Here is a 57,671-nt window from a genome sequence, read left to right on the forward strand (position 1 = left end):
ATCAGGTATTTCAAGCGTGTGCTGACCGACGGTCCGGTTTCCCGTATCAACTTCTGTACCATCCCGGAAAGAGATATCGGCGAGGACATTCCCGTCTATGGAACCTATGATGAGGAATTCAGAAATTCTCTGAAACCTTACATCGATAATCTCTGTATGGCTTCGGGGCTGGTGGAATGCAAGGAGGCATTTCATCTTGCCGAGGTGCTGAAGGATGAGAATGCGGAATTCTCCCGTCTGTCGCAGGACAGAGTCTATGAGAATCTGAGCTTCCGTGCCAACGTAATCGGCTATCTGAAGGCATGTGTGCTCTATGTGGCGAACGGTTACCAGTGGGAGCCTGAGATTGAGGATTTCATCCGCTGGAGCGAGCGTTACGACATCTACTGCAAGATGCGTTTCTTCGGTGATGCCATCAAGAAGGCGGAGCGTGACGGTGATCAGGAAAGCAAGAAGGGACCTGCGAGCATCCTGGCATTCCTGCCCGACAAGTTCAGTTATCAGCAGGTAGAGACTCTGCGTCTGAAAAACGATATGAACGCCAAGGGTACTGCCAAAATGTTGAGAAACTGGCTGCATCGCGGGTATATCGAGAAAGAAGAAAGTGACTCAGTGACTCAGAAACTCAGTGACTCAGTTTATTTCAAGACCCATTCCTAGAGTGGGGAATGAATCGCATCAGGAAAATTTTCCTGAAAATAATGAACGAAAAAAAATCTATTGTATATGGAAATTGTTTTAGAGCGTATAGCGAAGAAGAATACTTATACCATCGGCCGACTGTATCTGTTGGCTGATGGTGATGTGAAGCGCAAGGTGCTTTCCGGCAAATCAGCTGGCGACAAGCGCAGTTTCGAACATACTTTCGACTTGAAGAAGTTGTCTAAGGACAACTACTTCTGTGACACCCTGGAGCCTACGTGGCGCAACCTGAAGGGGATAGCGCTGAAGCCCGAGGAAGTGAATGCCAAGTACAGCCGTCAGAGCGGCAAGGTGGCAAGAAAGATTCCGGGGCATACTGCCATCCCCGAGGGCTCGTATCGTGTGCTCATCACCAAGTCGCCCCATTTCAAGGAGTGGCTGCCGTATGTGCAGGGTGTGCCCGGTTTCGAGGGTATCCGCATCCATGCCGGCAACTATCCCGACGATACCCAGGGCTGCATCCTGGTGGGCGAAAATAGGGTGAAGGGCATGGTGGTGAACTCCCGCATCTGGCTCACCCGACTGAAGAAACGCATCCAGGCGGCTGAGAATCAGGGAGAAGGCATCTGGATTACCATCATCTGATTTCAGATTATCATCATCTGATTTTCGGTTATCATCATCTGATTTCGGATTATCATCATCTGATATCGCATAACCGTATGAAAAAAAAGCGGCAGCCGTATCTTCCGGTTGCCGCTTCCTTTACATTTATACGCTTTTACAAGCTTTGTCTCTTTTCCAAATCCTTATTCAGCATCCTCAGCCTTCTTGCGGCGGGAAATGCGCTTGCGCTTTGGCTTCTCATCTGTATTCGGAGTCTCGATCTTCACACCTGCCAACTCTGGGTCGATGAGGATACGGCCGCAGTACTCACAAGGGATGATCTTCTTGTGCATCTTGATATCCAACTGGCGCTGAGGTGGAATCTTGTTGAAGCAACCACCACATGCATCACGCTGCACGTAAACGATACCCAGACCATTGCGGGCACCCTTGCGGATACGCTTGAAGCTGGCGAGCAGACGTGGCTCAATCTTCTTCTCAAGCTCCAGGGCCTTCTCCTTCAGGCGCTCCTCCTCCTCGTGAGTCTCCTCCAGGATGTCTTCCAGCTCAGCACGCTTCTCTACCAGTCCGTGCTCCAGGTCAGCCTTCTTCTCCTCAGCCTTGTGGAGGTCGAACTCGCGCTCGCGCATCTTAGCCATACCCTCGCGGATCTTCTTGTTGCAAAGCTCGATTTCCAACTCCTGGAACTCGATTTCCTTGCTCAAGGTATCATACTCGCGGTTGTTGCTCACGGTATCGAGCTGCGCATGATAGCGCTCCAGGCTAGCCTGTGCATCAGCAATCTCGTTCTGCTTCTGGTAAACAGCATGGTCGAACTGCTCGATTTCGCGCTGGATGTTCTCAATACGAGTGGTGAGACCGGCGATATCATCTTCCAAGTCCTGAACTTCGAGAGGAAGCTCACCACGCAACTCACGGTTCTCGTCGATGCCCGACAAGGTTACCTGAAGCTGGTAAAGAGCCTTCAACTTCTCTTCAACTGTCAAATCTGTAGGATCTTTCTTTGCCATAATTTCTTTATTTTATCTTTAAACCTTATTTTTTATTTTATAAATAGATGATGGGATTGGTGTTGATCTCCGAGATGCAGCATTTGGCATCTGGGAAATGAGAGAGGATGATGCTGCGGAAGATTTCGCTGGTAAACTGCTCACTCTGATAGTGGCCGATGACACAGATCTGAATCTCCTGCTCATGACCGAAATACTCGTGATAGCTCATCTCGCCCGTGATGAAGGCATCGGCTCCTGCCGCAATGGCATCGCCAAGCAGGAACGAACCCGAACCGCCGCAGAGCGCCACCTTGCGGATAGGGCGACGCAAGAGCTGGTTGCACTGCACGCACTCCACACCAAAACGCTCCCTGAGCAGCAACACCAGGTCATCGGCAGCGATACCCTCGGCGAAATGATCCTTCACCTCAGCAGAAAGCTTGCCTTCCTGGGCAGCCTTCAGGATATCCCCGTCAGAGATCTCTCCTATTACGCCGCTGCCGCCCTTCACGCCATCCACTTCCTTCTCGCCACCGAAAAACTGCACGTTCTTCAGGCCCAGCTTCTCGGCAATCTTGAAGTTCACTCCGCCTGCCGCTGCATCCATGTTGGTATGCATGGAGACGATGGTAACATCATTCTTGATCGCCTTGCGAACGGTGCGCTGCACATAGTTCTCATCCGATATCCTGGAAAGCTTTCTGAAGATGAGCGGATGATGGCTTACGATGAGATTGCAGCCCTTCCGGACCGCTTCATCTACCACCGCCTCAGTGACGTCAAGACACAACAATGCCCCTGACATTTCTACCGCCTCTGTCAATCCAACTTGCAGGCCGGCATTATCATATCCTTCCTGCAAGGGCAGAGGCGCGTAATGTTCAAGGGCATCAACTACTTCTCTTATTTTCACGCTCCTAATATGTCTTATTTTATAATTTAGGCTGCAAAGTTACGCATTTCTCACGAAATTAGCAAGCGTTTCACTAAAAATTTTCAAAAAATTATGTAAGTTGCCGATTTTTTTAGTATATTTGCACGCATAAAACATTAAAAATACAAAAGCTTATGCATCACTCAATATTACCTTGCGATTTCGCACTTCCCGCAGAATGGGAACCACAGAGCGCCATCATGCTCACGTGGCCACACGGCGGAACGGACTGGAAGCCGTATCTGAGACAGATAACCAACACGTATCTGCAGCTCGCAGACATCATCACCCGCTACGAAGACCTGCTGGTGGTGACACCTATCCTGGAAAGCACCCAGAGAATGCTCGCCGAAAAGCTGTCGGAGGGACAGATGGACCGCGTTCACCTCTACGAGATGGATACCAACGATACCTGGGCGCGCGACCACGGACCTATCAGTATGGTTTCGCGCGGCAGACACAATTCGCACATCATCCCTATCCATCTGCTCGACTTCAAGTTCAACGGATGGGGCGAGAAATTCGCATGGAAGAAGGACAATGCCATCAATCTGCAGCTCTACTATCAGGGAGCCTTCAATGCGGCGCTGGAGAATCACCAGGGCTTCGTGCTCGAAGGCGGAAGCATAGAGAGCGACGGCAGGGGTACGCTCTTCACCACATCGCAGTGCCTGCTGGCACCTCACCGCAACCAGCCTTTAACACGCGAGAACATCGACAGCCTGCTCAGGAATTTCTTCCATGTAAGAAACGTAGTATGGCTCGACCATGGTAATCTGGTGGGTGATGACACCGACGGACATATCGACACCATCGTGAGAGTGGCTCCGCACGACACCTTATTATATGTAGGGTGTGATGATGCGGAGGATGATCAGTATGAGGATTTTCAGGCGCTGGAGAAGCAGCTGCAGAAGCTCTTCACCTACGAGGGATACCCTTACCGACTGCTGAAGCTCCCAATGCCGGATGCCATCTATGACGAGGGCGACAGACTGACCACAGACAGGAACAGCAAGGGCGACAGACTGCCTGCCACCTATGCCAACTTCCTGATTCTGAACGGCGCCGTGATTTATCCTACGTACAACCAGCCTGAGAAGGACGAGGAGGCGAAGCGACAGATTCAGCTTGCCTTCCCAGACAGAGACGTGATAGGAGTAGATTCGCTCACCATCATCCGCCAGCACGGAAGCATCCACTGCCTCACCATGCAGCTGCCGGAGGGGGCTATCAAATAAAGCATTCAAGTTTCGCAAGTAAGCTCCACACGCCCTGAACCAACGGTCACCGGCCGAAGGGAAAGGTAAAGGGCAGAAGCTATCAAGAAAGCACCACACGCCCTGAAAGGGCAGAAGCTCCTAGCCCAGGGCATCGCCCTGGGTAATTACGGACACAAGCTTGTCGCCCTGTAAGGGCAAAAGCTTCAAAATACTGGACAATATACAAAGCTTTTGCCCTTATAGGGCGCCTTATTGATTGCCATTATACCCAGGGCGATGCCCTGGGCTAGGAGCTTTTGGGCCTTCAGCCCGATCTTGAACCACATGCGAAAGTTCAGTAAAGTATTCAAGTTCGAAAGTTCAGAATTTTAAAAACAAAATTTCATGAAATTAGGATTATTACAACTTCACATTACGGCGGACATCGCCGATAACAAGACCCGACTCGCTGAGGGCATCATCGACCTGGCGAAGCGTGGCGCAGAACTCATTGTATTGCAGGAACTTCACAACACGCTCTACTTCTGCCAGGTAGAAGATGTAGAGAATTTCGACCTTGCCGAACCGATACCTGGTCCATCTACCGAATTCTACGGCAAGCTTGCCAAGGATCTGGGCGTGGTGATCGTTACTTCGCTCTTCGAGCGCCGTGCTCCGGGACTGTACCACAATACGGCAGTGGTGATAGAGAAGGACGGAAGCATAGCCGGAAAGTACCGCAAGATGCACATTCCGGATGATCCTGCCTACTACGAGAAGTTCTACTTCACCCCTGGCGACCTCGGATTCAAGCCGATACAGACTTCCGTGGGCAAGCTCGGCGTATTGGTGTGCTGGGACCAGTGGTATCCGGAAGCAGCCCGCCTGATGGCGCTGCAGGGCGCAGACATCCTGATCTACCCTACTGCCATCGGCTATGCCACCTACGATACAGAGGAGGAGCAGCAGCGCCAGCGTGAGGCGTGGACCACCGTGATGAGAGGTCATGCCGTGGCAAACGGTTTGCCGGTAGTGGCTGTAAACCGAGTGGGATTCGAAGCTGACCCAAGCGGTCAGACCGACGGAATCCAGTTCTGGGGCAGCAGTTTCGTGGCAGGTCCTCAAGGCGAGCTTCACTATCGTGCGAGCGATGATGAGGAAGAGAGTCTGGTGGTGGATATCGACCTGAAGCACAGCGAGGATGTACGCCGCTGGTGGCCATTCCTGCGCGACCGCCGCATCGAGAATTACGGCGACATCACCAGAAGATTCATAGATTAAGGTAAAAGAAGTTTTATCGATTAAGATAAAAGAGATTAGATTTCGGGATAATGGAGAATTTGGAAGTGATGGTGGTTCTGTTCATCATCGTGATTTTAGGTTACGTCGCCTGCAAGCTTGGCTATATGGGCGACAAGTTTGACAAGAAGCTGTCCAGCATCGTGGTAGATATCACCTGCCCGCTGCTGGTGCTCTCGTCTGTGATGGGAGATGAACTGCCCGACCGCACGCTCATTCTCCCGCTTCTGGGTGTAGGCTTCCTCACGTACATCTTATTACTGGTGTTCGGATTCGGGGTGCCTCGGCTCATCAGCAAGAACCATGACGACCAGGGAATGATCGGTTTCGCCCTGATGTTTGCCAACGTGGGATTCATCGGATATCCTATCGTTTCGAGCATCTTCGGCCCCAAGGCAATCTTCTACGCTGCCCTGCTCAACATGCCGAACACGTTTTTCATCTTCACGGCTGGCGTGATGCTCATCAAGGGCGAATACAGCGTGAAGCAGTTTAACCCGAAGGTATTGCTGAGTCCGGCTCTGATTGCGGCTGCCGTGGCAGCCCTGCTGGTGGCGCTGGGGGTTCATACGCCTGATGTCATCGCCCGTCCGGTAACGATGGTGGGCAACGTAACGGTTCCTGCCGCCCTGATGATTATCGGAAGCAGCATGGCCAAGCTGCCCCTCAAGGAGATTATCGGCAGCCCGAAGGTTTACGTTGCCTCGCTGCTCCGCCTGGTAGTGGTTCCGCTGAGCCTCTACTTCTTCTTCAAGGTATGCGACGTGAGCGATGTGGTGAATAATATCAACACCGTGGTGATTGCGATGCCTGTAGCTAGCTTCGGCACCATGTTCTGCCTGAAATACGGCAGGAACCCGGCACTCATCACAGAGCTGACATTCATCACTACACTGGGCAGCATCCTCACCATCCCGCTTATCACCCTGCTTTTCGGGTAGGGACAGGCGATGGGACAAAACCAAAATGCTACAACTTAACATTAAAAGAAAGTATGAGAAAAAATAAAATGATAAAAACCAGCCGCCTCCTGCTGCTCGCTATGGCGCTCGGAGGCTTTACTAATCATGCACTGGCGGCACCGATAGAACACATCGGCGACCGCTACATCATGCACGTATCAGAAATGGAACTCACAGGCGAGGAATCGCTCCTCGATGTGCTGATGATGTGCCCCGAAGTCCTTACGATAGACGGCAACAACATCATCGGCGGTGATCCTTTCGCCAATCTCTACGGCAAGTTCGTCATCCGCATCGACAACCAGGAATATGGTCTCGACTACGCTACCCTGCTCCATCATTTCAAGGCGAGGGAGATAGAGAGCATCAAGGTTTGCCAGAACTCTGAGGTGATGAAGGGATGCAGCAGTCTGAAAAAGGTGATTGACATCACCCTGCGCAAGGGTGAAAACGGAGTGAGCGGAAGAGTAGGTCTCTTCGGCGACACCTATGGCGGCGGAAAGGGCATCGTGAGCGTATTGAGCCAGCAGGACAAGCTGCGCATCCTGACCCACGTAGAGGGCAACATGCAGCGCACCTCCAACAACGACCTGGGTTCCTATGCCGGTGATGGCCCAAGCCTCATCAATCACTATTCGCACGAAGGAGCCAAGATGAACATCCTCTGGACTCCTACCGAAAAGGACATGCTGGAAGTGGATGCGATGCAGACCTACACCCGAAACCATATTACCGGTACGCCAGCCGACTATGTGCGCGCCTACCATCTTCAGGCAGACTATACCCGTCTGCTGGGCGAGAAGGGAGCGAGCATCCTCTTTACCCTGGGTGCCGAGAACATCAGCGACAACGGCGGAAATGCGGCAGATGCCAGTGCGGCACCTTATCGCAACCACGCTAACTATCCGTTTATGGTGGTGGAATATGCCACTCCGGTGATTTCAGAGAATCTCTGGCTTACAGCCGGTTTCGAGGGTGGACTGTCTATCGAGAAGAACTGTGTGGCTGATTACACCAACCACTCCAACTATCAGGATCTGTATGCGCAGCTGGATTATACCATCGGCAAATGGGGCTTCATGGTGGGCGACCGATTCCGCACCATCAATTTCCGTCCGAAACAGATTGCCACTGAAAAGAACTGGAAGCATAGTACCCACAACCATAGCTACACGGTGAGCATATATCACAACTTTGCACCGGGCCATACCCTGCAGGGCACATTCTGCCGCCGAATCTTCAATGCCGATTTTGGCGATTTCATTACTGCTGGCGATATGGAGGGGGCTTGGCGTCCATACTACACCAAGGACATCAGCGAGCGCCTCGCCTACGTGGCTGAGCTGAAGCACACCTACAGCAAGCCGAATCTCGTGGTAAGCAGTTCTATCAAGAATATCCATCAGGATCTTCCGGGTATAGATCGCGACAACACACTGGGCATCGGAACTACTGCCTTCTGGCATAAGGGAATGCTGAGGATCACCGCCGGAGTGAATTACTTCTGGGAAAAGGCTGAGATTTTCGGAGGAGAAGAAGGTATGAACTCTAAAACCAGCAAATACAGCAATTTTGCGATATTCAAGCTGGCTCCGCAGTTGTCATTGCCTGCTGGCTGGCGCCTGACATCCAATATGATCTGGTGCACACGTCGCCACACGCTTACACCAGCCTATACGCCAGCCAATCTCTATGCCGAGGTAGCCGTATATAAGAACATTGGCAAGCATCTTACCCTGGAAGGCAGGTTCCACGATATTGCCGGTCAGCATTTCGGCAACCGTGCAGCCACCATGGGTTTCACCTATTACTTCTAGTTTTTTTCGGAAACAATTCGGAAACAATTCGGAAAACATCAGGAAAGAACAATCATAAAATGATAATCCCGACTCTCCAAGAAAAAGGAGGGTCGGGATTCTCTTTATATAATATTTATGAACTTATAATCGTATGTTGATCCTAAAAACATTTATGTTGATAATCTCTCTTTACTAAATCTTATGATCTTATGTTGAATCTCTCTCAACTATATCTTATAATCTTATGCTGAATCTCTCTCAACTATATCTTATGCTGATAACTCTCTTTATAGAGAATCTCTCTGATATTCATTAAAAAACTATGTTGATATGACCAGGATACTAACCCAACAATCTTTTCTTATCTTTCTTATATTTATTATCTTTAGATGAGCGGCATTCCAGCCTTCTCACATTCTTTTCTCATATCTTCCGGCCAGATACTAGCCTGAATCTCGCCGATGTGCGCCTTGTGGAGCAGCACCATACAGAGACGGCTCTGACCGATACCACCACCGATACTCAATGGCAACTTGTCGTTCAGGAGCTGCTGGTGGAAATAGAGCTTCTCTCTATCTTCCTTGCCTTCCAGCTTCAACTGGCGAAGCAGGCTCTCCTTATCAACACGGATACCCATAGAGCTCAGCTCGAAGCTTCTGCCCAACACCGGATACCAAATCAGGATATCACCATTCAATCCCTCCTTGCCATTCTCGGCTATGGTACTCCAGTCGTCATAGTCAGGAGCACGGCCATCATGCTTCTTTCCATCGCTCAACTTTCCGCCGATACCCTCTACAAATACGGCGCCATATTTCTTGCAGATAGCATCCTCGCGCTCCTTAGGAGTCTTGTCTGGATACATATCGAGCAAATCCTGCGCATGGATAAAATGAATCTCCTTTGGCAGGAAAGGCTTCAGCTGCGGATAGTGCTCGCAAGCCAGGAACTCGGTGCGGAGGATGGCTGCATAGATGCGGCGAACCACATCTTCAAGGAATGAAATGGTGCGGTCTTCCTTGGTAATCACAGCCTCCCAGTCCCACTGGTCCACATAGAGCGAATGAAGATTATCAAGCTCCTCATCGGCACGGATGGCGTTCATATCGGTATAGACACCATAGCCCGGCTCTATCTCATATTCTGCCAGGGTCAAGCGCTTCCATTTAGCCAGAGAGTGAACCACCTCAGCCTTTGCATCACCCAAATCCTTGATAGGGAAAGTTACAGGGCGCTCCACTCCATTCAGGTCGTCATTGATACCCAAACCCTTCAATACGAAGAGAGGGGCGGTGACACGGCGCAAGCGCAACTCTGTGGACAGGTTCTGCTGGAAGAACTCTTTTATCATTTTGATACCCATTTCGGTCTGGCGCATATCCAGCAGCGCCTCATACCCTTCGGGTTTTATCAGATTACTCATTTTATCTATTATATATCGTTTATAGTTTCTTATTTTACTGTTTATCTTACTTTCACGCTGCAAAGATACAAATTTATTATTAATCTGCAAGCGTTTTTCGAAAATATTTCGCAAAATGATAGCATTTTTTAGATTTTAAGTATCATTTTGTAGAGAAATTCACCGCATTTTCTCCCTATACATTATATATATAGAAAAAAAATGAGCCAAATATTTGGTTATTCGAAATAAAAAATGTACTTTTGCAGTCAATTACTCCTAAAGGGTAGGCGGCGTTTGCCGATTAATCGCCATTTCTGGTCTCGTAGCTTAGTTGAATAGAGCGTCAGATTCCGGTTCTGAAGGTCGTGGGTTTGAGTCCCACCGAGATCACTACTACATTAAAATTTAATTTAAGAACATGGATTTAGTAGAACGTTTCATAAACTATACAAAATTCGACACACAGTCGAGCGAAGACTCTGAAAGTGTGCCAAGCACGGCAAAACAGTTGGATTTTGCCAAGTACCTGAAGCACGAACTGGAGGAAGAAGGTCTGAGCGACGTAGAGATGGACGATATGGGCTACATCTACGCCACCCTGAAGGGCAATACCAAGAAAAAGACTCCTACCATCGGCTTCATCTCTCACATGGACACCAGTCCTGATGCCAGCGGAAAAGACATCAAGGCACGCGTCATCAAGAACTACGACGGCGAGGATATCGAACTCAGTCCGGGCATCATCTCCAGCGTAGAAAAATTCCCAGAACTCAAGGCGCACAAGGGCGAGGACATCATCGTAACTGATGGAACTACCCTGCTCGGTGCAGACGACAAGGCGGGCATCGCTGAAATCGTACAGGCAATGTGCTACCTCCGCGACCATAAGGAAATCAAGCACGGAGACATCCGCGTGGGCTTCAACCCAGACGAGGAAATCGGCATGGGCGCCCATCACTTCGATGTAGAGAAGTTTGGCTGCGACTGGGCTTACACCATCGACGGCGGCGACCTGGGCGACCTGGAATACGAGAACTTCAATGCTGCTGCTGCCAAGATCTACATCAAGGGCGTGAGCGTGCATACAGGCTATGCCAAGGGCAAGATGATCAACGCAAGCCGACTGGCTGTGGAATTCCAGAACATGATTCCTGAGGCAGAAACACCTGAGCAGACCGAAGGTTACCAGGGCTTCTATCACCTGCTCGGCATCGAAAGCCGCTGCGAGGAAGCCAAGCTCAGCTACATCATCCGCGACCACGACCGACAGAAATTTGAGGCGCGCAAGGATTTCATCGAAGACTGCGTGAAGAAGATGAACGAGAAGTACGGTGAGGGAACTGTTACGGCAGAAATCTACGACCAGTACTACAACATGAAGGAGAAAATTGATCCAAACATGCATGTCATCGACATCGTGCTCCGTGCCATGCAGGAGAGTGGTGTTCCACCTCGCGTAGAGCCTATCCGTGGCGGTACAGATGGTGCGCAGCTCAGCTTCAAGGGTCTTCCTTGTCCAAACATCTTTGCCGGTGGCGTCAACTTCCACGGTCCTCACGAATTCGTGAGCGTACAGGTGATGCAGAAGGTAGTGGATACCATCGTGAAGATTGCGGAAATCACAGAAGAGTATAACGACTAATATATATGGGGAATTTAGGAGAAATCTAAATTCCCCATTTTCATAAACTGACTATTTTTTAGAAAGAACATCATTTTCATAAAAAGAAAAATATGGCAGAAATTCCCTATTTAGTAAAAGACCTCGCCCTCATCCTGATGGTGGCTGGCATTGTTACCCTCATCTTCAAGCGGCTCAAGCAGCCCCTGGTGCTGGGTTACATCGTGGCGGGCTTCCTCGTGTCGCCCCACATGCCATATACCATGTCGGTGATGGACGAGACGGATATCCAGACCTGGGCAGACATCGGTGTCATCTTCACCCTCTTCTCGCTCGGTCTCGATTTCTCCTTCAAGAAAATCGTGAAGATGGGAGCCTCGCCCATCATCGCCTGCATCGTCATCGTCTTTTCCATGATGATGCTGGGCATCAGCGTGGGTCACAGCTTCGGCTGGGGCAGGATGGACTGCATCTTCCTGGGTGGTATGCTCGCCATGAGTTCCACCACCATTATATATAAGGCTTTCGACGATATGGGACTACGGCAGCAGAAATTTGCCTCCATGGTGATGAGCGTGCTCATCCTGGAAGACATCCTTGCCATCGTGATGATGGTGATGCTTTCCGCCATCGCCGGAGGCAACAATCCGGATGGCGAACAGATGTTCACATCGGTACTGAGGATTGGCTTCTTCCTGGTATTATGGTTTATCGTGGGCATCTTTGCCATCCCACTCTTCCTGCGCTCAGTCAGGAAGTTCATCAATGGTGAAACCCTGCTCATCGTTTCCCTGGGACTGTGCTGCGGCATGGCGGTATTATCTACCAAGGTAGGTTTTTCGAGCGCTTTCGGAGCCTTCGTCATGGGTAGCATCCTGGCAGAAACCATTGAGGCTGAGAAGATTATCAAGCTTGTAGAACCGGTAAAGAATCTCTTCGGAGCCATCTTCTTCGTATCGGTAGGTATGCTGGTAGATCCCAACATTCTGGTAGAATATGCCGTTCCTATCCTCGCCCTCGTGGCAGCCATTCTGATAGGACAGGCAACATTGGGAACCTTCGGATTTATGCTGGGCGGTGAATCGTTGAAGTCGGCGATGCGCTGCGGATTCTCGATGGCGCAGATTGGCGAGTTCTCCTTCATCATCGCCTCGCTGGGATTGTCGCTGGGAGTTATCAGCAACTTCCTCTATCCGGTAGTGGTGGCAGTTTCAGTCATCACCACCTTCCTCACCCCTTATATGATCCGACTGGCGCAGCCTTCCTATCAGCTGATGGAGAAGCATCTGCCTAGCAAATTCATCAATATTCTGAACCATTTTGCGATGAGCCGCCCCTCTACCCAACAGCAGAGCAAGTGGAAATCGCTGATTCGGCAGATGGTCATCAATACCGTGGCATACTCCATCCTTTCGGCTGCGGCGATAGCGATGATGTTCACCTTCGTCTTGCCTCTGATGCGCAATATGCTGCCAGGCTGGAATCTCCACTGGTATGCCAACGCCATCACGGGTCTGCTCACCATCGTACTCATCTCGCCTTTCCTGCGAGCCATCGTGATGAAGAAGAATCACAGCCAGGAATGGAAGCGACTGTGGGTGGAGAGCAGCATCAACCGCATTCCGCTGCTCTTCACGATATTCGTGAGATACGTCATTGCCCTGGGCTTCATCTTCTACATCATCAACTATCTGTCCCGATTCACCAATGCGCTGATGGTATGCATCGGAGCCGTGATTGTACTGCTGATGTTGGGTTCACGCCGCATCAAGAAACGAAGCATCGTGATGGAGCGCCTCTTCCTGCACAACCTGCGTTCGCGCGATATTGCCGCACAGGTAAACGGCGAAAAGCGCCCGCTCTACGAGGGTCATCTGCTGGATAGAGATATCCATATCAGTGAAATCGAGGTACCGGAAGACAGCATCTGGTGTGGCAAATCACTGAAGGAACTGCACCTCCGCCAGCGTTTCGGCATCGATATGAGCAGCATCCGAAGGGGGTCGCAGCGCCTGAACATCCCAAATGGCGACACCGTGATATTCCCTGGCGACAAACTTCAGATCATCGGTAACGACGATCAGGTACACAAGTTTGCCCAGGCGCTCACCACCGAGCTGGCACCGGAAGACCTGGAGATAGAGAAGCGGGAGATGAAGCTCCGCCAGCTCATCATCAGCGGCGGCAGCGAATTTCTGGGAAAGACGCTGGAAGAGAGCGGAATCCGCAACAAGTACAACTGTATGGTTGTAGGATTGGAAGAGGGTCAGGAGAACCTTACCCACATTCTCCCTTCCCGCGTTTTCGAAAAGGGCGACATCATCTGGCTGGTAGGCGAAGAAGCCGACCTGCAGAAGATTCAGAAAAAGAGCTAATAATAACCAGCAGAAGATTCAGGAAAAGAGTTAAAATTAACCTGCAGAAAAATCTGTCTAAACTCAGAAAAGGTTGCCCCATACGCCCTGAAAGGGCAGAAGCTCCTAGCCCAGGGCAACGCCCTGGGGATTGTTGGTTTTAAAGAAATCGCCCTGTAAGGGCAAAAGCTTTATTATGCTGTTTTTAAAGCTTTTGCCCTTACAGGGCGCCTTGCTGATTGCCATTATACCCAGGGCGATGCCCTGGGCTAGGAGCTTTTGGGCCTTCAGCCCGTACTTGAACCACATGCGAAACTTCAGAAATTTATCTTACGGTGATATGGAAGCAACCCTGTTTTACCTCGTATTTGATATAACAGCGGTTCTTCTCACGGAAATCCCTCAACACCTCGCTGAAAACCCACTTCAGTGTATCATTCTGCACCTGGCGGCGAGGTTGTTTCTCCGTCTGAATCTGCTTATACCGGTTGTAGCAGACATCGAAGGTAGTACCATAGAGATGGCACGAATTCTCGGTAGCATTGCCGTTTCGGGTTCTCAGTTTCGACACATCATCCTTGGTACGCAAGATACTGGTAACGATGATCTTATGCAAAGGAATGCCCTTAATCTGCAACGAATCAAAATACGCCCTACCGATATCCTGCAACAATACCGAAGCCCTAGGCACCAGATAAGGAATACTGTTGTTCAGCTTATCCACATAAAAGAAAGGATTGCTGCCCACATACACCAGTTTACCCTTGCTATGCTCAGCCTCCTCACGGTTCTGAACCGGAGCCACACCATGCTTGCTGGCAGCTACAATCTGTACATCCTGCTGATCAGGAAAGGTATTTCCGAAATGAGGCACCGAGAAAATGCGATGCTTCACCTCCTTGCCATTCTTATCGAAAAATATCGAAAAACTGCCATCAGAGGCTGTATCAGGAGTTACCGACAGTTCATCCTTCTTCAAATCCTCAGCCACAGTTTCAGCAGAAGAAGCATCAGAAGCCTCACAGGAAATGGCATCCTGAGCACCAGCCGAAGCCATCAGGTCAGAAGCATCAGAATCTCCTCTTAATGAATCGATTGCCGTACTGTCTTTCCCATCAGAATGAGCCGTCAACCTAGGCTCAGCCACACTCGGAAAAATAACACGGACCAGTGCCAGCAACAGCACGACTACCAAAAAACCTTGCAAATATCTATTCTTACTAATCTTCATAACTAAAAATTTCCTGCAAAGGTAACAAAAAGTATTGAAATATTTGCTCAATTCACAGAAAAGTAGTAATTTTGCAGCGTTATATAACATTATTTAGAACATTAAGGTTGCAAACCAATAAGAAATATAAATATTTTGATAGAGAAACATATTATACTCGAAGATATAGATCCAGTGATGTTCTATGGCGTAGGAAATGGTAACCTACAGATGATTAAGTCACTGTATCCTAAGTTGCGTATCGTTGCACGCGACAACGTGATTCGTGTGCTCGGCGACGAAGAGGAAATGGCGAAAGCAGAAGAAGACATTGAGCTGATGCGCAAGCACTTAGCTAAATACAACATGCTCAATGAAGAGGATATCCTTGATATTGTGAAAGGCAAACAGACCAAAGCAGACTCCGTGAAAGGCGTGCTGGTATATAGCATCAGCGGCCGACCTATCAAGAGCCGCAGCGAAAACCAGCAGCAGCTCATCGAGGCTTACGAGAAGAACGATATGATATTTGCTGTGGGTCCTGCCGGAACCGGTAAGACCTACCTCAGCATCGCCCTTGCCGTGAAAGCCCTCAAGGAGAAAGCTATCAAGAAAATCATCCTCTCAAGACCTGCCGTAGAAGCAGGCGAAAAGCTCGGATTCCTGCCGGGCGACATGAAAGATAAGATAGACCCTTACCTGCAACCGCTCTATGATGCGTTGGAAGATATGATTCCTGCCGTCAAGTTGCAAGATATGATGGAAAAGCACATTATCCAGATTGCGCCACTCGCCTTCATGCGTGGACGCACCCTCAGCGACGCCGTCGTCATCCTCGACGAGGCGCAGAATACAACCTCACAACAGATCAGAATGTTCCTCACCCGTATGGGTATGAACACCAAGATGATCATCACCGGCGACCTGACACAGATAGACTTGCCTCGCGAACAGCGAAGCGGACTGAAGGAAGCCCTCAAGATCTTGGATGGAGTAGAAGGCATCGGAGTCGTGAAACTGGGGCAGAAGGATATTGTGCGACACAAGCTCGTAACCCGCATTGTCAACGCATACGATAAGTATGACAAGGAGAGAGCGGAAACACGGGAAGCTCAAAAAACAAATTAATTATAAATTAAATAAAATGAAAGCATTAACAAAAACAGATTTCCATTTCGATGGACAGAAGAGTGTTTACCACGGTAAAGTACGTGATGTGTATGACATTAACGACGACATCCTCGTGATGGTCGCTACCGACAGAATCTCAGCATTCGATGTTGTTCTGCCAAAGGGTATTCCATTCAAGGGTCAGGTGCTCAATCAGATTGCAGCTAAGTTCCTGGACACAACTACAGATATCTGTCCAAACTGGAAGTTGGCTACTCCAGACCCAATGGTTACAGTAGGTTTGAAGTGCGAAGGTTTCCGCGTGGAGATGATCATCCGTTCTATCCTCACCGGTAGTGCATGGCGTGACTATCAGAAGGGATGCCACGAGATCTGCGGTGTGAAGTTGCCTGACGGAATGCGCGAGAACGAGCGTTTCCCAGAGCCTATCATCACCCCTACTACAAAGGCTGACGAGGGTCACGATATGAACATCTCTAAGGAAGAGATCATCGCCCAGGGTATTGTTAGTGCAGAGGATTACGCTGTAATGGAGGACTATACACGCCGCATCTTCGCCCGTGGTCAGGAAATCGCTGCCAAGCAGGGATTGATTCTCGTTGATACCAAGTACGAGTTCGGCAAGCGCGACGGTAAGGTTTATCTCATCGACGAGATCCACACTCCTGACTCTAGCCGCTACTTCTACGCTGATGGCTACGAGGAGAAGTTTGAGAAGGGTGAGCCTCAGCGCCAGCTTTCTAAGGAGTTCGTTCGCCAGTGGCTCATCGAGCACAACTTCATGAACGAGCCTGGTCAGACTATGCCAGAGATCACCGACGAGTATGCAGAGAGCGTATCTGATCGCTACATCGAGCTGTACGAGCACATCACAGGCGAGAAGTTCGACAAGGCTGCTGAGGAAGGCGACATCGCTGCACGCATCGAGAAGAACGTAAGCGAGTGGCTTGCTGCACACAAGTAATATATAATAAGGTATATTGCTCGACAAAAGTAAGTAATATATAAATAATGTATAAACAAGAACAGATTAAGCCCTACGAGGGCACAGGAGAAAAGGGAAAGTTGGTAGAGGAGATGTTTGACAACATCGCCCCTACCTACGATACCCTGAACCACCGACTCTCGTGGGATATCGATAAGGGATGGCGCAAGAAGGCAATCAAGCGGCTTGCGCCCTTCTCTCCAAAGAAAATGCTCGACATCGCCACAGGCACCGGCGACTTCGCCATCCTTGCCGCACAGATGCTGCATCCCGACAAGCTCGTGGGAGCAGATATCTCGCAGGGAATGATGGAGATAGGAAGACAGAAGGTGAAACGACTGGGACTTGACCAGGTAATCCGCTTCGACAAGGAAGACTGCCTCCACCTCTCATACGAAGACAACACCTTTGATGCGGTAACAGCCGCCTTCGGCATCCGCAACTTCCAGAACCTGGACCAGGGACTGCGCGAAATGTGCCGAGTACTGAAGAAGGGAGGACATCTCTGCATCGTGGAACTCACCACTCCAGTCAGCTTCCCGATGAAGCAGCTGTTCCACATCTATTCGCATACCGTATTGCCTATCTACGGCAAGCTGATATCGAAAGACCAGAGTGCCTACAGCTATCTCACCAAGACCATCGAGGCCTTCCCACAGGGAGAAACGATGATGGAGGTATTCAAGAAGGCAGGATTCGAAAAGGCTGAGTTCAAAAGACTCACCTTCGGCATCTGCACCCTTTATTTCGCAACAAAATAAAACAAAGATATTATGGACAAGTATGGACTCATAGGTTATCCCCTAGGACATTCGTTCTCAAAAGGCTACTTCAACGAGAAGTTTGAGAACGAGGGCATCGACGCCCAATATATCAACTTCGAGATTCCATCCATCGAGGATCTCACCGAGATTCTCGACTCTAATCCGGAGTTAAAAGGCCTCAATGTAACCATCCCTTACAAGGAGAAGGTAATCAGTTATCTTGATCAGGTTAGCCCCGAGGCAAATGCCATCGGAGCGGTCAACGTGGTAAAAGTGGAGCATAAAGGCGACGAGACTATCCTCAAGGGATACAACAGTGATGTCATTGGTTTCACCCAGAGCATCGAACCTTTCATCGAGTCTTTCCACAAGAAGGCATTGATTCTCGGTACTGGCGGTGCATCCAAAGCCATCAACTACGGCTTGAAATCGCTCGGACTGGAGACTGTTTTCGTGAGTCGATACGAACGTCCTGGTACTATCCAGTACGATAAAATCACCCCTGAGGTCATCAAGGAATACAATGTCATCGTGAATTGTACTCCTGTAGGTATGTATCCTCATGTAGATGAGTGCCCTCCACTACCTTACGAGGCGATGGATACCCATACACTACTCTACGACCTCATCTACAATCCCGATGAAACCCTCTTCATGAAGAAGGGAAAAGAGCACGGAGCCACCGTGAAGAATGGCTTGGAGATGCTCTTGCTGCAAGCTTTTGCATCATGGGATTTCTGGCAAGAAGAAAAATAAGCATATCATAAAGTTCAAAGATTAAAGTTCAAAATAAGAATATGAGTAACAATAGATACATGATGCGCGGTGTAAGCGCAGCAAAGGAAGATGTTCACAACGCTATCAAGAACATCGACAAGGGTATCTTCCCACAGGCTTTCTGCAAGATTATCCCTGATATCCTGGGAGGCGACCCAGAGTATTGCAACATTATGCATGCCGACGGTGCAGGTACCAAGTCTAGCTTGGCATACATGTACTGGAAGGAGACTGGCGACCTCTCTGTATGGAAGGGTATCGCTCAGGATGCTATCGTGATGAATACCGACGACCTGCTCTGCGTGGGTGCAGTAGATAACATCCTCGTCAGCTCTACCATCGGCCGCAACAAGATGCTCATCCCTGGCGAGGTTATCTCGGCTATCATCAACGGTACCGACGACCTGCTCCACGAGATGCGCGAGATGGGTATCGGCATCTATCCTACCGGCGGTGAGACTGCCGATGTAGGTGACCTGGTTCGTACCATCATCGTTGACTCTACCGTAACCTGCCGCATGAAGCGAAGCGACGTCATCGACAATGCCAACATCCGTCCGGGCGATGTTATCGTAGGTCTTTCTTCTACCGGTCAGGCTACTTACGAGAAGAAGTACAACGGCGGTATGGGTAGCAATGGTTTGACTTCTGCCCGCCACGATGTATTCGCCAAGTATCTCGCTGAGAACTATCCAGAGAGCTACGACCACGCCGTGCCAGACGAGTTGGTTTACAGCGGTAAGTATAAGTTGACCGATGAGGTTGAGGGTTCTCCTATCAACGCCGGAGAGCTGGTACTCTCTCCTACCCGCACCTATGCCCCAGTAATCAAGAAGATTCTGGATGAGCTTCGCCCAGAGGTTCACGGTATGGTTCACTGCACAGGTGGTGCCCAGACCAAGGTTCTGCACTTCGTAGGCGAGAACTGCAAGGTAGTGAAGGACAACATGTTCCCTGTACCTCCACTCTTCAAGGCAATCCACGACTGCTCTGAGACCGACTGGAAGGAGATGTACCAGGTATTCAACATGGGTCATCGTATGGAAATCTACGTTCGCCCAGAGGTAGCCGAGAAGGTTATCGCCATCAGCAAGAGCTTCAACATCGATGCCCAGATTGTGGGTCACATCGAGGAAGGCAAGCGCAGCCTGACCATCAAGAGCGAATTCGGAACATTCGAATACTAAAAAAGAATTTAAAATTAATGGATAATAACAACATATTACAGAAGCTAGAAGGCTTAGAGAGCCGATACGAGGAAGTAAGCACCCTCATTACCGACCCTGATGTCATCGCCGACCAGCCACGCTACGTGAAGCTCACCAAGGAGTGGAAAGACCTTGGCGACATCATGGACGCACGCAAGCGATACATCAACTGTCTGAACAGCATCAAGGAGGCTAAGGATATCCTCGCCAACGAAAGCGACCCTGAAATGAAGGAGATGGCGCGCGAGGAACTCAACGAGAACGAGGCTCTGCAGCCTAAGCTCGAAGAAGAAATCAAGATCGCCCTGGTTCCTAAGGACCCAGAGGATGCCAAGAATGTACAGATGGAGATCCGTGGCGGTGCCGGTGGCGACGAGGCTGCCCTCTTCGCTGGCGATCTCTTTGCCATGTATAAGAAATATTGCGAGTCTAAGGGATGGACCATCAGCGTGACATCTGTCTCTGAGGGTGCAGTAGGTGGATACAAGGAAATCGACTTCGCTGTAAGCGGAACAGATGTTTACGGTACATTGAAGTACGAGTCTGGTGTTCACCGTGTTCAGCGTGTGCCTGCTACCGAGACTCAGGGCCGTATGCATACCTCAGCCGCTACCGTGGCAGTATTGCCAGAGGCAGACAAGTTTGAGGTGAACATCAACGAAGGCGATATCAAGTGGGATACCTTCCGAAGCTCAGGTGCCGGTGGTCAGAACGTAAACAAGGTGGAGTCTGGAGTTCGCCTCCGCTATCCTTGGAAGAACCCTAACACAGGCGAGGTAGAGGAAATCCTCATCGAGTGTACCGAGACCCGAGACCAGCCAAAGAACAAGGAGCGTGCCTTGAGCCGCCTCTATACCTTCATCCACGACCGTGAGCATCAGAAGTATGTTGACGATATCGCCAGCCGCCGCAAGAGCCTCGTCTCTACCGGTGACCGTAGTGCGAAGATTCGTACCTACAACTTCCCACAGGGCCGTGTTACCGACCACCGTATCGGTTACACCACCCACGACCTCAATGGTTTCCTGGCTGGTAACATCCAGGATATGATTGATGCCTTGACCGTGGCAGAGAATGCTGAGAAGCTGAAAGAAACAGAATTGTAAAACCTTACCAGGGTTTCGTATGTGGCTCCGCAGTTTTAAAGCTTTTGCCCTTACAGGGCGACAGGCTTGATGACATGATTACCCAGGGTGTTGCCCTGGGCTAGGGGCTTCTGCCCTTTCAGGGCGTGTGGAGCAAACATCTGAAATTCAAGTGTGAAGCAAACATCTGAAATTCAAGTGTGAAGCAAACATCTGAAATTCAAGTGTGGAGCAAACATATGAAATTCAAATAACTTAAAAAGAAATGAACAGAAAAGAACTTGTAGAGCAGATTTTCGCCAAGAAGAGTTTCTTGTGCGTAGGTCTTGATACAGATATCAATAAGTTGCCTAAGTGCATCACTGAGAGTGAAGACATCCAGGGCGCAGAAGCCGAGATGATGTTTAAGTTCAACCAGGCTATCATCGACGCCACCGCTCCTTACTGCGTGGCTTACAAGCCAAACCTGGCTTTCTACGAGAGCCGCGGCATCGACGGCATGATCGCCTTCGAGAACACCATCAAGTATCTCAAGAGCCACTATCCAAACCACTTCATCATCGCTGATGCTAAGCGTGGCGATATCGGCAATACATCCAAGATGTATGCCCAGACTTTCTTCGAGGAGTATAATCTCGATTCTGTAACCGTAGCTCCTTACATGGGCGAGGATTCTGTCAAGCCTTTCCTCGAGTATGAAGGCAAGTGGGTCATCCTCCTGGCTTTGACCAGCAACAAGGGTAGCCACGACTTCCAGCTCACAGAGGATAAAGAAGGCGAGCGCCTTTTCGAGAAGGTTCTGAAGAAGAGCCAGGAATGGGGCAACGATGAGAACATGATGTACGTAGTAGGTGCTACTCAGGGTCAGATGTTCGAGGACATCCGCAAGGTAGCTCCTAACCACTTCCTCCTCGTACCAGGTGTAGGTGCCCAGGGTGGTAGCCTCCAGGAGGTTTGCAAGTATGGCATCATCAAGGATTGCGGTCTGCTCGTCAATTCATCTCGCGGCATCATCTACGCTAGCAATGGCGATGACTTCGCAGAGGTTGCAGGTCAGAAGGCAAAGGAACTCCAGGAGGAAATGGCAGCCGAGCTTGCCAAGCTGGGCTAAGCCTACCGCTAGGTGCCCCGCTAGATGTCCCCTAGGTATCCCGCTAGGCGTCCCGGCGGATTTGAAATCCGCCGTAAAAAAGGTTCGACCTATTAAACCGGGGGATTTGCAATCCCCCACCAAAAATAAGATTTTAGGCGCAAAGTATCTTGAAAAAGAGGCTTTGCGCCTAAAAAATACCCATTTGTTGGCGAAAAAAGCAAAATATTACGAAAGAATGACGAGAATCTAAATTTATTTTGTTATTTTTGCAAACAAAATGTGTTTCCTAAAAGAGAATCTTGCAAGGAGACCCTAAGTAAAACAAACTAGAAGATTGATAAATATGGAATTTACCGCAGCGCAAATAGCCCAGTTCGTTCAGGGCCGTGTGGAAGGTGATGAGAACGCAACAGTCAACACCTTCGCTAAAATCGAAGAAGGCAAGGAAGGCGCTATCTCGTTCCTTTCAAACCCTAAATATACTCACTTCGTGTACGACACAAAGTCGAGCATCGTACTCATCGACGAGAACGTGGAATTGGATCATCCTGTTTCTACCACCCTCATTCGTGTGAAGAATGCATACGAGTGCGTGGCAAAGTTGCTCCAGATGTATGAATCAATGAAACCTAAGAAGACGGGCATCGATCCATTGGCTTTCGTTTCTCCAAAGGCTAAGGTGGCTGAGAACGTCTATATCGGTGCTTTCGCCTATATCAGCGATGGCGCAGAGGTGGGCGAAGGTAGCCAGATTTATCCTCACGCTTACATCGGCGAGGGTGTGAAGATCGGCAAGAATGCCCTCATCTACCCTCACGTAACCATTTATCACGGCTGTAAGCTCGGCGATAACGTGACTCTCCATGCAGGTTGTGTCATCGGTGCTGATGGCTTCGGCTTCGCTCCAGGACCTGATGGATATGACAAGATTCCTCAGATCGGTATCGTAACCATCGAGGATGATGTGGAGATTGGTGCCAACACTTGCGTTGACCGCTCTACCATGGGCTCTACCTACGTTCGCAAGGGCGTGAAGCTCGACAATATGGTTCAGATTGCCCACAACACCGACATCGGTGCCAACACCGTGATGTCTGCACAGGTGGGTGTAGCCGGCAGTACCAAGGTAGGCGAATGGTGTATGTTTGGCGGTCAGGTAGGTCTCGCTGGTCACATCACCATCGGCGACAAGGTGTTCCTCGGAGCACAGAGTGGTGTGCCAGGCAGCCTCAAGAGCGGCCAGCAGCTCATCGGTACTCCTCCTATGGAACAGCGTGCTTACTTCAAGTCACAGGCCATCTTCCGTCGCCTGCCTGATATGTACAAGGAACTCAACGACCTGAAGAAGCAGATTGAAGAATTGAAGAAAAATAAATAAAACTATATATAATTATGTCAAAACAGAAGACACTGAAAGGTAGCTTCTCTCTTTGCGGCAAGGGATTGCACACAGGCTTGAGCCTCACCGTGACTTTCAATCCTGCACCAGAGAACACCGGTTATAAGATACAGCGCATCGACCTCGAAGGCGAGCCTATCATCCAGGCTGTAGCTGAGAACGTCGTTGAAACCCAGCGTGGCACCGTACTCGGTAAGGGCGATATCCGCATCTCTACCATCGAGCACGGTATGTCAGCACTCTATGCTCTCGGCATCGACAACTGTTTCATCCAGGTTAACGGTCCTGAGTTCCCTATCCTCGACGGCTCTGCATCCATGTATGTAGAGAAGATTCAGAGCGTGGGCATCCAGGAGCAGAATGCAGAGAAGGACTACTATATCATCCGTCATAAGATTGAGGTGAAGGACGACAACGGTTCTGTCATCACCATCCTTCCAGACGAGGAATTCAGCATCACGGCTATGTGTTCCTTCGAGAGCAAGTTCATCAATAGCCAGTTTGCTACCCTCGACAAGATGGAGACTTATGTTGACGAGATTGCTTCTGCACGTACCTTCGTATTCGTTCGCGATATCATGCCATTGCTCCAGGCTAACCTCATCAAGGGTGGCGACTTGGACAATGCCATCGTTATCTACGAGCGCCAGGTAGAGCAGGCTCAGCTCGATCAGCTCGCCGACCATCTCAAGGTACCTCGCATGGATGCCAACAAGTTGGGTTACATCCAGCACCGCCCTTTGCAGTGGGAGAACGAGTGTACTCGCCATAAGCTGCTCGACATCATCGGCGATATGGCGCTCATCGGCAAGCCTATCAAGGGTCGCATCATCGCTACCCGTCCGGGCCATACCGTAAACAACAAGTTCGCCCGTCTCATGCGCAAGGAGATTCGCAAGCACGAAATCCAGGCTCCTATCTACGATCCAAACGAGGAGCCAATCATGGATAACATCCGCATCCGTCAGCTTCTGCCTCATCGCTACCCAATGCAGTTGGTAGATAAGGTCATCGCTATGGGTCCTACCAGCATCGTGGGCGTTAAGAACGTAACCAGCAACGAGCCATTCTTCACCGGTCACTTCCCAGAGGAGCCAGTGATGCCAGGCGTTCTCCAGGTAGAGGCGATGGCACAGTGTGGCGGTCTGCTCGTATTGAACCAGCTGGAAGAGCCTGAGCGCTGGAGCACTTACTTCATGAAGCTCGACGACGTGAAGTTCCGCAAGAAGGTGGTTCCAGGCGATACCCTCCTCTTCCGTGTGGAGTTACTCGCACCAGTACGTCATGGCATCAGCTCTATGAAGGGCTACATGTTCGTAGGCGACCAGGTGGTGGCAGAGGCTACTTTCACTGCACAGATTGTTAAGAACAAGTAATAATAAGATAGAAATATGAATCAGATTAGTCCATTAGCGTTTGTTCATCCAGAGGCAAAACTCGGTGACAACAACATTATCGGTCCTTTCTGCTATATCGACAAGGACACCGTTTTGGGCGATAACAACGTATTGCAGAACAGCGTTACCATCCACGTGGGCGCTCGTATCGGCAACAATAATGAATTCTTCCCAGGCGCCAGCATCTCTACCAAGCCTCAGGACTTGAAGTTCAAGGGCGAGGTGACAACCTGCGAGGTGGGCGATAACAACAGCATCCGTGAGAACGTTACTATCTCTCGTGGTACTGCCTCCAAGGGCAAGACTGTGGTAGGCAGCAACAACCTCCTGATGGAGACTGTTCACGTGGCTCACGACTGCGAGCTGGGCAGCGGCTTGATTATCGGTAACTCAACCAAGTTTGCCGGTGAGGTAGTTGTAGATGACAACGCCATCGTCAGCGCCAACGTTCTCGTTCATCAATTCTGCCACATCGCAGGCTACGTGATGATCCAGGGCGGATGCCGTTTCTCTCAGGATATTCCTCCTTACATCATTGCCGGCAAGGAGCCTACCCGCTATTGCAGCATCAACCTCATCGGTTTGCGTCGCCGTGGTTTCAGCAACGAGACCATCCAGAACATCCACGAGGCTTATCGCCTGCTCTACAGCAAGGGTATCCTGAAGGAAGGTATCGAGGAAATCAAGAAGAACCTTGAGGTGACCAAGGAAATCCAGTACATCATCGACTTCGTAGAGAGTTCTCAGCGAGGCATCATTCGATAAAGAAAACGCCCTGAAAGGGCAAAAGCACATAGCCCAGGGCATCGCCCTGGGTTTATTTATTATATAACGAAGACGCCCTGTAAGGGCAAAAGCATGAATAAGAAAGAAAAAACATTAATCGTTGTTTTAGGCCCTACAGGTGTAGGTAAGACCGAGCTCTGTCTTTCTCTGGCAGAGCATCTCTCTATACCTATTATCAATGCCGACTCCCGCCAGATCTTCGCCGAACTCCCTATCGGAACCGCAGCGCCTACTGCCGAACAGCAGCAGCGGGTGAAGCATTATTTCGTAGGAAACCACCACATCGAAGATTATTACAGCGCAGCCCAATACGAGGCCGATGTGATGAATCTCCTGGAAGAAGAAATCTTCAAGAATCACGATGTGGCGCTGCTTACAGGCGGCAGCATGATGTATATCGATGCCGTATGCAAGGGTATCGACGATATTCCTACCGTGCGGGATGACATCCGTACCTGGATGAAACAGCGCCTGGAAGACGAAGGCTTGGAAGCGCTGGTAGAAGAACTCCACAAGATGGACCCGGAGCATTGGGCGATAGTAGATAAGAAGAATCCCCGCCGCGTGGTGCATGCCCTGGAAATCTGTCACCAGACTGGCAAGACCTACACTTCTTTCCGAGTAGCCGAGAAGAAGCAGCGTCCTTTCCGCATCATCAAGATAGGTCTGAACCGCGACCGTGCCGAACTGTACGACCGAATCAACCAGCGCGTGCTGATGATGATGGAGGAAGGCCTGGAGGCAGAAGCCCGCAGCGTATATCCACACAAGGGTCTCACTGCCTTGAGAACCGTGGGCTACAAGGAAATGTTTGCCTATTTCGATGGAGAGATAGATAAGGATGAAGCCATCCGCCAGATACAGTCGCATAGCCGTGAATACATGCGCAAGCAGCTCACCTGGTTTAAGCGAGATGCCGAAATCCACTGGTTTCATCCCGATCAGCAGGAAGAAATCATCCGATTTATTGATGATACAATAGGAAAATAAATGTATACACCCACACGCCCTGAAAGGGCAGAAGCTCCTAGCCCAGGGTAACACCCTGGGTATATAGCAAATAACCAAGTCGCCCTGAAAGGGCAAAAGCTTTAAAAACAACATGCTTTTGTTCTTTCAGGGCGACTTTTTATTCCTACATCTCCACCTGATTTACAATCTCACCATCAAACATATTGATGATTCTATCGGCATAATTGGCATCATGCAGCGAGTGAGTTACCATTACGATGGTGGTGCCTTCCTTGTGCAACTCAGAAAGCAGTTCCATCACCTCCTTGCCATTCTTGGAATCCAGATTTCCCGTAGGCTCATCGGCTAGAATCAGCTTAGGATGCGGCAGGATGGCACGGGCGATGGCGGTGCGCTGCTGCTGACCACCCGAAAGCTGCGATGGGAAATGCTTGGCACGATGGGATATCGCCACGCGCTCCATCACATCCTCTGCACGCTTACGGCGCTCCTTGCCCAATACTCCCATATACAGAAGCGGCAACTCGATGTTCTCCACCACATTCAACTCATCTATCAGGTTGAAACTCTGGAACACAAAACCTATCATTCCTCTTCTTATCAAGGTGCGCTCACTCTCCTTCAGCGTGCTCACATCCTTGCCGTCGAGCAGATAGCTGCCGCTTGTAGGATTATTCAGCAAACCTATTATATTAAGTAATGTGGATTTGCCACATCCCGAAGGTCCCATGATGGCAACAAATTCACCTTCCTTCACCTCCAGACTGATATTACGCAAAGCCCAGGTCTCCACTTCCTCTGTCTGAAATACTTTCTTGATATTATTTAATTGAATCATAATCTTTATCGTTTCTTTAAATTCGTATTATACTTTTATATTTTTATACATTCAAATTACACATTTTATTCCTTAGCCAGAATCTCCGAAGGATCCACCTTCATGATCTTGCGTACCTGACAGGCAATGATAGCTGCAATGAAGCCAATGACTATCACAACACTCAAACTAATAGGAAAGGCAGGATTGATTTCTACCATTTCGAACATCTGACTAAGAACGATATGAAACAGCAACATGGCTACCACCGCAAATACCATGGCGATAAGCGTAATCACCAGATAGGTTCTTCCGAAGAGTTTGGCAATATCCTTTGTCAGGGCACCATTCACCTTGCGGATAGCCACTTCCTTCTTGCGGGTCTGCGTATCCAGCATCACCGTACTGAAGATGCTTATCAGGCAGATAGCCAGACTCACAATAGCCAGGATCCATGCTATATTTTGCAGTATTTCCAATGCTGACATTTCTATCACCATATAGTCACGCAGATTGGATAACATCGGTTTTACCACTGCAGGCTCCAATTTCTGTATTATTCTATCTACAGCAATCTGCATCTCCTTATATTCACCTGGCTTTGCCACAAGAATATAATGCTTGGCATCATAAGCTTCTTTGGGGTCTATGACTATGAATGAGTATATATCATATTTCATACTTCCCTGATAAGGTATCGACTGGAACGTTCCGGCTATCTGATACGAATCCATCTCATCTACGGTCAATATATCATTAGGAGCAACATGATGCTGGCGCATCTGCTTATACAACTCCTCATTTACCAGGATGCATTTCTTCCGGTTTGCCTTCGGCTTCCAATTCACCTTGATCTTGAAGAAATCGAGATAGGAGGTATCTGATGTAATCCTAAAGCAATAATCCGTCACATTCCTATAGCTAGTATAAGGATCACCTTGCCAAGCCGCCTTGCAGAACTCCTCGTTCTCTGCCAGCTCGTTAACTTGCCAAAATCCCCAGCTATAAGGAATCCATCGTTCCACCTGCGGTAAATGGATGAGCTTGTCTCTAAGGCGCTGCCCATTTTCTGCCGCATTTGTCTGCATATACAGACTCTGCTTGTATGCACGCTCGTCATCAGGTATATGATTGAAATCAGCCATCTTGCCTACCCAGCACAGGAGGCAGAAAGTAACACCCAGGAAGAACATGCTGATCATCACCTGCACACCCAGCATCGTATTGCGGAACCAATGGTTATGGCTTCTTCTCATTCCTGATTCGAGTGCTTGCGTACGCTTGCAAATGCGACTCAGCACAATCCAGATGATGGCGAGACATAGCATCATAACCACCAGCCCGATCACCAGACTATAGAGATACAGATGACTGATGGTTCCTAACTCGGAGGTGATTTCTGCAAACTGAGGCCTTGCCAGATAATCACAAATCCAGGATCCCATCAATACTGCCACCAAATAAGCCACCAGCACGATCACCAACACCTCGGTAGCAAACATGGAGAAGAGTTGGAGGCGTGTGGCACCATTGGTAATTCGAAGCGAGATTTCACGTCTGCGCATCCAGAACAGCTGCGTCTGCATCCTCAGAAAACCGATGATGGCAGCCAGCAGAATCAACGAGCCTATCAGATAAGTGATGGAACGAGCAATAGCAACGCTTGAATACTCTTTGCTCAACCGATCTTTCAGCTTTTCTGTTTTTACCTTCAACCCCAATGGTTTTAACCTGCCGTTCACCTCTGCTTTCAACTGTTGTGGCGTGCATCCCTCTTTCAACACCACATACAAATTCCCAGCATTAAATTGATCAGAATCCATATCTTCCAACTCACATGGTGAGTAAAAGAGAGCAGAACTGCTCATGTCTAGCTCAGTCAATGATAAGTCTTGATAGACATCCACCAATCTCAACTGATAATTCCCATAGTTCTTAGTCAAACGAATGCTTGCACCCACAGGATTCTTATCACCAAAGATTTGCTTTGCCTGCTTTTCGTTGATAATGGCATCATGAGGACCCAGCACCTTTATCTTTTCTCCCGTAATGGCAGAACGGACACCTACAAAGTTGGGGTAATTTCGGTCAAGGGGAACTGCATTCAACTGCATCTTTCTCCTTGTCTTGCCGCTTAGGGTAAACTCAGCCCAGCCGCCTGTAAGCATACCATTAGGAGCATAAGGTCCCTGCTCTATGCAACGAGGTCCTCCATTCGCCTTCACCGCCCTTACGATATCACCATTGATACGAATTGAATTTTCCGATTGACGTTTTTGGATGGAATCGAATCGGAGGTTATAAACTCTATCATAATAAGGTTCATGGTTAATGGAAGCCATGCGGAAATTCAGCAAAAACGAATGCACCGTGGCAAGCGTCACCATACCGATGGCAAGCGACAGGATGCTGCCCAGAGTCTGCACCTTGTACTTGAGAATGTTGCGCAGGGCAACCTTCAGGTTGTGTAATAACATGTTCATATTTTTTAGTCTTTATATAATTTATTTACGTGAAATATTGAATTTTATTATCTATGATGGATGATGAATTTTGATAATCCAAGATAAAAGTCTATCTCAAATTTATCTCTTTTTCACTGGCGATTTTGGTATATCCGCTTACGATAACCTTGTCGCCCGGCTTCAATCCGGAAGTAATTTCGAATTGCTGCGGATTCTGTCTGCCTACATTGATATTCACCCGCTGCGCCTTCTTGCCATCGTCAGATACCCGGAATATCCAATATCCGTTGGTCGTTTGGAAGAAATCACCATTCGGAATCACCAAGGCTTGCTCCGGCTTGCCCAATTCCAACAACACCCGATAACTCTTGCCCAAACGGATATTGGCGGGAGTCTTGCCACTAAAAATTAATTCGCAGACAAACTGATGGTCTTTCACCTCAGGAATCACCCGCGATACACGAAGCGGGAACTGATGACCATCGTACTCGATATGGGCAGGAAGTCCGGCGATAACGCGGTCGATGTAATACTCAGCCAACGAAACCTGCAGTTTAAACTGGCTCATCACCTTGATTTGTCCGATGCTCGCCCCAGAAGAAACCTGCTGACCTTGGGTTACCCCCAAATAACTCAGTTGTCCGCTTACGGGAGCCCGAACCACCAACTGCTGGGTGCGACCCTTCATTCTCGATAATTTCTTGTTGGCTTCCATCCGGTTGGCAGCAATCATCTCGCGCTTCAATCGGGTAGATACGGAATCATGCTTCAGGTTTTGCATCTGCAAGAGCACCTTCTGCCGCTGATATTCGTAATCTTCCTCAGCCACTTCCAGTTCCGCCTTACTCTTGATGCCCATACGATATTCCTCCCGGCTCTGCTTGAGCGATTTCTTCAAGCTCGCCATCTGATGCTGAGCATCCAAGGCTTGCTGGCGCAGGTTGATGGTCTTCTGCGTCATCTCAATTTCCTGTTCCTGACAGTTGCGAAGCTTACTGCTCCATGCGTCCTGCTCATCATCGATAGAATGATAGAGTTCCGGATTCTGAAGCACCAGGATGGTATCGCCCTGCTGCAGCATGGCTCCTTCTTCTGCCACCACCCGCTCCACGAATCCATTCTCCATCGCATTCACCTGGATGGTCTTGAAGGGATACACCAGTCCTTCTACATCTACATACTCCCAGAAAGGAGCCTTCTTTACTTCGGCTATTACTACGCTATCCGGATCCACCCTTCGGGTTCCCGAAGTAACGATCAGGAAAAGGGCATAGACCAGGATGGCAATGCCTGCTGCACCCGACAGGATAGGATATCGGTAGCGGATATACCACGGTTTCGGTTGTTTCTTTATATCCATATTGTTCTGTTTTTATTCATTTCTTTATTCTACAGGAAGTTCTTCCTTCAATTCTTTATTGTGCTCGAAATCGAATCCCGTCATACTTCGGAGCGTATAGTAAAGACTCCAATAGGTCTGCATCGTCGAGATGTAATTACGCCGGGCGGCATCTTTCTCGCTGATGGCTGCATTCAGGTCGAGTATCGAGTTGCGGCCCATGATGTAGAGTCGGCGCGCCACCACATGTCGCTTCTCGGCACGCTGGTCGGTAAGCGATGCCACATACACCTTTCGGGCTTGCATGTTAAACTGCAACACCAGTTTTTCTACGTTCTGGTAGAAATCCCTCATGCCTTGCTCCACCTGCGTCTGGGTAAGCGCCAGCTGCGATTTGGCTTCTCTTATCCTACCCTTTCCCCGTCCCCAATCCAATATCGGAAGGGCGATGGTGATTCTTGCCGATTGCTGACTCATCGGACTGCGATAGGCGGCACCGATGTCGGCTCCCGTCTGCGAGAGTCCAAACTGCATATAGAGTTCCGCCTTCAATCCTGCATTGGCACGAGCCTGCGCCAACCGGCTTTCGCTCTCCTTCTGGATACGACGGTAATAATCGGGATCCGGACTATTCAGCAAAGCCCAATCTATCGCTCGCTGCAGAGGAACCTCAAAGGCAGGCACCTTATCCGGCATCACCAAACAGATGTCCTGCGATTGTTCCACCCCCAGAAACGAGCGGATGGTCTGCATCTTCTCTCGCAGTGCCACCTGAGCATCCATCACATTGGTCTCCTCGTTCAAACGGTTGATTTCCAGCTGTAGCATCTCGTTTTCCGAAATCGTTCCATTCTCATATCGCCCCTTTGCCATCTGATAAAGCGTATCAGCAGAAGCAAAGTTCTGTTTTGCCATCTCCCATTCTGCTTGCGCCGAAGCCAGACCAAAGAAATGCTCACAAGCTTTTGCCGAAACAATCTCCAACGTTTCGGCATATCGCTTTTTGGATTCCCGGAACCGGATAGGTTCTATCCGTCGATTCCATTTCAGCGAGTTATAGCCAAAAAGACTCTGCTCATAACCCACGATAAAGGGTTGACTGCTATAGGCTGTTATCTTGTTGTGCAACTCATCCAAGCGGTTGAGCGAACTCTTCACAAAAAGACTACCACCCGTCAGGGAGATATTCTGGTTGATTTTCAGAGTAAGGTCGGCACTCAACTGATCTTGCTTCAGAAAGAGAGCCGTACCATCCGACTGGGTTATCTTGTTCACCTCCTTATTAATATAAGGTGAAGATGAGAGGGAAAGCGAAGGCAGATAGTTGGCCTGATGATACCGATAAGCCCAGTAAGCAGACAGAAAAGTATTGCGGGCACTCTGCACCGATGGCGACTGCCGCTGCGCCATCGCAATGGTAACTGCCAAGTCGAGCTGCAAAGTGTCGGCTTGAACATTCAGGGCTGCAAGCGCCCATACTATGAATAGATAATTCTTTTTCTTCATGATGATTTCTTTTGCAAAAACTAACACAAAAGCTATGCCACAAAGATAAAGATATGATTATCAAGAAGATAAGAAATTTCGGATATAAAAAAAGCGTGCGAAACCGCACGAAATGTGTGCGATTTCGCACGGTGCGCACATCCTCAATATGATAGGCATCCGTCTCTATCAGGCAGGAAGCACCACGCTAAAGGTGGTTTTATCGCCTGGTTTCGAAGAGGCGGTGATGGTTCCACCATGCAGGGTCACAATCTGCTTGCAGATACTCAACCCGATGCCCGAACCACTCGTCTTGGTTGTAAAGAACGGCACAAAAATACGCTCCATCACCTCCGGCAATATTCCCTTGCCATTATCAGTAATGGAAATGATGAAATCGCGCTTGTTGCTCGAAAGATGAGTGGTAAGACGGACATAAGGAATCTGATTTTGAGCAGATTCAGCCTCATCGGAAAGACCTGCCGCCTCCTCCTTCATCCGAATCTCTACGGCCTCCTGCGCATTCTTCAGCAGATTAATCAGTACCTGTTCTATCTGCGAACGATCCATCAGCAACCTCTGGTCTTCGTTTTCTATTTCATAATGGAATATCGAATCCGGATAAAGATGCTGCAAATCAGCCACCAGATCACCAATCCTCACATCCTCAAACTGAGGTTTCGATATGCGTTGCAACTTTCGATAGTTCTCCACAAACTGCAGCAAGCCATTGCTTCTCCGGTTAATGGCCTGCAATGCCATCAGCAGATCATCATGCTCCAGCGTATCCTGCTCCACCCCTTCGCAAAGCGTATCTGCCAAAGAGATGATAGGAGTCAGCGAGTTCATGATTTCGTGGGTCAATACCCTCACCAGCTGCTGCTGCGCATCCGTCTCATTCTTCTGAATCACCGGTTGCACATTCTGCAAGGTATAAAGGCGATAGGCAAAGCCCTTATTAAAGAAGTTGACCACGCTCAATACAAAGTCAGCCTTCCCCGCATGCTGATTTCCGGCATCCAAAGCCTTCTTGCCAGCAGCCCCCTCGCTGGTCTTGGTCTCCAACTGTACCAGTTTCTGCAATCCCGGCTTCAGCTGCATCATCATTTCCGGCAGCGTCTCATCCAGCACCTGCAAGTCGTGCAAGTGATGAATCGAAAAACCGCAGAGTCCATCCACGGCAGCCCGATTCATCCAATGCACCTTTCCCTGTTCATCCGCCACAATGAGAAAGGCGTTGATGGTATCGAGCATCGTTCCGAAATACTGGTATTTCGCTTCCTGTTGCAAAGTGGTTTCCCGAAATTCATTCACCACTTCGTTAATCTGCTCTGCAAGATTCCGCTCTTCTCCCCTCAGATGATCCAATGAATACTGAAGCGAGAAGTCACGGGTGCGGATAGCCTCAATCAGTTGGCGCATCCGCTCATTGCTCTTATGATTGAATAAGTTATTGACGATTGACATAGTTTCAAAAATTTCCGAAGCTTTAAACCCCGAGCTTATCGATTTTTCTGTAAAGGGCGAAACGGGTAATACCCAGCAACTCTGCGGCCTGTGTAAGATTTCCATTGCTCAAGGAGATGGCACGCTTGATGGCTTCACGTTCCAAAGTCTGAAGATTGAGCGAATCAACCTTTATGGAACCTGATGAAGAACTTGATGAAGAATCTGATGAAGAAGAACCCAATGCCACCACAGAATCCTCCAATCTGATATCCTCGGCAGCCAGTTCCGTCTTATCCCCCAACACAATCGCCCTCTCTATGCAATGCTGCAATTCTCTTACATTACCCGGCCAGGTATGTTTCAACAGCTTCTGCTTGGCAGATGCACCCAGCACCACATCACCTACACTATATTTTCCCGAATAAATCTTCAGGAAATACTCTGCCAGCAGAACGATATCCTCTCCACGATCACGCAGCGGCGGAAGATGCAACTCGATGGTATTCAGTCGATAGAAGAGATCCTGACGGAATGTTCCCTCGCCCACCTTCTCACGCAAATTAGCATTCGTTGCCGCCAGAATCCTCACATTCACATAGCTCACCTTGTTGGAACCAATGCGCTGAGTTTCACGCTTCTCTATCACCGTCAAGAGTTTCTGCTGCATCGGCAGGTTCAGATTTCCAATCTCATCCAGAAAGAGAGTACCGCCATCCGCCGTCTCAATTCGTCCTTCCTTCGCATTCCTGGCATCCGTAAACGCTCCCTTCTCGTATCCGAAAAGTTCGCTTTCGAAAAGATTCTCAGGAATGCAACCCAAGTCGATATTCACAAACGGCTTTCTTGCCCTGTCTGAAAGCAGATGCAAGGCATGCGCCACCACATCCTTTCCCGTACCATTCTCTCCAGTAATCAATACGTTGGCATCCGTAGCCGCCACACGCATCATCTGCGCTTTCAGTTCCTTCATGGCAGGGCATTCGCCAATCATTCTCGCAAACACATCTTCAGAAGAAGCAATAGACTTGGACTCAGAACATTGATTCATATTCAGATTCTGATACATATTCTGCTCCGATTCCTTTTCCTGCGAATCCGAAGAATCCAGCTTCCTTTCCCTGCTCAATTCCACGGCACTCTTCACCGTATCGAGCAGTTTATTCCTATCCCATGGTTTCGGAATAAAGTCGATGGCTCCCGCCTTGATAGCCCTCACCGCCTTCTCCGTATCCACGTAAGCCGTGATAAACAGCACCACGCTCTTAGGGTTATGCGCCAGAATCTTCTTCAGCCATTCATACCCCTCTTCGCCACTGATGGCATCCCGATGGAAGTTCATATCGAGCATGATGACATCAGGCCTGAACGAATCCATCATTCCGATGATTCGTTCAGGCGTATTGATAACTCTGATACCCTCCACGTATGGTTTCAAAAGCATATTGAGCGACAAGAGAACATCCTCATTGTCATCCACTATCAGTATCTTTCCATTTTTCTCCATTGCCATCATTTTTAATTATTTTGCCCACAAAGTTACTGCAAAAAAACGAGATAGCTTCGAAAATCCCATCATTTCTTCCAAAATTCTAAACAAAAACGGTCTCCCAACCACTTTATCCCGATATTTCAAAGAAAAAGCGATGATTTTTCCGAAAATATTTGGTGATTTCAAAATTTCGTTTTATCTTTGCACCCTAGTTATCAAGAAATCTCGGGGTTGACTGGATTTGACGGCGAGATGAAATGGTACGTAAGCATGCGGAGGCTCGTTGGCTACCTCCTAAATCCTAGTGAACAAAAAATTAATTGGCGAAAATAACTACGCTCTCGCTGCTTAATCGAAGTACAGTAGATTAGCTTTATTCCGGCACAAGGTGCTGGAACGGGACATCGCTCAACGGATGTAGTTCCGAATCTTGTTGATCAAGCGGTGCAGGCAAATCGGAAATAGTTCATGTACGCCTCGTTGCATGGATGAAATTTTAGAGGATAAGGGTATGATTGGTGGTCCAGGTCTTGTCATACCTCGAAAATTGAAGGCTGGAATAAGCATGTAGAAAGCGTATGGTTTCCTTGTGCGGACGAGGGTTCGATTCCCTCCAGCTCCACCCTACCATTAGAGAAGTCGCTGATTTTCAGCGGCTTCTTTTGTTTTAATCAGCACTCCTATGGGCATGGCAAACGAAACAAGCCGCTTTACGCATCGTCAGTACTATCATGGCGACCTATCAGTAACGTCTTTGCGCCTTGTAAGTGCTATCGTTATTGCTTGTAAGTACTATCGCAGTTATTTGTAAGTACTATCATTGTTGCATAGGTTTTACGTAAAAAGTCTTCGGAGTAACCTTTACTTGTTGCCGGAAGAATTAATGTTATAAGCCGGAGAAGCCTATATCTTCAGCCGCACAACAGCTGTTGTGCGCTTGCATATCAGCTGTTATGCGCTCGCCCAACACCTGTTGTGCAAGCGGATATCAGCTGGTGGGCGATGAGTTGTTGGATATAAGTTCTGTGTATATATATGAACGAGCTGAATCTTTTCATTCGAAGATAAAGCTATCTAGGGCACAAACAGAAGCATAAATTCGTGTTCAAACGCCAGCTCACAGAACTGAATGGTCAGGAGATTTATCTTCGCAAGGAGCAGCAGATTGCAGGAAGCAACCAGTTTAAGAAATTGGATGATATTCCTTATAAGACCAGTGTCTTGTTTGATGCAGAATTCTAAATAACTCTTCATTCGCCATCGAAGCCTATTTCATTTGGAGCAGAAGGAATCTTTCTCAGCAACAAGTGTTATTTCTGTCAATACTTATAACCAAATTTTGCATACTGGTAAACTTTTAATCTAGCAATAAAATAGGGAGTTTTGAGCATCTCAAATTCCCTATTTTTTGCTTCTAATTAAACGAATACCCTATAGTTGTACGACTATAAAGTTGTAGTCGTACGACTATATAGGCTATGGTTGTACAACTATAGAGTTATAGTTGTACAACTACAGGGGTTATAGTCGTACAACTATAGAATTCCTATTTCAACGCTATTAACTAACAAAATTATAATCCTTTGATTATTAACACATTACCATTTTCTTCCATATTTTCAATATTCACAAAGAAATAAGAACCGTTTGAAAATACGAGAATCTCAGCAAGGGAAATGTATAAAAATAAAACGACCCGCACATTTGAGCATCGTCGAGAGGCTTGGCGGGTACTAGTGCTGCAAAGGTACGTAGATTTTTCGAAACCAGCAAATTTTTAGAGATAAATTTTAATCTTTTGCTTAACTTTACCCGATTTTCCACAATTCCTCGTTCTCCCAACCCTCTGGAAATCCCATTGGTGCAGGATCAACAAGAGGGAAAGCCGATAACAAATCACGTAACTTCTTCCCCATATCATTATTGGGCGAAATTGTATCCAAGAAATACTTAATGATACAAAGATTATAATAAACTCGCAAAGGATTGGAAGGGAATGTTATCCAAGCATGGGTGGTTCGACGCGGAACCATAGGCAACATTGTATTCTGCTTATTCCATACTCTTGCATGATGACAGCAAGAATTTCTTGTCAAAGTTATAATTGTCATCCATGAATTAAACACCTTTAATTGCAATCCAAAACGTAAAGCTATCCGCTTTTTTACTTGCGCATTCTTGAGATTATTAAAGATGTTTATCATTACACCCAAAGGAATGAGTTCTGCCAGTATCCAAGCTGGCGGATATGGATTAGAATACGTTTGCTTAAAATGCGCAATAAATTCTTCACGAGACTTTTCTACTTCATGTTTTAGCAAAACCAAAGTCTTCTGAAACTTATTTGAATCTATAAAATAAGAAGCATTCGTCATCCAGAAGCTATCTCCAAACGCTGATGTACACTCATCAACGATAGCTGTACGAACGGCTATCTCGATTTTCTCGATTTCATTAAACATAAACAGACGAAGCTTCTTGTCAAAACGATACAACATCATGACCTGTCGGAAATTTGCATCTGTCTTGAACCGATGCTCTGACTTGGGAACTAAAAGCAATGGATACATATATGCTGAAAGACGATAATAATTTATCGTCTTTAGGTACTGTTCTGCTTTACCGGGATTATCAATAGCAAGTCCTCTTGACAAGAGTAATTGAACAAGAGCATCTGCATGTTGGTATTCCTTTTGAAATGGGATAAGACTATTCATAAAGGAATGAGTTTAGAAGGTTCAAAATGTATAAAAATAAAACGACCCGCACATTTGAGCATCGTTGAGAGGCTTGGCGGGTACTGGTGCTGCAAAGGTACGAAGATTATTCGAAACCAGCAAACTTTTGGGGAGAGATTTTAATTTCGCATGCTAAAAAGTATAAAGCATTTACAAATTAAGCTACTCCGCCCCCATGCGGTAATTCTTTGGCGACAAACCAGTATGCTTTTTAAAGAAGGTGCCGAAGGATGAGGCATTAGGGAAGCTGAGATCACTGGCTATCTGCTGAATCGTCTTGTCCGTATTCTTCATCAGATAAATGCTGCGACGGATAATCGCCTTGAAAATCAATTGCTGAACCGTCTTGCCACATACCGACTTCACAATCACCGAAAGATACTTCGGAGTGAGACAAAGCTGGTCGGCATAAAAAGCTACCGTACGCTCACGCATGAAGTTCTCCTCTATCAGCTTCACCAACATCTCGAAAGTCTCTATCTTACGTCGCATCTCCTTACCATCCTTCTGGAACGAAGCAGAAAAAATGCTGCAAAGACGATAGGTTACCGCCATCAGAAGCAACTTCTGCTCATGCAAACTGTAGGTGTCATGCTTCTCCTTCTGCTCTAAATCCAAAAGCATCCGGGCATAAGAGGTCAGCATCTCCTCATATTCCGTATGAGCCACCGTGCACGACTGGGGATAGAGCGTAGAATAAAGCCGCATGCTGACTACGGTATTTCCCAGCATGTGGAGAATCTGTTCCACACGATAAAAAAGCAACGTGTATCGGAAGTCTGCAGAGACTTCCTGCACATGAAACAGGATTCCGGGAGAGAGGAAAACAGTCTCTCCCATAGACGCAACAAGGGATGTTCCATCTACACAGAAACGGAACATCCCTTGATGGCAAATCACTATTCCCACATAGTCGGAATAGAAAGGTTGCATCAGAAAATGAGGGAATTCATTTGCCTCATATATGATAATATTATCTGTTATCTCCATTTTTAAAATTGCTTTAAATGCGAAGATAACAAAAATATCAATTCCATCTGATAACAATCCCGATTATTTATGATATTTTAGCAGATTCCTACTTAAAAAATATTCAACTTGTGCAACATGGTTGAAGGAAATCGGGCATAAGACTTGCTTGCAAGCATTCCTTGATGAAGTCGGAATCCAACAAGTCTTTAGCTTATGGGTAGTTCAAAGAGCATATACAACCACAGGCTGCGTTGATACTGAGCGACCTTCTGCTCAAAGTTTATCTTGCTTGTAGTCATAGGTTATTTCAACATATCAGACATTAACCCCTCTATAATTTCTACTTCCTCAATAACCTTAGCTTCATCTGTAAATGAATAGTTAGCATTCTCGTATCTTTCATAAGAATCTGTTTTTAAGACAAAATGCAACTGTTCTAAGATTTTAAGAATGTCTTCACTCCAAGGAACATCTTTTATAGACATATCCTGACCGAATACCCTTACAGTATATCCACATTCTGATGACCATACATCTATTTTGTATTCCCCGTCTTCTGTGTAATGAATGAGACCACAGTGTTCTGGGTATGCTTTACATGCCCAAACATTGCTATGACCTTTACTCTTTAATCTATCTAAAATTCTATCCTTCATATAAACAGGCAAGTCTTTCATCATATTACTGATAGACAAGGCGGTTTTATGATTCTCACCTTCCAATAGCGAGTTGTAGAATTTTTCAATAATAACATTATCCATAATATTGTTGCTCTGTATTTTAATAAGTTCACTATATTGTCTAAGGACTGATATGCAATCAAGATTTTTTGTTTTTAAAACGCAAGGCTCAAGCCATCCTCCAACAAGGTTTGCTCCGTTCTTTTGATATGCTGGTACAGGACATAACAAAGGAAGTACATGTTGTTTGTCTGTCTCGTTCCAGGTTGATTGATCGGGGCGTTTGTCAGCATCCAATGGCAGATAGACTATCGCATCAATAGTGTAGCCTAAACCCGTCATGAAGTCATAGTACCTCGGGAGCTGTCGTTGCATATCTACGGCATTATACATCTTGTTCTCGATGACGAAGCAATGCCTGGATGCTTCTGAACTAACGAGAATATCTATCTTACCGCGCTCTCGCTCAACCTTAGCTATTGTATAGTCCTTCTTGGATATACAAACCTTATCCCCAAAGTTATCGTTGATGAAATCTATGAAGGCATACAGAAAAACGTTCCCTTCTTTGTGATTTTCTGCTGGATCCAGGAATACCTTGATAATATCGCTGTGGAAATTCTCACGATAATAGAGATCGGAAGCCATGGTAAAGACATTAAAAGGATTCTCTGGCTGTGAGTTCTTTGCCTCATTGTATTCCCTACCGACGCTCCTGATATGACTGTTAGACAGGAAAGCCTTGACTGATGCCATGTGAGCATCAATCATCGTTCCATATTGTTCTATGAATGAGACTAAATTATCCATGTCGCTTAACACACCTTTACTTTACCTGTTACTACGTCGTTGATGATGATTTGCTTACGCTCTTTCATCTTATTAAGACCAGTTCTTCCTTGTTCTGTTAACTTTATTCCTGATCCCTTCTCCGTAGAAACTCTGACTAGCAATATACATTTCATATTTTTACACCTGTTATAATCTGCAACAAAAGTAATATAAAATTTTGTGAATAACGATGGTTTTAGATTATTTAACCTGAAACCCCTCAGATTTTTGCACTTCTATTGAGAACGTGCCCACTTCTATTGAGAACGTGCCGAATCTGCCTTTCTTGCCTTTATCTTCTTCCCAGGTTTTTCTCATTCACATTCTTCAGTAGATACTCGCGGGTCAACTCCTTGATATTCCGCTTGCGCCAAGGTATCACGAGCATCAGTCCGGCACATACCAGACAGCCATAGAAGGTCCAGCCTGCCATCTCCTTGATGGATACCAGCGTAGCCTGAACCTGTACCTTTCCCTTTGCACTCATGGCAGCCATGTTCTGCGCCTCGGTCTCCGTCTTGCCTTGATACTGCATACCTCTTACCGTCTGGTCATAGGTCCGTGCCGTCTCCAAGCTGGTGCGGTCGTAATCCTGCGCAAAGCGGGTTACGTAATACTGCTGGCGATGCTGGAGCACATTGGTATAGAGCGCCGAACCGATGCATGGAGCGATGACCATACGGACGGTGAGCATGATGCAGACCCAGGTGGACATAAAGCGGTAAGGCATGCGCTGATTGGCTATCGTGGAGATGAGCGAATAGAGCAGCATCATTCCCGTAGAACGGATGATGATAGGCCATTTCATACGTTCATACATGCCGTCGTTCTGTACCTCGAAATACATAAAGAGGGCGTAGCCTCCGATAAAGAGGAAGCCCAGACAGTACATCCACTTCAGATGAACATTCTTGGCTCTGGCGATGACCGCGAAAATCAAGCCCACGGTATATCCCACCATCACCCAGTTGCCCAGGGTGGCATTCTGCCAGTTGTCTATCTTCATTCCCACATTGGTGAATACATTCACGAACATGGCGCTGGAGTTGCAGACCATCAGGAGGAAGAACAGCATGATGCCGTAATTGATAACCCTGAGCTGGAATACCTCCATGATAAAATAAGGTGAGCGGCGGGTTTTCTCCAGATAGATAAACAGGGCGGTAAAGATGAGACAGACCACCGTAGAGTAACGGATGGTAGGATCATCAAACCAGTCCAGCGTCTTGCCGAATACCATCACATAGGCAAACGAGCAGAGCATGATGCTGAACACCGTGACATTGCCGAACTTCGACATCGTAATCGGAAACTTCGGCATCGGATACTTATGATAAGGCATGGTGAAGAACACGATGATGATGCCCGCCAGCATGAATGCCATCATGAAATGATACACATACTGCCACTCGTAAGCATAGGCAAGCCAAGCCGTGAGCCAGGTGCCCAACTGTCCGATAATCATGAAGAAGAGATAGATGACCGGCTGGGACACCATTTTTTCTGAATCCACCGCATCCCAAGCCTCCTCGGTGGTAGGCTCGCAACCCGGCGTGATATTCTTCGTTGCCTCAATACCGAAACCATACCGGATGAGTACAAAGAGATGCGCCATCAGAAGCGTCTGGCGAACAAAACCCATCAGCAGACTGCACAGTCCGAGGATGAACAGCGAATCGGTCTGGGCGCAGACAAAACTGAGCAAAAAGAGAATGGAGAATCCCACGATACACATCATCTTCTCTCTCCGGATGCACACCAGTTCGTAGAAGAACGGCGAGAAAGCCGCCATTCCTATCGACGTGCAGAAGCCCGCAAAGGCGATGTATTCCGACTGGATGCCCAGTCCGCTCATCATCTCTCCGCTGTTGGCGGAATAGACACCACTCATCGTAATCATCGGCACGAAGAGGATGATCATGAAGATGATGCCAAGCGGTTTCGGCACCCAGTCATAGAACGGATAATTCTTATATTCTTCTTCCATATTCCATTACTTTGATTTTCTCTCCGCCTTCACGATTACCATCATACCTGCAGCCAGACGTGCATTGTCTTCCTTGCTGAGGTTAGTGAAGTCGATTCTTACAGGCACACGCTGCTGAATCTTCACGAAGTTGCCGGCTGAGTTATCGGTAGGAACGAGAGAATACTTGGAACCGGTAGCACCGGAGATAGCGGTAACGGTGCCCTCAAACTCCTTGTTGCTGATGGCATCCACCGTCATGCGTACCTTCTGACCTACATAGAGATTCTCTACCTGAGTTTCCTTATAGTTGGCGATGACCCACTTCTGGGCATTAGGAAGGATATAGGTGATGGTGGTTCCGGCGCTTACCATCTGTCCCTCTTCCAGGGTGCGGCGACCCAACTTACCATCGCATGGAGCTACCACCACGCAATAAGAGAGGTTCAGCTTCGCCATCTCCACAGCAGCCTCAGCCCGCTGGATGGCAGCAGCCACATTCTGCTTGCGGGTAACCACCTCGTTCACGCCCTTATAGGCAGCAGCCTGCTGTCGCTTTACCGACTCCAGTTTCTTCTTGGTAGCCGCATATTCCACTTCCAGCTGCTCCAGCTGGATAGGTGTAGCCGCCTTCTTCTCTACCAGGTTTCGATAGCGCTCGCAGTCTTTGGCAAGTTTGGCAAGGCGCACCTCTATCTCATCGATGGATGCCGAATAGACGGAAGCCGAAGTCTGGGTGGTCTGCTGAGTAGCATCGATGACGTTGGCTCCCGCCTTAGCATCCTTCAAGGCAGCCTCAGCCTCCATCAGTCGGATGCGATACTCACGGTCATCAAGAACCAGGAGCGTATCACCCTTGTGTACCTCCTCGTGCTCCTTGAAGCAAACCTTGGCTACATAGCCCGATGCACGCAGGTTTACTGGGGAGATATACTGCTCTATCTGCGCATCATTGCTGGTTTCATGGGCATTATAATCCAGGAAGAGGCAGACGATCTTCCAGAGTCCGAAGGCGAGAATGGCTACGCCGATAAGGCTGGCGATGATCTGACGGATACGCTGCTTCTTCAGTTTCTTCTGCATTTCCTCGTGAGAAGACTGAGTTGCTGCATTATCTTCGTGAGAAGTCTGAGTAGTTGCAGCAGTTTCCTCACGAGCAGTTTCTATCTTGTTGTTTTCGTTCTGTTCCATTGTTATATTCTGATTGATTATTTTTTAATGATTCCTTTGCTATTTTACCTGGTCCAACTGTCCGGTGAGTTTCAGGAGCGAGAGATTCGCCACCTTATATTTATAATAGGCGGTGAGATAATTGTTCATTGCCTCGCTCATGCGCATCTCATCCTGGAGAACGGCGGTCATCGTTCCTACACCTTCTTTATACTGATCGGCAGTTACGCTATATACATCCTGCGCCAGGGTGTAGTTGTCAAACTGCTTCTTGTAGTTGCGCTGACTGTTGTTCACCTCGCTCACGGCGTTCATATAGTTTGCCTGCATGCCCTTCAGCGCATCCTCGTATCCGATGCGGGCATTCTCCTCCTCCACTTTGGCACGTCTGATTTTCGAACGCTTCTCGAAACCATCAAAGACTGGCACTCTCAGCTGGATGCCGATGCCGTTGGAACCATACCAGTGGTTGGATTCGCCCGAATGAATCCAATGTTCTATCTTATCGGTGAAGGCAGAATACATCAGGCTTCCGGTAAGGCTCACCGATGGCAGATAACCGTCCTTGGCGAGCTTTGTCTGCTTCTGGGCAAGTTCCTTTCTCTTCTCCAGAAGCTGGAGTTCGTAGAGATTGGTGTTCAGTCCGTTGGCATTCACCGTTTCTATCTCCCCCGGATTCACATCACTTACCTTGATTTGCCTTTCTGCAGGATAATCTATCACATACTTGAGCATGGTATATTGCTGGTCGAGCATAGCGATGGCGTTATCGCGCTGCACGGTGAGATTCTCGATGTTGAGTTTCACACGCTTCACATCCACCTCCAGACTCATCTGATTATCGTAGAAAGCCTTGGTAATACCATAGAGTTCCTCCAGACGCTTGATGTTGTCGTTCACCAGACGGATCTGCTCAGCCGTATTCTGCGCCATGTAATACATCTTGGCAGTCTGCACGATGAGGTCTTCGCGCGCCTTCTCGTAAGAGAGCTGGTTGAGATGGTCTGCAATCTTGGCAATATCGATGGCAGTATTCACCATCTGGTTGTAGAGCGGCATCTGGAGCTGCAAGCCTGCCGAAGCATTATACTGCAGGGTTTTGGTTACATTGTAAGGTTTGCCGTAGGCAGAACCATCCGTCACGGAAACGGGAGGGGTGAAGTTGTCGTTCAACTGTGCCACGGCATTAATCTGCGGCAACAGCTTCGCCTGGTTCTCGCTGATGGAATACTTTCCCTTTGCAATCTCGTTCCTGCTTTTCTGCAGCGACAGGTTATTCTCCACCGCCATCTGCAGGCACTGGCTCAGCGACAAAGTTTCCTGCGCCATCATTGCAGAAAAAGCCCCGAGAGCCAGACAAAAACACAATATCTTTTTCTTGTTCATTTTTAATATGTTTCTTATGATATACAATATGATTGTTTTCTGGTGCAAAGGTACTGCTTTTCTGTCGATTATCACTATTCACAAAATATCACAAAATGTTCAAAATTGCCGTTTCTTTTAGCGGCGGAGGTTCTGAAAACAAAAAGAGGGTGTGTCATAAGTCACACCCCCAACTGTTTATTTTTTCAGTTTATACATTTTTACCCAATCAATCTCCATTTTCACCGGCAACTGGGATGGGTCTGCCTTTCCTACCCAGCTGCCTTCTATCTGCATATCAATGAGCAGGTAAAAAGAATCACCGAAAGGATACTGTCCTTCCTTATCGGTCTGAATGCGAGGATAGGAGAAGGTCTTTTCACCATTGATAGAGAAAATGAGCTCATCTGGCAGAATCTCTACCGCATACACATTATACCCATTGGTATCAATCTTGCCTGTGGCTGAATGAGGAGGATTGGAATCCAGCTTCAGGGTATGCGTATAATAGGTATGAACAGTCTGATAAGCCATCGGATCATAGTTGAGATGCTCCATGATGTCGATTTCTCCACCCATAGGCCAGGCAATATCTCTATCCGGTAACATCCAGATTGCTGGCCAAGCGCCCTGTGCCTGTCCCAACTTGGCTCTTACTTCCACCTTACCATATTCTATCGTCTTCTTGTGCTTGGTGTATAAGCCGCCGGTGACAAAGCGTGCAGTATCAGCTTCCAACTTGCCATCACCGTTCAGATCATACTGATAGGTACCATCATTGTTTACGCCATAGAGGATGAGTTTGCCGTCTTTTACTTCGTAGAGGCGGTCATCGTAAGACATGTGGCGCTTCCAGTCGGGTCTGTCACGCGGAATCTTACTCCATGATTTAGCATCAAAGGAGCTTCCCTTGAAATCTTCCTGCCAAACCAGTTTGTACTTGTTGCTTTTGTTAGTCTTGTTGTCTTTGGCCATGCCTGGAATGCCCAACAGCATCAGCAGGCAGCACGCCATCCATGTAGATTTCATGTTCATAGTTACTGATATTTTTAAATCCAAAAATTAGAATTTCATTTTATAGACGTTGGTTTCTCTCTTTTCGAAGCCCAGGCTCTGATAGAGCTGGTTGGCAACGACACGGGATGGGCGCGAGGTGAGCATCAGCGTTACCTCTCCCCTCTTCCTGCACAGTTCCATCACCTGCAGAATCATCAGCTTGCCATATCCCTTGCCGCGGAAGTTTCTATCCACCACCACATCTTCTATCCATGCCTTCCATCCGGTAGGGCATTGATAAAGGCAGAGGGTGGTCATACCGATGAATTGTCCATCGGATTCCAAGACATAGAGATGACTTTGGGATGAGGAGAGCAAGGTGTTCAATTCTTCCTCGGTGATAGTATGTACGCTATCACTCAACTGCGACAATAGGTTATTGATACTTGCCAAATAACCTGGCTTCATTTCTGTTAATTCTATCAATCTAGGTTCTTTCATGGTGCAAACTTAGCATATATTTCGGAGATTGCCAAGAAGAGCCTCTATTTTTTATCTTTTTTAATAAAAAGAAAAGGGCAAAAGCTTTCTATTTTCAAAGCTTTTGCCCTTCATATTTTTACTTCCAAGGATTCTCGGTTGGATAAGGCAGGCTAGCTGGCTGGTTGTAAGCGATATCCTTGATGCCAAGATACTTGAATACCTCGAACAGGGTCTTGCCTACGTGAGAGAAAGCTACGGCTCCGTGGTGTGGATAGCCCTTCTGAACCAAGACGTGGCGATAGAAGCGGCCCATCTCGTTGATGGCGAAGATACCGATACCACCGAATGAACGTGTAGGAACATCGAGAACCTCACCCTCTGCGATGTAAGAACGGAGGTTACCCTCTGAATCGCACTGCAGACGATAGAATGTGATGTCAGATGCAGCGATATCACCCTCCAAAGTACCACGGGTGAAGTCTGGTGTGCCACCATTCTCCAACAAACGATTCTGGATCAACTGATACTTGATCTTACGGCTAGAGCACATCTTGCACTGTGGAGTGTTACCACAGTGGAAGCCCATAAAGGTATCAGTCAACTTATAGTCGTACTTGCCCTTGATATCCTCATCATAGATATACTGAGGAACAGAGTTGTTGATGTCGAGCAATGTAACGGTATCATCAGATGCACACATACCGATGTACTCAGAGAGTGCACCATAGATATCTACCTCACAAGCTACAGGAATGCCGCGGCTAACGAGACGGCTGTTAACATAACAAGGCTCGAAACCAAACTGGCTTGGGAAAGCAGGCCAGCACTTGTCGGCGAATGCTACATACTGGCGAGAGCCCTTATGAGCCTCTGCCCAGTCGAGCAATGTCAACTCAAACTGTGCCATTCTGCGGCTGAGATCAGGATAGTAGCATCCCTCGCCCATCTCCTTGGCCATATCAGCGCAAACCTCGTCGATACGTGGGTCGTTCTCGTGCTCCTTGTAAGCTACGAGGAGGTCGAGCTCAGAGTTCTCCTCAATCTCTACACCCAATTCATACAAGCCCTTGATAGGAGCGTTGCAGGCAAAGAAGTCCTGAGGACGTGGACCGAAAGTGATAATCTTCAAGCCCTTCAAACCGAGGATGACGCGAGCCACTGGTACGAAGTCTGCAATCATCTTGGCTACTTCTGCAGCTGTGCCTACAGGATACTCTGGGATATAACCCTTCAGGTGGCGCATGCCGAGGTTGTAAGAGCAGTTGAGCATACCGCAGTATGCATCACCGCGACCATTGATCATGTCGCCATCACCTTCAGCAGCTGCTACGAACATAACAGGACCATCGAAGTTCTTTGCAATCAAAGTCTCAGGGGTCTCAGGACCGAAGTTACCGAGGAAAACCACCAAGGCATTGCAGCCCTGCTCCTTTACCTCGCTCACAGCCTTGAGCATATCTTTCTCGTTCTCAACTGTAGTCTGGCAGTTGAAAATCTCACCCTTATACTCTTTTACTATGTTCTCACGGCGCTGAGTAGAAAGCGCGATTGGAAAACAGTCACGGCTAACGGCAATGATACCGAGCTTTACTTGTGGAATGTTGTTGCTTACCATAATTCTTGTGTTTTATATTAAGTTTTTATATATCTTGCTTGTTTTTGCTGAGCGCAAAGGTACTAATATTTTTTGTTTCAGCAAGCATTTTAAGAGTTTTTTTATGGTGAAAAAAGTTAAAAACAGAAGATTTCCGCCGGAATGAAACATCCGATAAAGTTCCTGAAACATTTCATACACATCGATTGAGACTTTATAACAAATAAAAACACAAAGATTGATGGTTTTTCAAATTATTATTGTACCTTTGCACCGACAAAAACAGAAAAACGATTATGAACAAAGTCAAGACTATCTTTGCCTGGATATGGCAAAAGCTTTGCGCCTTTTGGCCTTGGTACAAGACATTGTATCAGGGAAGAGCGTGGTACACCAAGACGGTAGTCGCCTTGGCAAGTTGTATTGTCGCCTTTATCCTTTATTTAGGTGCTGTCGATATTAACTTCTTATGGCTTTTCGGTAAGTCGCCTGGTTATTTTTCAGGTATCCTGAATCCGCAGACTTCCGAGGCTTCCTTGATTTATAGTGCCGATGGCAAGCTCATCGGTAAGTATTTCAATGAGAATCGTACTCCTGTAGAATACGACGAGGTGAACCCTGCCTTCTTCAAGGCTCTGGTAGATACCGAGGATGAACGTTTCTACAAGCATATCGGTATCGACCCTATCGGCGTTTTCGCTGCTGCTAAGGATGCTCTCCTGCATCACAATGGCCGTGGTGCTTCTACCATCACGCAGCAGCTGGCAAAGAATATGTTCCGCGTCCGTTCGCAGTATTCTACGGGATTGCTCGGCAAGGTGCCTGTACTCCGCCTGCTCATCATCAAGAGCAAGGAGTGGATCATCGCCGTGAAGCTGGAGACGGTTTTCTCGAAGAAGGAAATCATCACCATGTATGCCAACACCGTGGATTTCGGTAGTAACTCTTACGGTATCAAGACTGCCGCCAAGACTTACTTCAATACCACTCCTAAGGAGTTGACCACCGACCAGGCTGCCGTACTCGTGGGTATGCTGAAGGCTACCACCTATTACAATCCACGTACCAATCCGGAGAACAGTCTGGCACGCCGCAACACCGTATTATATAATATGGTGACACACGGCGATCTGTCACATGCAGAATACGACCAGCTGAAGGCTGAGCCTATCAAGCTCGACTTCAAGGTAGAGGAAAACTACGACGGACAGGCAAAATACTTCCGTGAGGCTGTAGCCAACTACCTGAAAGACTGGTGCAAGGAGGAAGGTTACGATCTCTACACCAGCGGTCTGAAGATCTACACCACCATAGATACCCGCATGCAGAAGTATGCTGAGGAGGCTGCCCGCAAGCAGATGAAGCAGGTGCAGCAGAACTTCAACAACCACTGGAGCATCCGCCGCACACAGGCAGGAAAGGGAAAATGGCTGGGACAGGAACCTTGGCAGGATGAGAACCATCAGGTGATTCCAAACTTCATCCAGGGCATCGCCGAGCGACAGCCATTCTACAAGGATCTGGTGGCTCGTTTTCCTAACAATCCAGACTCCGTGAACTACTATTATAAGGAGTGGGTTCACCCGGTTAAGGTGTTCGATTACGACAAGGGAAGCATCACTATCAACATGACTTCAGAAGATAGTATCAAGTATATGACTACCTTCATGCACAGTGCTTTCGTGGCTATGGAGCCACAGACGGGAGCCGTGAAGGCATGGGTGGGCGACATTGACTTCGACCACTGGAAGTATGACAAGGTAACAGCCGAGCGCCAGCCGGGTTCTACCTTCAAGCTCTTCGTCTATACAGAAGCAATGAACCAGGGATTGACTCCTTGCGACAAGCGCCGCGACGAATATATCTCGATGGAGGTATATGACAAGAAGAAGCACGAGATGACCACTTGGAGACCATCCAACGCCAACGGTTCGTTCTCGGGTGACAGCATCCCATTGAAGAGTGCCTTCGCCAAGAGTATCAACTCCGTGGCAGTACGCCTGGGACAGGAGATGGGCATCAAGCGCATCATCGAAACCGCCCAGAAAATGGGTATCAACAGTCCGCTGGATGATACACCAGCCCTTGCCTTGGGTTCAAGCGATGTCAACCTGCTTGAAATGGCTTGCGCATACAGCACTATTTCAAACAATGGTAAGCACCACGACCCGGTATTGGTTACCAAGATTGTGGACCATGACGGAAAGGTGGTATATGAAGGTCCTTCTACAGAAGAGCAGGTGATTCCTTACAAGAGCGCCTTCCTGATGCAGCAGCTGCTCCAGGGCGGTATGAAGGAGCCGGGCGGTACATCGCAGAGCCTTTGGGGCTATGTGGGCAACTACCGTGACACCGAATTTGGCGGAAAGACGGGTACGACCAACAACCACTCAGACGCCTGGTTCATGTGTGTAAGTCCTAAACTGGTGGTTGGTGCCTGGGTAGGCGGCGAATACCGCTGTCTCCACTTCCGCACCGGAGCCTTGGGTCAGGGTTCCCGAACAGCATTGCCTATATGTGGTTACTTCATGCAGTCAGTCTTCGGCGATCCTGCCTTCCAGCAGTATCACGCCAAGTTCGACAAGCCTCAGGATGGCGATATTACACGAGATATGTATATCTGCGCAAGCTATGCACCAAAACCAAAGGTAGATACTACCCGTGTGGATAGCACCGCATTCACAGAGGAAATCATCCTCGACGAAAACGGCAATCCAATTACCAAGGAGGTTCCTGCAGTCAAGTCGGAAGGAGAATCTTCTGCTTCAGGAGCTACAGAAGAAAAGAAAGAGAAGAAGAAGACAAAGCCAACAGAACAGCCTGTCAACTTCGACGACCTTTAAAAATAAAATATGATTGATCTCGACAATGCGGAGCTGCAGAATGCACTCCAAATCATACAGTTTACCCGTCGTTCGCTTTTCCTCACCGGAAAGGCGGGGACGGGTAAATCTACTTTTCTGCGGTACATCGCAGCCAATACCAAGAAGAAACACATCGTTCTGGCACCTACAGGCATCGCAGCCATCAATGCCGGCGGAAGCACCCTGCACAGTTTCTTCAAGCTGCCCTTCCACCCCCTGCTGCCCAACGACAGTATGTATTCCGTGCGCAACATCCGGAATACATTGAAGTATAATTCCGAGAAAATCAAGATTATCCGTGAAGTGGAACTCATCATCATCGATGAGATCAGTATGGTGCGTGCCGACATCATCGATTTCATCGACAAGGTGCTGCGTGTGTATTGCCGCAATATGAGGGAGCCGTTCGGTGGAAAGCAACTTCTGCTGGTGGGCGACATCTATCAGTTGGAACCGGTGGTAAAGGAGGAGGACCGCAAACTGCTGAATCCTTTCTATCGCAGCAGCTTCTTCTTCGATGCCAAGATCTTCCAGCAGTTCCAGCTCGTCAGCATCGAACTCAAGAAAGTTTATCGCCAGAGCGACCCTGTCTTCATCGGCATCCTCGACCATATCCGAACCAGTCAGGCACAGAGTCAAGACCTTCAGCTGCTCAACCAGCGGGTGGGTGCCCAGCTCGACGAGAGTGATTCCAAGCTTGCCATCACCCTCTCCACCCGCCGTGACACCGTGGATTTCATTAACGAAAACCAGCTCAAACTCCTGCCAGGAGAGCCTACACTCTTCCGGGGCAATATCCAGGGCGAGTTTCCGGAAAGCAGTCTGCCTACCCCTATCGAACTGTACCTGAAGACCGGAGCACAGATTATCTTTATCAAGAATGATATTGAGCACCAATGGGTGAACGGTACTCTGGGCACCATCATCGGGTTCGATGATGAAGATGATGCCAAGATATATGTGCGCACCGAGAATGGACAGGATGTGATGGTGGAACCAGCCGCCTGGAGCAACATGCGCTATCATTTCAATGAGGTGGAAAAGAAGATTGAGGAAGAGGAAATAGGCAGATACGAACAATATCCTATCCGACTTGCCTGGGCAATTACCGTACACAAGAGCCAGGGTCTGACTTTCAATCAAGTCAAGATAGATTTCACGGGAGGAGTTTTTGCAGGTGGTCAGACCTATGTGGCATTATCCCGCTGCACCAGTCTGGAGGGAATCAGTCTGCAGGAGCCTATCCGCCCCAGCGAGATATTCGTGCGCAACGAGGTGAAGCAGTTTGCCCGCCAGTATAACAATCAGAATACCATCCATACGGCGCTGACGCAGAGCAAGGCAGACAGACAGTATCACGATGCCGTAAAAGCGTATGACAAGGGTGACATGCAAACCGCCCTGGATAATTTCTTCCTCGCCATCCACAGCCGTTACGACATCGAGCATCCGCTAGCCAAGCGCTTCATCCGCAAGAAGCTGAACAAGGTGAATGAGTTGCAGGCAGAGAACGAGCGTTTGCGTGAAGTTATCAAGCAGAAGGATGAAGAAAAGAAGAAGCAGGAGAAATTCCTGAAGCGCCTAGCCACGGAGTATGTCATCATGGGCAAGGAATGTGAGAAGGAGGGCATGAAAGAAGCTGCCATCACCAATTACAGGAAGGCGCTCACCCTCTATCCTAGCCATCCCGAGGCAAAGAGAAGGCTGAAGCATCTCAACGAATAATCATAAAAAATGTGGTTGACAAAACGGAAAACAAATCCGTTTTATCAACCACATTTTTTTATTGATTAAAATCTAACCTCATAGGTCTTTCCCTTCTGGGTCTTCATCTTCTTCACTTTATCTCCATATCTTACCTGACAAGGTTCGCCGGAGCCGGAGAGGATGACAGCCTTGGTAAGGCGGCCGTTGTCCCAATAGATATCCACCGTGAAGTTGCCCTTGGCACGGAGACCCTTGATGGAACCCTTCTGCCATGCATCAGGCAGGGCTGGCAGGAGATGGATGAAGCCCATGTGACTCTGCATCAGCATCTCGGTGATACCCGCTGTTCCGCCAAAGTTACCGTCAATCTGGAATGGAGCGTGCGTATCCCAGAGATTATCCAATGTACCATTCTTCAGCAGATTGCCATAAAGCTTGTAGGCATGATTGCCATCATGCAGACGAGCCCACTGGTTCAGCTTCCAACCCATAGACCATCCCGTGGCACCATCGCCACGATGCTCCAACACCACCTTGGAAGCCTTCGCCAGCACAGGAGTGGTGATAGGAGAAATGGTGCGGCCCGGATGCAGACCGAAAAGATGGTTCACATGGCGATGCTCATCCTTAGGATCATCTATATCCTTCGACCACTCCATCAACTGACCATAGCGGCCAATCTGATAAGGAGCAATGTGCTTCAGGGCATCTTCCCACTGCTTGCGATCCTTGGCATCCTTGCCCAGAATCTTGCTCGCCTCTACGGCATCGAGCAGAATCTCACGAATCACGGCATGAGCGAAGGTGGCACCCTCGTCTATCGGTCCGTGCTCCGGAGAGGTGGAAGGAGCCGCTGTATAGACGCCATCCTTGCGATGCCACAGATAATCTGTTGCGAAATTAGCACTTCCCTTGATGATATCGTAGGCTGTCTCGCTCAGGAACTTCTTATCGCGGGTATAGTCGTAATAATCCCAGAGATGGGTAGCCAACCATGGACCGGCAAATGGAGAGAAGTTCCAAGACATATCCTCGCTTGACAGCGGAGAGGTAAAACCGAAGATATTGCTGGATACAGATGTGGTCCAGCCACGGGTACCATAATATGACTTGGCAGTCTTTTCACCCGGCTTCACCTGTGTCTGGATAAAGTCGAAGAGCGGAAGCTCGCACTCGCTCAGGTTGGTGGTGCAGGCTGGCCAATAATTCATCTGAAGATTGATGTTGTTATGGTAGTCAACACGCCAAGGACCATCCACGTTGTTGTGCCATACACCCTGCAGGTTGGCTGGCATGTTGCCAGGACGGGAAGAGGCGATGAGCAGATAGCGGCCAAACTGATAGTAGAGCTGCTCCAGATAGAAATCCTTGGCACCCTTGCGATAGTTGGCCAGGCGCTGGTCTATAGGCATATCGTTGGCTTTATCTACATCGTTCAGGTTCAGACTTACCCGATTGAACAGGCGGCTGTAATCCTTGTAATGCTCATCGAGCAACTGCGCATAGCTCTTGCCTTCAGCCTTGCTTACCCAATCCTGGGTGGTAGCCAGCGGATCCACGCCCACATAGGTCTTAGGATCATTGTAATCAGGGTTATTGTTTGCCTTATAATCGGTATCGGCAGAAATGAGGAAAACCACCTCATCAGCCCCTTTCACGGTCAGTTTTCCGCCTTCGTTAGAGAGGCTACCGCCCTTGTTGATGGCACGGATGCGGACGGCATACTGCATATCGTTGTTATCGAGACGGGCATCCCAAAGCAAGCCGTTTCTGCCATCAGCCACCAGTCTGCCCGTAGAAACAGGGTTAGGCGCATAGGAGAACACGAGATTCTGCTTGCCCTGACGGGAAGCCTTATAGCGGATAGCCATCACATTGGCTGGGTAAGAGATGAAATACTCACGCTGGTATCTTACGCCATCCTTGACAAAGGAAACCGAAGCCAAGGCTGAATCAAGCGACAAGGCACGGCGATATTTCGACATGCCCACAGTGCTCAGTCCCGTCTCGATATACGCCTCGCCCATTGTGGTAAAGCTACCGAAGCGGAATGGGTCCTCGGCATAAGATTCGTAAGGCACAGGACTGTTGAAGTTCTTGCGGGTGAGCTGGGATGCCTTTTCCCAATCGTTGGCAGCGAAGGCATCTCTGATTTTCTGCATCACATGGGCAGAATTCTTGTTCACATTCCAATAATAGGCAGCACCCTTCCTGGTGTTCGGACCGCCACGCCAGAGTGTCTTCTCATTCAACGTGATGCGCTCAGCTTCCACGGAACCCAGGATGTTGGCACCGATGCTGCCATTACCGATAGGCAACGACTTAGACTCCCAATCAGGATCAGGATTGCGGGCGGTATCACCAGCCGAGATAGGCTTCTTGTGCGTCCATTTCTCAGGATGGCCACCATACCAGATCTGCTGTCCCTTCAGGGTGACAGGCGTGTCGAACCAATAAGATAACTGTGTCTGATGCTGTGCTGAAGCCTGAAGTGCCCCCAGCATAGCGAAAGTTAGGATAGTTGTAATTTTCTTACTCATGGTTTTATAAATTTACGTATCATGTTATTTTCAGAATCTTTGGTACAAAAATACAATTATTATCCGAGATTACAAAATATATCATAAAAAAAAACGAGGAAAACTAGCATTTTTTTTAATACTAGCTGTCCTCGTTTAGTTATTACTCTGATAATTTCTCAGAATATCATTCGATTATACTCTGCTTAATACCACTGCACGGCATTAGAATAGCCGCTTCGCTTGTCATACTTCAAGGCATCCGTCAATGTGGCTGCATTGCATCGGAAGGTGAAGTTGTAGCTGGTGTATGGTGCAAGTACCACCGAACAGCTCATGTTGAAGCAGTGGAGGTCGCGCGCCAGACTGGCTGTGGTCATACTGATTTTCGAGTTATCGAAATCGTAACCAGAAGAGAAGCTGATGTTCCAGCCGTCGCTGATGCGGATGTTACCACTCATGTTCAGCGTCTGGGTGAACTTATATGGATAGCGCATTGTCTTCTCGTTGAACTTCTCACGGCGGGTATCCTCACGCATGGTGACACCATATCCAAAGGTGAGTGACCAAGGCATCTTGAATGCCATGTAGCCATCCGAATCAGTCTTGGCCTTTCCGCCTCCGCTCTTCTTGGCAGCCGTCTTACCCTTTTCTATATTATCATCCACGTTGCTCTCGATGTCGGTATCCAAGCCTTCATCATCGTCGCCCTTACGCTTGTTCTTATCGCGGTCGTCCTCATCGCTGCCGCCACCGAAGAGTTTCTTCAGTTTTTCCGGATTCAGCGTGAACGAGAAGTTCTGCGACATACCTTGGAATCGTCCGAATCGACCTTTGCCCCACTCTGTGTGGTTACCCACATACACGTTGCCTTTATCGTCCATCTCGTAGGCATAGGTAGCGAACACGGCATTCATATTGAATGTATAGTTCTTCCACCACTTCAGGCGCAGGTTGATGTTCATATCACTCCAAGGGCGCACCTTGGCTGCGGTGTTATAGCTCATGTTGATATCGAACGCATCAATGAGGCTCACCTTCTTCAAGCTGTCGTTCTTATCCCTCCATTTCATTTCCAGGTTGTTGCCCAGGGTAAACGAGATGTTCCCGCTCTTTCCCTTGCCCGGCACACCATAGAGGGCGTTCTGATAAGGCGAATAACTTACCAGCGACACATTGCCGTCGGCATCGGTCTTCTGATAAGTATCCCAATAGCCATAGCGAGACGCTCCGAAATCTGGCGCATAACTGAAATTCACCGTTGGGGTGATGACGTGGCGGATCCTGTCTATCCTATTGCCGAACAACTTGCGATTAGGAATCCAGAAGCCGTAAAGCTTCGTACTCATTCCCACACTCATGTTCCAGTTATATACGTTGTGGAAGCCGTAAGTAGTATCGCACACCTCTTTCTGCGCAGTGGCATCCCACGATTTCTCCACCTTGTTGGTGTACATACGGTCGGTGAAGTTGAACGACGGCGTTACATTCAGATACTTGAAGAGGGTGAAGGATGCACTCACCGGAATCTGATGCTGCCATCCGTTGCGCCAGTCCTTGATCAGGGAGCTGTGCATCAGCTTATCCTCCTTGGTATTGATGCTGTTGGAGATGTGACCCGTATAGCTCATGGCAATCTTCTCGTACCATTTCTCGTCGCCCACCATCTTCTTTCTGCGGAACGGATAGAAGCGCGAGATGCTGATGTTCAGGTCGGGCAGCGTCATGGCTATCGACGAGTCGCGCATATTCTGCGAGAGGTTGGCGGTAGAGCTGAGCGACATTCCGATGCTCGAGAAGTTGGTACTCCAGCTTACGGAAGAGGTTCTCGTACTCTGCGTCATCGTCTGCGGATTGTAGAGCGAGTTGAGGTTGTTGCGCTCGTAGCTCGATGTGGCGAAGTTGACGCTTGCCGAAAGCGAACTGAACGGATTTGCCTTGGAATCCTGTCGGTGACTCCACTGTACCTTGAAACTCTCCTGCTTGGTGAAGTCAGGCATTCCCTTGTCACCTGTCTGCGTATCCTGGTAACTGAAGAAGAAGGAACCGGAATACTTGTATCGCTTGCGGTAGTTGCTGGCTGCAGAAAGTCCCCACG

Annotated in this window: 43 protein-coding genes, 1 tRNA gene, 1 other RNA gene and 1 pseudogene (1 of these 46 running past the window's edge); 25 read left to right on the plus strand and 21 right to left on the minus strand. The window is 48.3% G+C overall.

Annotation, left to right across the window (positions count from 1 at the left end):
- Positions 1 to 660: pseudogene (locus DW657_RS17685) on the plus strand (hypothetical protein); the annotation flags it as partial.
- Between the two features lie 66 nt (positions 661 to 726).
- Positions 727 to 1,287 carry a DUF5675 family protein gene (locus DW657_RS05950; RefSeq protein WP_118311778.1) on the plus strand — a complete coding sequence of 187 codons (561 nt, stop codon included), beginning with the start codon at positions 727 to 729 and terminating at the stop codon, positions 1,285 to 1,287.
- Positions 1,288 to 1,451: 164 nt separating this feature from the next.
- On the opposite strand, the gene DW657_RS05955 is transcribed toward DW657_RS05950, so the two are convergent.
- Both DW657_RS05955 and DW657_RS05960 read right to left on the minus strand, forming a co-directional pair.
- The gene (locus DW657_RS05955; protein ID WP_089543537.1) at positions 1,452 to 2,279 is read right to left on the minus strand and encodes a zinc ribbon domain-containing protein; all 828 of its coding nucleotides are present in this window, start codon (positions 2,277 to 2,279) and stop codon (positions 1,452 to 1,454) included.
- A gap of 37 nt (positions 2,280 to 2,316) precedes the next feature.
- Positions 2,317 to 3,174, minus strand: a complete 858-nt coding sequence (locus tag DW657_RS05960; protein ID WP_118311779.1) for a Nif3-like dinuclear metal center hexameric protein — start codon at positions 3,172 to 3,174, stop codon at positions 2,317 to 2,319.
- A 155-nt stretch (positions 3,175 to 3,329) separates the two neighbouring features.
- Here DW657_RS05960 and DW657_RS05965 point away from each other — a divergent pair, with 155 nt between their 5' ends.
- The 4 genes from DW657_RS05965 (at position 3,330) to DW657_RS05980 (ending at position 8,475) form a co-directional block, all read left to right on the plus strand.
- The gene (locus DW657_RS05965; protein ID WP_117662889.1) at positions 3,330 to 4,436 is read left to right on the plus strand and encodes an agmatine deiminase family protein; all 1,107 of its coding nucleotides are present in this window, start codon (positions 3,330 to 3,332) and stop codon (positions 4,434 to 4,436) included.
- 366 nt (positions 4,437 to 4,802) lie between these two features.
- Complete coding sequence (locus DW657_RS05970) at positions 4,803 to 5,678, plus strand: carbon-nitrogen hydrolase (RefSeq protein WP_118311780.1); 876 nt, start codon at positions 4,803 to 4,805, stop codon at positions 5,676 to 5,678.
- Positions 5,679 to 5,728: 50 nt separating this feature from the next.
- Entirely contained in the window at positions 5,729 to 6,637 is a 909-nt protein-coding gene (locus DW657_RS05975; RefSeq protein ID WP_118311781.1) for an AEC family transporter, read from the plus strand.
- A gap of 53 nt (positions 6,638 to 6,690) precedes the next feature.
- Positions 6,691 to 8,475 carry a hypothetical protein gene (locus DW657_RS05980; RefSeq protein WP_147381893.1) on the plus strand — a complete coding sequence of 595 codons (1,785 nt, stop codon included), beginning with the start codon at positions 6,691 to 6,693 and terminating at the stop codon, positions 8,473 to 8,475.
- A 367-nt stretch (positions 8,476 to 8,842) separates the two neighbouring features.
- Here the strand turns inward: DW657_RS05980 and asnA are convergent, their stop codons facing one another.
- Positions 8,843 to 9,880, minus strand: a complete 1,038-nt coding sequence (gene asnA, locus DW657_RS05985) for an aspartate--ammonia ligase (protein WP_118311783.1) — start codon at positions 9,878 to 9,880, stop codon at positions 8,843 to 8,845.
- Positions 9,881 to 10,178: 298 nt separating this feature from the next.
- On the opposite strand from asnA, the gene DW657_RS05990 reads away from it, so the two are divergent.
- From DW657_RS05990 to DW657_RS06000, 3 genes are all read left to right on the plus strand, one after another.
- Positions 10,179 to 10,252: transfer RNA gene (locus DW657_RS05990), tRNA-Arg, on the plus strand.
- 28 nt (positions 10,253 to 10,280) lie between these two features.
- Positions 10,281 to 11,504 carry a peptidase T gene (gene pepT, locus DW657_RS05995; protein WP_117662899.1) on the plus strand — a complete coding sequence of 408 codons (1,224 nt, stop codon included), beginning with the start codon at positions 10,281 to 10,283 and terminating at the stop codon, positions 11,502 to 11,504.
- 92 nt (positions 11,505 to 11,596) lie between these two features.
- Positions 11,597 to 13,858, plus strand: a complete 2,262-nt coding sequence (locus DW657_RS06000; RefSeq protein ID WP_118311784.1) for a cation:proton antiporter — start codon at positions 11,597 to 11,599, stop codon at positions 13,856 to 13,858.
- A 304-nt stretch (positions 13,859 to 14,162) separates the two neighbouring features.
- Here the strand turns inward: DW657_RS06000 and DW657_RS06010 are convergent, their stop codons facing one another.
- Positions 14,163 to 15,068: a DUF5715 family protein gene (locus tag DW657_RS06010; RefSeq protein WP_199658310.1), complete on the minus strand. Its 906-nt coding sequence runs from the start codon at positions 15,066 to 15,068 to the stop codon at positions 14,163 to 14,165.
- 135 nt (positions 15,069 to 15,203) lie between these two features.
- Here DW657_RS06010 and DW657_RS06015 point away from each other — a divergent pair, with 135 nt between their 5' ends.
- The 11 genes from DW657_RS06015 (at position 15,204) to miaA (ending at position 26,662) form a co-directional block, all read left to right on the plus strand.
- Positions 15,204 to 16,175 carry a PhoH family protein gene (locus DW657_RS06015; RefSeq protein ID WP_118311787.1) on the plus strand — a complete coding sequence of 324 codons (972 nt, stop codon included), beginning with the start codon at positions 15,204 to 15,206 and terminating at the stop codon, positions 16,173 to 16,175.
- A 16-nt stretch (positions 16,176 to 16,191) separates the two neighbouring features.
- On the plus strand, positions 16,192 to 17,142 hold the full coding sequence (locus tag DW657_RS06020; RefSeq protein WP_118311788.1) for a phosphoribosylaminoimidazolesuccinocarboxamide synthase: 951 nt from the start codon (positions 16,192 to 16,194) through the stop codon (positions 17,140 to 17,142).
- Positions 17,143 to 17,189: 47 nt separating this feature from the next.
- Positions 17,190 to 17,924: a bifunctional demethylmenaquinone methyltransferase/2-methoxy-6-polyprenyl-1,4-benzoquinol methylase UbiE gene (gene ubiE / locus DW657_RS06025; protein ID WP_118311789.1), complete on the plus strand. Its 735-nt coding sequence runs from the start codon at positions 17,190 to 17,192 to the stop codon at positions 17,922 to 17,924.
- 12 nt (positions 17,925 to 17,936) lie between these two features.
- Complete coding sequence (locus DW657_RS06030) at positions 17,937 to 18,683, plus strand: shikimate dehydrogenase (RefSeq protein WP_118311790.1); 747 nt, start codon at positions 17,937 to 17,939, stop codon at positions 18,681 to 18,683.
- A gap of 59 nt (positions 18,684 to 18,742) precedes the next feature.
- Positions 18,743 to 19,891: an AIR synthase-related protein gene (locus DW657_RS06035; protein WP_089543523.1), complete on the plus strand. Its 1,149-nt coding sequence runs from the start codon at positions 18,743 to 18,745 to the stop codon at positions 19,889 to 19,891.
- A gap of 17 nt (positions 19,892 to 19,908) precedes the next feature.
- Positions 19,909 to 21,018 (plus strand): peptide chain release factor 1, encoded by a 1,110-nt coding sequence (gene prfA / locus DW657_RS06040; RefSeq protein ID WP_117662908.1) that lies wholly within the window; start codon positions 19,909 to 19,911, stop codon positions 21,016 to 21,018.
- A 244-nt stretch (positions 21,019 to 21,262) separates the two neighbouring features.
- On the plus strand, positions 21,263 to 22,108 hold the full coding sequence (pyrF, locus tag DW657_RS06045) for an orotidine-5'-phosphate decarboxylase (protein ID WP_117662910.1): 846 nt from the start codon (positions 21,263 to 21,265) through the stop codon (positions 22,106 to 22,108).
- A gap of 325 nt (positions 22,109 to 22,433) precedes the next feature.
- A complete protein-coding gene (gene lpxD, locus DW657_RS06055; protein ID WP_118311792.1) occupies positions 22,434 to 23,468 on the plus strand; it encodes a UDP-3-O-(3-hydroxymyristoyl)glucosamine N-acyltransferase in 1,035 nt (344 codons plus the stop codon).
- A 14-nt stretch (positions 23,469 to 23,482) separates the two neighbouring features.
- Positions 23,483 to 24,865: a bifunctional UDP-3-O-[3-hydroxymyristoyl] N-acetylglucosamine deacetylase/3-hydroxyacyl-ACP dehydratase gene (locus DW657_RS06060; protein ID WP_301332439.1), complete on the plus strand. Its 1,383-nt coding sequence runs from the start codon at positions 23,483 to 23,485 to the stop codon at positions 24,863 to 24,865.
- A 15-nt stretch (positions 24,866 to 24,880) separates the two neighbouring features.
- Positions 24,881 to 25,651: an acyl-ACP--UDP-N-acetylglucosamine O-acyltransferase gene (gene lpxA / locus DW657_RS06065; RefSeq protein WP_089543518.1), complete on the plus strand. Its 771-nt coding sequence runs from the start codon at positions 24,881 to 24,883 to the stop codon at positions 25,649 to 25,651.
- Positions 25,652 to 25,744: 93 nt separating this feature from the next.
- Positions 25,745 to 26,662, plus strand: a complete 918-nt coding sequence (gene miaA, locus DW657_RS06070) for a tRNA (adenosine(37)-N6)-dimethylallyltransferase MiaA (RefSeq protein WP_118311794.1) — start codon at positions 25,745 to 25,747, stop codon at positions 26,660 to 26,662.
- Positions 26,663 to 26,807: 145 nt separating this feature from the next.
- On the opposite strand, the gene DW657_RS06075 is transcribed toward miaA, so the two are convergent.
- From DW657_RS06075 to DW657_RS06100, 6 genes are all read right to left on the minus strand, one after another.
- A complete protein-coding gene (locus DW657_RS06075; protein WP_118311795.1) occupies positions 26,808 to 27,482 on the minus strand; it encodes an ABC transporter ATP-binding protein in 675 nt (224 codons plus the stop codon).
- A 65-nt stretch (positions 27,483 to 27,547) separates the two neighbouring features.
- Positions 27,548 to 29,944 carry an ABC transporter permease gene (locus DW657_RS06080; protein ID WP_118311796.1) on the minus strand — a complete coding sequence of 799 codons (2,397 nt, stop codon included), beginning with the start codon at positions 29,942 to 29,944 and terminating at the stop codon, positions 27,548 to 27,550.
- 91 nt (positions 29,945 to 30,035) lie between these two features.
- Positions 30,036 to 31,286 (minus strand): efflux RND transporter periplasmic adaptor subunit, encoded by a 1,251-nt coding sequence (locus DW657_RS06085; RefSeq protein ID WP_118311797.1) that lies wholly within the window; start codon positions 31,284 to 31,286, stop codon positions 30,036 to 30,038.
- 24 nt (positions 31,287 to 31,310) lie between these two features.
- On the minus strand, positions 31,311 to 32,771 hold the full coding sequence (locus tag DW657_RS06090; protein ID WP_118311798.1) for a TolC family protein: 1,461 nt from the start codon (positions 32,769 to 32,771) through the stop codon (positions 31,311 to 31,313).
- A gap of 168 nt (positions 32,772 to 32,939) precedes the next feature.
- Positions 32,940 to 34,217 carry a PAS domain-containing sensor histidine kinase gene (locus DW657_RS06095; protein WP_158577320.1) on the minus strand — a complete coding sequence of 426 codons (1,278 nt, stop codon included), beginning with the start codon at positions 34,215 to 34,217 and terminating at the stop codon, positions 32,940 to 32,942.
- A gap of 22 nt (positions 34,218 to 34,239) precedes the next feature.
- Entirely contained in the window at positions 34,240 to 35,703 is a 1,464-nt protein-coding gene (locus tag DW657_RS06100) for a sigma-54 dependent transcriptional regulator (protein WP_118311812.1), read from the minus strand.
- Between the two features lie 212 nt (positions 35,704 to 35,915).
- Here DW657_RS06100 and ssrA point away from each other — a divergent pair.
- The 3 genes from ssrA to DW657_RS17690 all read left to right on the plus strand — a co-directional run bounded on the left by ssrA (position 35,916) and on the right by DW657_RS17690 (position 36,930).
- Positions 35,916 to 36,313: a transfer-messenger RNA gene (gene ssrA, locus DW657_RS06105) on the plus strand.
- A 63-nt stretch (positions 36,314 to 36,376) separates the two neighbouring features.
- Positions 36,377 to 36,499: a hypothetical protein gene (locus tag DW657_RS18580; RefSeq protein WP_255415899.1), complete on the plus strand. Its 123-nt coding sequence runs from the start codon at positions 36,377 to 36,379 to the stop codon at positions 36,497 to 36,499.
- A gap of 290 nt (positions 36,500 to 36,789) precedes the next feature.
- Entirely contained in the window at positions 36,790 to 36,930 is a 141-nt protein-coding gene (locus DW657_RS17690) for a hypothetical protein (RefSeq protein ID WP_158577321.1), read from the plus strand.
- 566 nt (positions 36,931 to 37,496) lie between these two features.
- Here DW657_RS17690 and DW657_RS06110 read toward each other — a convergent pair.
- The 9 genes from DW657_RS06110 to DW657_RS06150 all read right to left on the minus strand — a co-directional run bounded on the left by DW657_RS06110 (position 37,497) and on the right by DW657_RS06150 (position 48,504).
- Positions 37,497 to 38,405, minus strand: a complete 909-nt coding sequence (locus DW657_RS06110) for an Abi family protein (protein WP_118311800.1) — start codon at positions 38,403 to 38,405, stop codon at positions 37,497 to 37,499.
- Positions 38,406 to 38,588: 183 nt separating this feature from the next.
- A complete protein-coding gene (locus DW657_RS06115; RefSeq protein WP_118311801.1) occupies positions 38,589 to 39,416 on the minus strand; it encodes an AraC family transcriptional regulator in 828 nt (275 codons plus the stop codon).
- Positions 39,417 to 39,700: 284 nt separating this feature from the next.
- A complete protein-coding gene (locus DW657_RS06120) occupies positions 39,701 to 40,888 on the minus strand; it encodes a PD-(D/E)XK nuclease family protein (RefSeq protein WP_118311802.1) in 1,188 nt (395 codons plus the stop codon).
- Positions 40,889 to 41,201: 313 nt separating this feature from the next.
- Positions 41,202 to 42,896 (minus strand): MFS transporter, encoded by a 1,695-nt coding sequence (locus DW657_RS06125; RefSeq protein ID WP_118311803.1) that lies wholly within the window; start codon positions 42,894 to 42,896, stop codon positions 41,202 to 41,204.
- Positions 42,897 to 42,902: 6 nt separating this feature from the next.
- Positions 42,903 to 43,958: an HlyD family secretion protein gene (locus tag DW657_RS06130; RefSeq protein WP_233546628.1), complete on the minus strand. Its 1,056-nt coding sequence runs from the start codon at positions 43,956 to 43,958 to the stop codon at positions 42,903 to 42,905.
- A gap of 147 nt (positions 43,959 to 44,105) precedes the next feature.
- Positions 44,106 to 45,431, minus strand: a complete 1,326-nt coding sequence (locus DW657_RS06135; protein WP_118311805.1) for a TolC family protein — start codon at positions 45,429 to 45,431, stop codon at positions 44,106 to 44,108.
- Between the two features lie 177 nt (positions 45,432 to 45,608).
- The gene (locus tag DW657_RS06140) at positions 45,609 to 46,445 is read right to left on the minus strand and encodes a glycoside hydrolase family 16 protein (protein ID WP_369973467.1); all 837 of its coding nucleotides are present in this window, start codon (positions 46,443 to 46,445) and stop codon (positions 45,609 to 45,611) included.
- Between the two features lie 27 nt (positions 46,446 to 46,472).
- On the minus strand, positions 46,473 to 46,907 hold the full coding sequence (locus DW657_RS06145) for a GNAT family N-acetyltransferase (protein ID WP_118311806.1): 435 nt from the start codon (positions 46,905 to 46,907) through the stop codon (positions 46,473 to 46,475).
- 118 nt (positions 46,908 to 47,025) lie between these two features.
- A complete protein-coding gene (locus tag DW657_RS06150; RefSeq protein WP_118311807.1) occupies positions 47,026 to 48,504 on the minus strand; it encodes an L-fucose/L-arabinose isomerase family protein in 1,479 nt (492 codons plus the stop codon).
- A gap of 275 nt (positions 48,505 to 48,779) precedes the next feature.
- Here DW657_RS06150 and DW657_RS06155 point away from each other — a divergent pair, with 275 nt between their 5' ends.
- A complete protein-coding gene (locus tag DW657_RS06155) occupies positions 48,780 to 51,326 on the plus strand; it encodes a transglycosylase domain-containing protein (RefSeq protein ID WP_118311808.1) in 2,547 nt (848 codons plus the stop codon).
- 9 nt (positions 51,327 to 51,335) lie between these two features.
- Positions 51,336 to 53,072: an AAA family ATPase gene (locus DW657_RS06160; protein ID WP_199658312.1), complete on the plus strand. Its 1,737-nt coding sequence runs from the start codon at positions 51,336 to 51,338 to the stop codon at positions 53,070 to 53,072.
- 65 nt (positions 53,073 to 53,137) lie between these two features.
- On the opposite strand, the gene DW657_RS06165 is transcribed toward DW657_RS06160, so the two are convergent.
- Positions 53,138 to 55,594, minus strand: a complete 2,457-nt coding sequence (locus DW657_RS06165) for a glycoside hydrolase N-terminal domain-containing protein (protein ID WP_118311809.1) — start codon at positions 55,592 to 55,594, stop codon at positions 53,138 to 53,140.
- A 185-nt stretch (positions 55,595 to 55,779) separates the two neighbouring features.
- Positions 55,780 to 57,671, minus strand: the 3' portion of a protein-coding gene (locus DW657_RS06170; protein WP_118311810.1) for a putative LPS assembly protein LptD. Its footprint extends 961 nt past the window's final position; only the last 1,892 of its 2,853 coding nucleotides appear in the window; its start codon lies off the right edge, out of view; it ends in the stop codon at positions 55,780 to 55,782.

The organism is Prevotella sp. AM23-5, assembly GCF_003473645.1.
In the GTDB taxonomy this organism is placed as follows: domain Bacteria; phylum Bacteroidota; class Bacteroidia; order Bacteroidales; family Bacteroidaceae; genus Prevotella; species Prevotella copri_A.

Excerpts from the sequence above, each read along its gene's own strand:
- DW657_RS06115 (WP_118311801.1), bottom strand. The coding sequence starts at position 39,416 with ATGGAGATAACAGATAATATTATCATATATGAGGCAAATGAATTCCCT.
- lpxD (WP_118311792.1), top strand. The coding sequence starts at position 22,434 with ATGGAATTTACCGCAGCGCAAATAGCCCAGTTCGTTCAGGGCCGTGTG.
- DW657_RS18580 (WP_255415899.1), top strand. The coding sequence starts at position 36,377 with ATGGCAAACGAAACAAGCCGCTTTACGCATCGTCAGTACTATCATGGC.
- DW657_RS06110 (WP_118311800.1), bottom strand. The coding sequence starts at position 38,405 with ATGAATAGTCTTATCCCATTTCAAAAGGAATACCAACATGCAGATGCT.
- DW657_RS06020 (WP_118311788.1), top strand. The coding sequence starts at position 16,192 with ATGAAAGCATTAACAAAAACAGATTTCCATTTCGATGGACAGAAGAGT.
- lpxA (WP_089543518.1), top strand. The coding sequence starts at position 24,881 with ATGAATCAGATTAGTCCATTAGCGTTTGTTCATCCAGAGGCAAAACTC.
- DW657_RS06030 (WP_118311790.1), top strand. The coding sequence starts at position 17,937 with ATGGACAAGTATGGACTCATAGGTTATCCCCTAGGACATTCGTTCTCA.
- DW657_RS06080 (WP_118311796.1), bottom strand. The coding sequence starts at position 29,944 with ATGAACATGTTATTACACAACCTGAAGGTTGCCCTGCGCAACATTCTC.
- DW657_RS05975 (WP_118311781.1), top strand. The coding sequence starts at position 5,729 with ATGGAGAATTTGGAAGTGATGGTGGTTCTGTTCATCATCGTGATTTTA.
- DW657_RS06120 (WP_118311802.1), bottom strand. The coding sequence starts at position 40,888 with ATGGATAATTTAGTCTCATTCATAGAACAATATGGAACGATGATTGAT.
- DW657_RS06095 (WP_158577320.1), bottom strand. The coding sequence starts at position 34,217 with ATGTCAATCGTCAATAACTTATTCAATCATAAGAGCAATGAGCGGATG.
- DW657_RS06035 (WP_089543523.1), top strand. The coding sequence starts at position 18,743 with ATGATGCGCGGTGTAAGCGCAGCAAAGGAAGATGTTCACAACGCTATC.
- DW657_RS05950 (WP_118311778.1), top strand. The coding sequence starts at position 727 with ATGGAAATTGTTTTAGAGCGTATAGCGAAGAAGAATACTTATACCATC.
- DW657_RS06100 (WP_118311812.1), bottom strand. The coding sequence starts at position 35,703 with ATGGAGAAAAATGGAAAGATACTGATAGTGGATGACAATGAGGATGTT.
- DW657_RS06075 (WP_118311795.1), bottom strand. The coding sequence starts at position 27,482 with ATGATTCAATTAAATAATATCAAGAAAGTATTTCAGACAGAGGAAGTG.
- DW657_RS06155 (WP_118311808.1), top strand. The coding sequence starts at position 48,780 with ATGAACAAAGTCAAGACTATCTTTGCCTGGATATGGCAAAAGCTTTGC.
- DW657_RS06145 (WP_118311806.1), bottom strand. The coding sequence starts at position 46,907 with ATGAAAGAACCTAGATTGATAGAATTAACAGAAATGAAGCCAGGTTAT.
- pepT (WP_117662899.1), top strand. The coding sequence starts at position 10,281 with ATGGATTTAGTAGAACGTTTCATAAACTATACAAAATTCGACACACAG.
- miaA (WP_118311794.1), top strand. The coding sequence starts at position 25,745 with ATGAATAAGAAAGAAAAAACATTAATCGTTGTTTTAGGCCCTACAGGT.
- DW657_RS06140 (WP_369973467.1), bottom strand. The coding sequence starts at position 46,445 with ATGAACATGAAATCTACATGGATGGCGTGCTGCCTGCTGATGCTGTTG.
- DW657_RS06150 (WP_118311807.1), bottom strand. The coding sequence starts at position 48,504 with ATGGTAAGCAACAACATTCCACAAGTAAAGCTCGGTATCATTGCCGTT.
- DW657_RS06160 (WP_199658312.1), top strand. The coding sequence starts at position 51,336 with ATGATTGATCTCGACAATGCGGAGCTGCAGAATGCACTCCAAATCATA.
- DW657_RS06090 (WP_118311798.1), bottom strand. The coding sequence starts at position 32,771 with ATGAAGAAAAAGAATTATCTATTCATAGTATGGGCGCTTGCAGCCCTG.
- DW657_RS06000 (WP_118311784.1), top strand. The coding sequence starts at position 11,597 with ATGGCAGAAATTCCCTATTTAGTAAAAGACCTCGCCCTCATCCTGATG.
- DW657_RS05965 (WP_117662889.1), top strand. The coding sequence starts at position 3,330 with ATGCATCACTCAATATTACCTTGCGATTTCGCACTTCCCGCAGAATGG.
- DW657_RS05970 (WP_118311780.1), top strand. The coding sequence starts at position 4,803 with ATGAAATTAGGATTATTACAACTTCACATTACGGCGGACATCGCCGAT.
- DW657_RS05955 (WP_089543537.1), bottom strand. The coding sequence starts at position 2,279 with ATGGCAAAGAAAGATCCTACAGATTTGACAGTTGAAGAGAAGTTGAAG.
- DW657_RS06130 (WP_233546628.1), bottom strand. The coding sequence starts at position 43,958 with ATGCAGAAGAAACTGAAGAAGCAGCGTATCCGTCAGATCATCGCCAGC.
- DW657_RS06060 (WP_301332439.1), top strand. The coding sequence starts at position 23,483 with ATGTCAAAACAGAAGACACTGAAAGGTAGCTTCTCTCTTTGCGGCAAG.
- DW657_RS06165 (WP_118311809.1), bottom strand. The coding sequence starts at position 55,594 with ATGAGTAAGAAAATTACAACTATCCTAACTTTCGCTATGCTGGGGGCA.
- pyrF (WP_117662910.1), top strand. The coding sequence starts at position 21,263 with ATGAACAGAAAAGAACTTGTAGAGCAGATTTTCGCCAAGAAGAGTTTC.
- prfA (WP_117662908.1), top strand. The coding sequence starts at position 19,909 with ATGGATAATAACAACATATTACAGAAGCTAGAAGGCTTAGAGAGCCGA.
- DW657_RS05980 (WP_147381893.1), top strand. The coding sequence starts at position 6,691 with ATGAGAAAAAATAAAATGATAAAAACCAGCCGCCTCCTGCTGCTCGCT.
- DW657_RS06135 (WP_118311805.1), bottom strand. The coding sequence starts at position 45,431 with ATGAACAAGAAAAAGATATTGTGTTTTTGTCTGGCTCTCGGGGCTTTT.
- DW657_RS06125 (WP_118311803.1), bottom strand. The coding sequence starts at position 42,896 with ATGGAAGAAGAATATAAGAATTATCCGTTCTATGACTGGGTGCCGAAA.
- DW657_RS06085 (WP_118311797.1), bottom strand. The coding sequence starts at position 31,286 with ATGGATATAAAGAAACAACCGAAACCGTGGTATATCCGCTACCGATAT.
- ubiE (WP_118311789.1), top strand. The coding sequence starts at position 17,190 with ATGTATAAACAAGAACAGATTAAGCCCTACGAGGGCACAGGAGAAAAG.
- DW657_RS06010 (WP_199658310.1), bottom strand. The coding sequence starts at position 15,068 with ATGAAGATTAGTAAGAATAGATATTTGCAAGGTTTTTTGGTAGTCGTG.
- asnA (WP_118311783.1), bottom strand. The coding sequence starts at position 9,880 with ATGAGTAATCTGATAAAACCCGAAGGGTATGAGGCGCTGCTGGATATG.